Raw genomic sequence first — 54,828 nt, forward strand, 5'->3', positions numbered from 1 at the left:
AAATGAAGCATCATGCCCGCGGGCATCGGCTGGCGGCGAACCCCCGGCAGATAGAGCGCCTGCGCTCGCGGCTGGGGATGGTCTTCCAAAGTTTTAACCTCTGGTCGCATATGACGGTTCTGCAGAATGTCATTGAGGGGCCGCATTATGTGCTCAAACGGGACAAACGGACCTGCATTGAACAGGCTGAGCAGTTGCTGGAGCGAGTGGGGATGTTGAACCGAAAGGATTTCTATCCTGCGCAGCTCTCCGGCGGCCAGCAGCAGCGCGTGGCGATAGCCCGCGCGCTGGCCATGGAGCCGGACGTCATGCTCTTTGATGAACCTACCTCAGCGCTGGATCCCGAACTGGTCGGCGAGGTGCTAAAGGTGATGCGCAGCCTGGCGGAGGAGGGACGGACGATGCTGGTGGTCACCCACGAGCTGGGATTCGCCCGCCATGTTTCCAACCGGGTGGTCTTTATGCACCAGGGGACGATTGACTGCGACGGTGCGCCAGAGGCGCTGTTTGGCAGCCAGGGGTCCGCGCGCTTCAAGCAATTTATCTCCAGCCACCAACAGCCAGGACAGGTCGTATGAAAATGATCCAGTGGGGCGATGCGCCGATACGCTGGCAGGAGGTGGCTTGCGTTGCGCGGGGCGAGGCGACCTTGAGCCTCAGCGACAGCGCCTGGTCGCGTATCGCGCAAGGGCGGGCGATTGTCCAGCATATCGTTAAAGCCGGCCAGGTAGCCTATGGGATCAACACCGGGCTGGGGGCGCTGTGCAATATTACGCTGCCGGAAGCGCAGCTACACCAGCTGTCGCGCAATACGTTGCTCAGCCACGCCTGCGGGGTGGGACCGTTGCTGGAGGTCGCCCCAACCCGGGCAATTATGTGCGCCGCGGTGGCCAATTTCAGCCACGGTAAATCCGGGATCTCCGCCGGGATAGTGCAGCAGCTGTTGGCGTTTTTGCAGCATGGCGTCACCCCTCAGGTGCCCTCCCAGGGGTCAGTTGGCTATTTAACGCATATGGCGCACATTGGCCTGGCCCTGATGGGGGTTGGCGATGTGCTCTGGCAGGGGCGAACGTGGTCAGCGGCAGAGGTCCTGTCGCAGCTAGATCTGCAGCCCATCGCGCCGGGAGCGAAAGAGGGGCTGAGTCTGGTCAACGGTACGCCGTGCATGACCGGTCTGGCCTGTCTGGCGTTAGACGACGCCGAGCGCTTAATGAACTGGGCCGATGTAACCGGCGCGATGAGCTTTGAAGCGCTGCGCGGCCAGCTTGTGGCATTCGATGCCGAGATCCTGGCGCTGAAAGCCAGCCCCGGGATCCAGACCAGCGGCCAGCGGCTGCGTGAGCTGCTGGCGGACAGCCGTCTGCTGGCCGAAAGTGAAGGACTTCGCACCCAGGATGCGCTAAGCCTTCGCTCGATGCCTCAGGTGCATGGCGCCTGCCGCGATCAGTTTAGCCACGCGCAGACGCAGATAAATATCGAACTCAACGCCTGTACTGATAATCCGCTGATCCTGGGAACCGTTGAGCAGTGGCGGGTGGTCTCCCAGGCGCATCCGCACGGCGAATCGGTGGCGATGGCCTGCGATTTGCTGGCCATTGCCATGGCTGAGCTGGGCGCCATCGCTGAACGACGCCTTGACCGGCTGGTGAATCCTCTGGTGAGCGGGTTGCCGGCGTTCCTGGTTGCCCGACCGGGCGTGAATTCAGGCATGATGATTGCCCAGTACGTCGCCGCGTCGTTGTGCGCGGAAAACAAGCAGCTGGCGCAGCCGGCGGTGCTGGATAATTTTGTTACCTCGGGTCTGCAGGAGGATCATTTAAGCCTGGGCACCGGCGCAGCGCTGAAACTGCAGCGCCTGCTGGGCAACCTCTATCAGATCCTGGGCATCGAATATTTACTCGCCGCCCAGGGGCTCGATTTTCACGAGCCGCAGAAGCTGGCGGCGGGCACGCGCCGGGCGCGAGACCTGCTGCGCGAAAGCGTGCCTGGCTGGGAGGACGATCGCTGGCTGGCGCCGGACATCGCCAGCGCGGTGGCCATCCTTAAGCGAACCGCTGGCCACGCGCCGGCGTGAGGTCTGCGGGCGAGGTGAATGAGACGGCGCTATTTGCCGTCTTTGCGCCAGGCGTCGGCGGTGAGAGCCTCACCGAAGTGGCCGGCGATCAGGCGTCGGGTCAGGTCGTGCAACGGTGAGGCCAGCACATCGGCGGTGCTGCCGCGCTCAACCACTTCCCCGTTATGCATCACCAGCACCTGATCGCTGATGTGCTTCATCATTCCCAGGTGCTGGGTGACATAGATGTAAGAGATGCCCTGTTTCTCCTGCAGCTCCAGCATCAGGTTGATGAGCTGGGAACGCATCGACATATCCAGCGAGGCCAGCGCCTCATCGCAGACGATGACCTTCGGGCGCAGGATCAGCGCCCGGGCGAGGCCAAGACGCTGCTTCTGACCCGGGGCCAGCATATGGGGATAGTAGCTGACGTGGTCCGGCAGCAGGCCGACCATGCGCAGGGTGTCGATGATCTGTTTCTGCCGCGCTTCGGCGTCAAGGTCGGTATTCAGCCGCAGCGGAAAATCGAGGATCTGCGAGATGCGCTGGCGCGGGTTTAGCGACGTCGACGGATCCTGAAAGATCATACGAATCTTCTGGCTGCGGTAGGAGTAATCCCCGAAGGTCAGCGGATGGTCATCGATCAGCACCTCGCCGCTGGTGGGCTCCACCATGCCCGCCAGCATCTTCGCGAGGGTGGATTTTCCGGAGCCATTCTCGCCGATAATCGCCAGCGTCTGCCGTTCGCGCAGGGTAAAACTCAGCGGCTTAACCGCCTCCACCGTCTGGCGGTGAAACCAGCCGGTGCGATAGCGAAAGGTCTTACTGAGTTGGCGCACTTCCAGCAATGTTTCGACCATTTCACTCTTTCTCCATGTTCAGCGGGAAATGACAGGCGTACAGGTGATTGCGCGCCCCGGTAAGACGCGGGGTTTCAATACACTCGCGCTGGGCGTACGGGCAGCGCGGCCCCAGCCGACAGCCGATGGGCAGCTGCTCCAGCAGCGGTATCGCCCCCGGCAGGGTGTTGAGACGGCTTTTATGCGGCATGGCGCTGCCAAAATCCGGGATCGCGCGGATTAACGCCTGGGTGTAGGGGTGATGCGGCAGGGTGATCAGCTCTTCGCTGGGCCCGCTCTCCACCGTCTGCCCGCAGTACATGACGTTGATTTTATCCGCCCATTTGCTGAGCATCTGCAGATCGTGGCTGATCAGCAAAATGGTGGTGTTGTTGTTCTGGTTGAGCCGCGTCAGCAGGCGGATAATCTGCGCCTGCGTCGTGGGCTCCATGGCGTTAGTCGGTTCATCGGCGATCAGCAGGCGCGGTTGGTTGGCCAGGGCGATGGCAATCATCACCTTCTGGCATTCGCCTTCGGTCAGCTGATAGGGGAAGCTGCGCATGGCGTCTTTGTGATCTTTAATCCCGACGCGGTGCAATAGCTCGATGGCCCGACGTTTACGCCAGCCCAGCCGCTGCCACCAGCGGCCCTTGTAGGTCCAGCCAGGGATACTCTGGATCAGCTGCTGGCCGATGCGCTCAGAGGGGTCGAGGCACGACTGGGGCTCCTGGAATATCATCGACACGTTGTGGCCGATCAGTTTCCGGCGCTCGCGGTTCGACAGCCGCAGCAGATCGATGTCGTCGAAACGCATGCGGTCGGCCGTGACCCGCCAGTTGTCTTTTGTCACGCCGCAGATAGCTTTGGCGATCAGGCTCTTCCCGGAGCCGGATTCCCCTACCAGGCCACGGATTTCGCCTTCGGTCAGGGTCAGGCTGACGCGGTCGACGGCTTTTACCCAGCCTTCGTTGGTTTTGAATTCGATGGTTAAGTGACGAATATCGAGTAACGGCATTATTCTACCCCGGCAATGATCGCCCGGCGAATACCGTCGCCCAGCAGGTTGACCAGCAGTACGCTGAGCATAATCGCGGCCCCGGGCAGCATCACGGTCCACGGCGCAACATAGATAAGCTCCAGCGCATCGCCCAGCATCGCTCCCCATTCCGGCGAAGGCAGCTGAGCGCCGAGGTCAAGAAAGCCCAGCGCGGCGATATCCAGAATAGCCATCGACAGGGCGCGGGTGATCTCGGTCACCAGGCCGGAGGCGATATTGGGCAGGATGGCGAACAGCAGAATATTCAGCGTCGACGCGCCGTCGAGGCGGGCGGCGATGATGTACTCTTTCTCCAGCTCATCGTGGACCATGCTGTAGACGGAGCGCACCATCCGCGGCAGCAACGCCAGCCAGACGGCAAACATCGCATGGCTGAGGTGCGGCCCGGCAAAGGCGACGACGATGATCGCCAGCAGCAGCGAGGGGATGGAGAGCAGGGTATCAAGGATATGGTTCATCACCGCCGAGCGCAGGCCGTGGGTCGATCCGGCAATGACGCCCAGCACCAGGCCAAACAGCGTGGCGCCGAGGGTGACGACAAAAGCGCCGCCGACGGTCGGCGCCGCGCCGCTCAGCAGTCGGCTGAGCACATCGCGCCCCAGGTCATCGGTTCCGAGGAAGAAAGAGACTTCCCCATAACGCGACCACGATGGCGGCAGCAGCTGGTAGCCGAGGAACTGCTGGTCGATGCCGTAAGGGGCGAACCAGCCGCCGAAGACGCAAAGCAGCAGCAGCCCCGCGCAGCCGTACAGGCCGATCATCGCCGTGGTGTCGCCATAGAATTTACGCCATACGGTGCGCAGCGCGCCGGGTGGACGCTTTTCCAGATAAACGCTATCGTAGGGCATACCATTCCTTATGTTTCAGTGGGTTAGCCATGGCACCGAGAATATCGGAAATCACGTTGACAATAATCACCAGCGCGCCAATCACCATCACTCCGGCGGAGATCGCCGCGTAGTCCTGCTGACGAATGGCGTTGATAAGCCACCGGCCCAGCCCTGGCCAGCTGAACACCATCTCCGTGATCATCGCCAGGGTGAGCATGGTGGAAAACTGCAGGCCGAGGCGCGGGATCACCGGCGGCAGGGCGTTGTGCAGCACGTGGCGCAGTAAAATTTTGCGTCGCGAGACGCCGCGGGTGGCGGCCGCCTTGACGTAGTTGGTGTCATACACCTCGCTGGTGCTAATGCGCATCAGGCGGATCACTTCGGTAGTGGGGGCTACCGCCAGGGTCAGCACCGGCAGCACCATATGCCGGGCGGCGCTGACGATCATCTCATGGCGCCACGGCGAGTCCGAAAGCCAGGCGTCAATCAGCGCGAAACCGGTGACGTTTTTCACCTCATACAGCAGGTCGAAGCGGCCGGAGACCGGAAGCCAGCCGAGGGTCAGGGAGAAGAAGAGGGTCAGGAGCAGCGCCAGCCAGAAGACCGGGATCGAGAAACCGACCAGCGCGACGGCGCTGATCAGGGTATCGGGCCATTTGTTGCGCATCACGCCGGCGATCATCCCCACCGGAATGCCAATCAGCAGGGCAAAGCCGAAGGCGAGGATGCACAGCTCCATGGTCGCCGGGAACACCTCGCGCAGCTGCTCGGAAATCAGCTGGCCGTTAATGCTGGAGACGCCAAAATCCCAGTGCAGCACCCCTTCAAACCAGAACAGCCATGCATTCCACAGTGTCGCGCCCTGCAGCGGGGCATGGGGAGTGAAGTAGCTCAGGCTGAAGCCGACAAAGGTCAGAAAAAAGAGGGTGACCAGCAACAGCAGCAGACGGCGCAGGGTAAAAATAATCATGGTTTTTTCACCTCTTCGGTTTTCTCCCGCGATACGCCAGCGAACGAAGCGTTACCGAAGGGGCTAAGCACCAGGCCTTTCATATCATAGCGATAGGCCTGCAACCGCAGCGACGAGGCCAGCGGCAGGACCGGCAGTTCACGAGCGAGGATGCGCTGGGCCTCTTTGTAAGCGTCCATCCGCGAGGAGAGCTGCTGCGAGAGCAGCGCTTTTTGCAGCACGTCATCAAATTCCCGGTTACACCAGTGGGCAAAGTTGGTTTGCGAGGCGATCGCCGCGCAGCTCAGCAGCGGCCGGAAGAAGCTGTCCGGATCGTTACTGTCCGTCGCCCAGCCGGAGAGCGTCAGGTCATGGTTCATGTCCATCAGCCGCGCCTCCTGGAAGCGCCCCTCCACCGGCATGATGATCACCTTGACGCCAATCTGCGCCATATCCGCCTGGATCAGCTCTGCTGTTTTCAACGGGCTGGGGTTCCACGCCTGCGAGCTGGTGGGAACCCACAGCTTGAGGGTCAGATTTTCCAGCCCCAGGGCCTTCAGGCGGGTACGGGCCTCCTGGGGATTATATTCGGTAATCTTAGCGTCGTTATCGTAGGCCCACGAGGCGCGCGGCAGCATCGACGCCGCCGTCTCCGCGGTGCCATAGTAGATAGACTGCATCAGGCGCTGGTTGTTAATGGCCAGCGCCAGCGCGTGGCGCACCTCCGGGTTGTCCAGCGGCGGCTTGGCGGTGTTGAAGGCCAGCCAGGCAATGTTCATCCCCGGACGCAGCGTCAGGCGCAGGCGCGGGTCGTCACGCAGGATCGTCAACTGGCTGGCGGCCGGCCAGGCCAGCACGTCGCATTCGCCGGTCAGCAGTTTCGACAGGCGGCCGGTTCCACCGGAGCCGAGGTCAACCACCACCTGCGGCATCAACGGCTTGCCGCGCCAGTAGCCGGGGTGGCGCTGCAGGCGAACATACTGCCCGGAGCGGTACTCAGACAGCTGGAACGGGCCGGTGCCCACCGGCTGGCGATCGAGCTGTTCCTGACGATCGTCCTGCGTTAAGCGGGCGGCATATTCGGCGGAGGTAATCGACGCATAGTGGGTGGCCAGATGCCAGAGGAATGATGCATCCGGCCGCTTGAGGCGAAACTCCACGGTCTGATTATCGAGCTTGCGGACGCTCTCCACGCTGTCAGCAAACTGCAGGCTGTCGAAGTAGGGGAAGCTGCTGCCGTTGACGTTGTGCCAGGGGTGATCGCGGTTAAAAATGCGGCCAAAGGTGAAAATCACGTCATCGGCGTTGAAATCCCGCGTCGGGGAGAACCATGCCGTGCGTTGAAACGGGACGTGGCGGCGCAGGTGAAAGCGGTAGGTGGCGCCGTTATCGAGGACTTCCCAGCTCTCCGCCAGCTCGGGGACCAGCCGATAGGTATAAGGGTCGACGTCAAGCAGGCGATCGTAGATCTGCGCGGCCAGCGTATCGACGATCAGTCCGCTGCTCACTTTCTGCGGATTAAAGGTATTAACCTGGCCGCTGACGCAATAGACGAAACCGCTGTCGCGAATATCGGCGCGGTCGGGGAGCGCAGGGGCGGCAAAAGCCTGCCCACACAGCAGGGAAACCGCTGCCAGGAGAGATGACAATTTCAGGCGCATATTTTCTGTTTGATTATAGAGTTGAACTCTATCTTATTAAGATTCATAGACATTCACCACCGCCTTCAACAAGCCTGAAGGATAATGCGGTTACCGGGTGCGTATAGTATTCAGTCAATTGATTAAAATAGTCGCGGAACCGAGTCTGTATAATGAAACATGGTAACTTTTTATCGCCGATATCGCCAGTCAGCTCTGTTTGGCCGCGGTTGACCGGACGGTGGAAGCGACGCTAACGCCGGGGATAAATTCAGTATAGCGGGGAGAAAGCAGAGGGTCCGACGGGCGGGTAACCCTACCCGTCGGATGTCATACAGGGGGGAACGTTTTTGCTTATCGTGACAACGTCACTTTTTGATAATCCATATTCCGTAAATCCTCCAGCAGCCCGGGGCCGACCGGCTGCCACTGCAATCGCTCGCGAGTCCATGCCGAGCTGGCGCGCAGGTCAAGGGCGGTAAAGGGGGCAAACCAGCCGAACCAGGCGTCAGCCTGCTCCTCATCCAGCTGGGTCAGCGGCAGATTTAAGCCCCGGGCGATGACTGCGGCAATCTCCCGTAATGCGATCCCCTCTTCAGCCACCGCATGGTAGCGCTCGCCCGCAGCGCCCTGCAGCAGGGCGCTGACGTACAGGCGCGCGACGTCATCGACATGGGCGGCGGACCAGCGGTGGTTCCCCTCGCCGCGCAAGGCCACCGCGCCGCTGGCGACCGCGCGTTCGATATAGCTGGTGAGCAGCCCCTGGCGCACGGTGTCATGCACCTGCGGCAGGCGAACGACCCGGACGTCCACTCCCGCCTCCAGCAGCTGCTGGCCGGCAAGTTCTGAGGCGGTCCGCGGGCTGGGGTGCGCGGCGTTAAAGCACGACTCGCGGGCCGGGGCGCCGCTCCCGTCGTCGCCCATCAGCGTGCCGGAGGTGATGACCAGCGGCCGCGCGCTGCCCCGCAGCGCCTGACCCATGGTGAGGATCGCCTGGCGGTCTTTCTCGCAGTTGGCGGCAAAGCGGCTGAAGTCGTGGTCGAAAGCGGTATGGATCACCGCGTCGGCGCTCTCGACGCCCGCCAGCAGCGAATCGGGGGCGTCCAGCGTGCCGCGGCGCACCTCGACCCCTGCCGCTTCCAGGGCCTGCGCCGTGGCGTCGCTTCGCGCGAGGCCGATAACCTGATGGCCCGACGCCTGCAGCGCCGGAAGAATACGCGAGCCGATAAATCCGCTCGCGCCGGTAAGAAATATACGCATTATGAACCTCCTGGACGGGTTATCAGGCGTATCCTACCCGCGATGTCATACTATAAAAGTAGAGACATTATCGGGGTATAAATTCTAACAGGCAGACTTACAGGCAGATGATGAACACTTCTGACAATCATGCTTTAGGTGATTTTCTCCGCGCCAGGCGCCAGCGTCTCGACCCGGTAACGTTTGGCTTCCCGGCGGGACGCCGGCGCACGCCGGGCCTGCGCCGTGAAGAGGTCGCCCAGCTCGCCAGCATCAGCCCGACCTGGTATACCTGGCTTGAACAGGGGCGCGGCGGGGCGCCTTCCCGCGAGGTGCTGGAGCGGATCGCCCGCGGTCTTCGGCTGACCACCCCGGAGCGCGAACATCTGTTTATACTCGCCTTCGGCCATCCGCCGCAGACCCGTTTGACGATCACAGATGATATGACGCCGCGGCTGCAGCGGGTGCTCGACGCCTTCGCCATTCCGGCGATTATCCGTACCGCCAGCTGGGACGTGATCGCCTGGAACGCGGCGGCGGCCAGGGTGCTGACCGACTACGGCCAGCTGCCGCTGGCGGAGCGCAACGTGCTGCGCCGCCTGTTTACCCGGCCTGAGGCCCGCTGCACCCTGGAGGACTGGCAGACGGTGGGGCAGCTTATCGTTAATGCCTTTCGCGCCGACGTCACGCGGATGGGCGCCACGACGGAAACTGACCAGCTGATCGCGGAGCTCAGCCAGCAGAGTGTCGAGTTCGCCCGTTTCTGGCAAAGCCACGACGTCGCCGGCCACGGCGAGGGCTATAAGCGCATTCACCACCCGCAGATGGGCCCGCTCGATCTGGAGTTCACCTCTTTTGCCGTGGAGGGCCGCCCCGATCTGTCGCTGCTGGTTTTCAACCCGGCGACGACGGAGAGCCAGCGCAAAATTCACGGCCTGCTTCAGGCGTCGGGATCCTCATCGGGGGAGTACTGAGGGGTAAATTCGTACAGGGCCAGGGCGTTGCTCTCCAGCGAGTCGACCCGCAGCCAGTGGCCGTCGAGTCGGGCTTCCTCCACGCTGAGCGCCGGACGGGCCTGATGCATCAGCCACTGATAATCTTCGGCGTCGGGGCCGCTGCGGCTGCGAAAGGCGTCCACCAGCGGGAACAGCGCGCCGTGGTGCTGATCGAAGAGGTGCTGTTTGATGCGCCAGCGGCCCTTGAGCCCCTGCAGCCGCACATTGTACGGCTGGCTGAAGCGTTGAATAAAAGCCGCTTCGCTGGAGAGCCAGGGGTTATAGACCACCGTATTGCGCAGCAGCAGCTGGTAGTGCCCCTGGTGATGGAGCAGCAGCAGGTTTTTGTCGTGAAACAGGATCTCGCCGCGCAGCCGTCGCCAGAGCCACAGCACCCAGTAAACCGGGCGCGGCAGCCCGTGCAGATAGTGCAGCGCCAGGCTGGAGGTATCCAGCTTGCCGTTGGCGCGGGCTTCGCCCTGGAGGCCGGAGTTTAACCAGAAGCCCGCCAGCCAGACCTGGTCCGCGACCCCCAGCAGATTATCCATCAACAGCGCGCCGCGAAAAAAGCGCCCGTTGGTGTCCCGCGTATCGCCGGTCAGCGTATTCCACGAGAGCAGCCATAGCGGCAGGTTAAGCTGCCGTTGACGCAGGGCGCTGTGGATCTGTCGCAGCTTATGTGCCGGATAGTGCTCGCTGGAGGCCAGACTGCTGCTGTCCGCCTGAGCCAGATCCAGCCGTTCGTTGGCATCCGCCTGGCAGGCGAGAAAATCGGCTTCCGCCAGCAGCGGCGAGTGGAACAGCGGATCGTCCCCGGGCGCGCTGGCGGCAAAGCGGTGCCAGATCCCCAGCTGCGGCTGCGGCAGCAGACGGTGAAGAACCTCGCGCTGCTGCCGCCAGGCGGCCTGGCGGGCCGCTTCGCTGGCCTGCGGCGACCAGTGCCAGACAAAGCGCCAGCTGCTGAGCGTCGTCGGTGGAAAATGGTTGGCGGCGAGTTGCAGGAAGCGCTGCAGCAGATCGCTGCGGGTGGTGACCCCGGTATGCAGGATCACCTGCCAGCCCATCGCCGCCAGCCAGCTGAAGATCTGCTGCAGGTTGTACCAGCAGGCGTAGCCAGCCATCTGCGGATCGTCCCAGCCGGTGCCGAACAGGCGGCTGCTGAGAAAGGCATCGTTGATATCAATGGCATACACCGGCAGGGCGCGGTGCAACTGCTCCAGTTCGCGGCGCACGTCCTCCCGCAGCAGATCGTCCAGCTCGCGCACGGTCACCACCATCCGGGTATGGCGCAGCACCGCGGCGCGCGCCGGTCGCTGGTGCAGATTAATCTCCCGGGTTTGCGGCGGATTGATCAACAGCGGCTGACTCTCCCGGTCGCGTTGTTCCGGCTCATTAAGGCGGGCGTAGAGCCGGTCCACGGCCACCGGCTGCCAGCGATCGCCCTGCGGCGGGCGCGGTCGGCCAGGCTCCCGGGGGGACCGCTCGCGATACTGGCGCGGCGTCACCCCATGGTGGCGCTTAAACAGATCGCTCATCATTCGCGTGCTGGCGAACCCCTGCTCGCGGGCAATTTGCTGAACGGGTTTGCGGGTGGTTAACAGCTGATCGGCGGCGTGGCGCAGGCGCAGCGCGGTGAGGTACTGAACAAAACTGACGCCAACCTCCTTGTGAAACAGGCGTGACAGCCAGGCCTCGGAGACAAACTCTGCGGCCGCCACCTCCTGTAAAGAGAGACGGCGCTGAAAGTTGGCGTCGATCCGCGCCACTACGCTGGCTATCCTCCGGCTCCATTTTTCTGCATCGCGCCGGGGCGTGAAGGCGATGGGCTGGCTGAAGCGCGTGGCCAGCAGCAGCGCTATCTCACTCAGCCAACGGTTGGCCTCCAGCCGGTAATGGCCGGGATGATTGACCAGGCCGCTCACCAGCAGCTGGCGCATCAGGCGGCGCAGGCCGTCATCGGCATCGCGGGTGCGCGGCGATATCTGATAGTCGACGGCAAAAAAGGCGTTGTCGAGGCGGGCCAGCCAGCTGGCGGAGAGGGTCAGGATCATCACCGCGTTGCCCCCGGCGCTGCGCAGGCTCCAGCGACGGTTGCGGTTAACGATCGCCAGCCCGTCGACGGCAAGCTGCTGCGGCGCACCTTCCGCCTCCGCCAGATTTACGCTCCCCTCCAGCACCCACAGCAGCGTCAGCAGATCGCTCTCCGGCTGGCTTAGCTGACGCACATCGCGCACAGTGACGCTAAAGTCGCCTGAATGCTGCTCCACATGGTTCTCCTCTGTAGACAAAAAGCAACCGGTTGTTTTTTGTCATAACCGATATGTATGAAAAACACTCATTCATTTCTCGTCAATATAAAACAAAAAAGCGCGCCTGAAAGCTGTTTCACCCGCATAAACTCGAAAGTGTCGTGCAAACACAACACAGGAATAACAAAAATGACACATCCGTTGCTTGAAGCCTTGCAGGTCAACGAGGCGCAATTTATTGCCTTACGTCGCCGGTTCCACCAGCAGCCGGAGATCGGCTTTGAAGAGCATCAGACCAGCAGCGAGGTCGCCCGACTGCTTGGCGAATGGGGGTACGAGGTTCATCGCGGCCTGGCGGGCACCGGGGTGGTGGGTACGCTGCGCGTCGGCCACGGGGAAAAACGCCTCGGCCTGCGGGCGGATATGGATGCCCTGCCGATGCAGGAGCGGAGCGGGAAGCCGTGGGCAAGCCAGGTTGACGGGCGCTTTCACGGCTGCGGCCATGACGGGCACACCACCACGCTGCTCTACGCGGCTGAATATCTGGCGCGCACCCGCCAGTTTAACGGGACGCTGCAGCTGATTTTCCAGCCCGCGGAAGAGTTGCTGTACGGCGGGCGGGTGATGGTCGAGGACGGTCTGTTTGACCAGTTTCCCTGCGACGCCATCTTCGGCCTGCACAATATGCCGGGTCAGCCGCTGGGTAAAATCGGTCTGCGCGACGGGGCGATGATGGCCTCCTCCGATACGCTGAATATTGAAGTGAAGGGCGTTGGCGGCCACGGCGCGGTACCGGAGCATACGGTGGATGCCACGCTGGTGGCCTGCCATATTACCCTCGCGCTGCAGTCCATCGTCTCGCGCAATATCACCCCGTTTGAGCCAGCGGTCGTGACCGTCGGCAGCATCCAGGCCGGACATGCGCCCAATATCATTAACGATCATGTGTTGATGAAGCTCACGGTGCGCACCCTCAATGAGCAGGTACGCGAGACCGTGCTGCAGCGGATCCATGATATTGCCGTGGCTCAGGCGGAGAGCTTTAACGCCACGGCTACGCTGACCCACGTTAACGGCAGCCCGGTATTACGTAACGATCCGGCGGCTAACGCCATGGTGCGGGAGGTGGCCACAGCGCTGTTTGGCGCAGAGCAGGTGGGCGAGGTGAAGCCGTTTATGGGCAGTGAAGATTTCGCCTTCATGCTGGAGCAGCACCCCCACGGCAGTTATTTCACTATCGGCGCTGGCGACGAGCCGGATCGCTGCATGGTGCATAACCCGGGCTATGACTTCAACGACGCGCTGTTGCTTAGCGGCGCGGCGCTGTGGTGCGGCCTGACGGAACACTATCTGCGTTAATCACCGGAAACGGGAGGGCCATGCAATGAGCACTGTCACCGTAAGCGACACCCCCTATGTCGGCAGCGATCGTCTGCTGGTGGGGATTGTGCTGAGCGTTTTAACCTTCTGGCTGTTTGCCCAGTCGGTGATTAACGTCGTGCCGGCGATGAAAAGCAGTCTTGATATTTCCCTTGAGACCTTAACCTTGGCCGTCAGCCTCAGCGCGCTGTTCAGCGGCTGTTTCGTGGTGGCCAGCGGCGGCCTGGCGGACAAGTTTGGCCGCATGCGAATGACCACCCTCGGGCTGGGGCTGAGCATCGTCGGCAGCGCCATGCTGGTACTGGCCCAGGGGCCGGGGCTGTTCCTCGCCGGCCGGGTGCTGCAGGGGCTGTCGGCGGCGTGCATTATGCCGGCGACGCTGGCGCTGATTAAGACCTGGTACCAGGGGCGCGCGCGTCAGCGGGCGGTCAGCTTCTGGGTCATCGGCTCGTGGGGCGGCAGCGGCCTGTGCTCCTTCGTCGGCGGAGCTATCGCCACCGGCCTGGGCTGGCGCTGGATCTTTGTCTTTTCCATCGCCGTTGCCCTGGCGGCGCTGGCGTTACTGCGCGGCACGCCTGAGAGCCGCAGCGCCAGCGCCAGCCAGCAGAAGCTGGACGTTGGCGGCCTGCTGAGCCTTATCGCCGGGCTGGTGCTGGTGAATCTGTTTATCAGCAAAGGCCACGGCTGGGGCTGGAGCAGTCCGCTGTCGTTGAGCATGCTGGCGGGGGCGCTGATCGCTGGCGCGGTGTTTATTCGCAGCGGGCTGCGCAAAGGCGAGGCGGCGCTGATCGATTTTGCGCTGTTTCGCAACCGGGCGTACGGCGCGGCGGTGCTGTCTAACTTTCTGCTCAACGGGGCGATTGGCACCATGATGATCGCCAGCATCTGGCTGCAGCAGGGGCACCACCTGACGCCGCTGGAGAGTGGAATGATGACCCTCGGCTATCTGGTCACCGTCCTGGCGATGATCCGGGTCGGCGAGAAGCTGCTGCAGCGCTACGGCGCCCGGCTGCCGATGATGGCCGGCCCGGTGCTGACCGCCATCGCCATCGGCCTGATATCCTGCACCTTTCTCGATAAGGCGCTCTATATCGGCGTGGTGTTCGGCAGCAATGTGCTGTTCGGCCTCGGGCTGGGCTGCTACGCCACGCCGTCAACGGATACGGCGGTGGCCAACGCGCCGGAGAACAAAATTGGCGTCGCCTCGGGGATCTACAAGATGGGCAGCTCGCTGGGCGGGGCGATGGGGATTGCCGTGACGGCGTCACTTTTTGCGCTGTTTTTGCCGCTCGGTATGGCCCATGCCGCCCAGTATGCCCTGTGGTTCAACGCCGCCTTATGCCTGGGGGCGATGGCGGTGAGCTCGCTGCTGCTGCCGCGCGCCTCTCATAGCTGATGCTTTTTCAGCAGCGCGCGGAGCTGATGATAGGTTAACCCCAACAGCTCCGCCGCCTGCTTCTGATGATACTTCGCCTGCAGCAGACTCCGCTGCAGCAGGCGTTTTTCCTGCTGTAGCTGAAAATCGCGAAGATCCAGCGGCAGAGCGGGCAGTTCGTCCCCGGACGCGGCCTCCGGCACGGAGACGGCGGTCTGACGGAAAGGGTTGAGGATAATGGCGTCCAGCTCATGCTCGCTGTCGCCGTGGCGATAGACCGAGCGCTCGACGACGTTCTTCAGTTCACGAATATTCCCCGGCCAGCGGTAGCCGAGCAGCGTGGCGGTGGCTCGTTCGCTGAAGCCGGGAAACAGCGGCAGACCGAGCTCGCGGCACATCTGAATGGCAAACTGGTTGGCGAGCAGCATGATGTCGCTCTGCCGTTCGCGCAGCGGCGGGAGCTGCACCACGTCGAACGCCAGACGGTCGAGCAGGTCGGCGCGGAAATGGCCTTCCTCCACCATCCGCGGCAGGTCGGCGTTGGTGGCGCACACCAGCCGGACGTTGACCTGCAGCGGCTGGCTGCCGCCCACGCGCTCCAGTTCGCCATATTCAATCACTCTTAACAGCTTCTCCTGCACCAGCATCGGGGCCGTCGCCAGCTCATCGAGAAACAGCGTCCCGCCGTCGGCGCGCTCGAAGCGTCCGGGATGGCGCTTGCTGGCGCCGGTGAAGGCCCCGGCTTCGTGGCCAAACAGCTCCGAATCGAGCAGATTGTCATTCAGCGCCGCGCAGTTCAGCGAGATAAACGGCCCCTGCCAGCGGGCGGAGAGGTAATGCAGACGGTTGGCGATAAGCTCCTTCCCGGTACCGCGCTCGCCGATGACCAGCACCGGTTTGTCCAGCGGAGCCAGCCGGGAAACCTGTTCCAGCACCTCGAGAAAGCTGTTGGCCTCGCCCAGCAAATTATCCTTGTACTGCGCCATGATGAATTTCGCCATTAAGTAGTGTGATTAACCAGGTGACTGTAGCAATGCCCTGCCTGTTTCGCAACCACTCTGTTTAAAATCAATAAGATAAAAAATTGGCACGCCATTTGTATTAGCTAAGCCACAGGTGAATGCCTGCAACCAGAACTATGAGGACTGAAATTATGGGTATTTTTTCTCGTTTTGCCGACATCGTGAACGCCAACATCAACTCCCTGCTGGAGAAAGCCGAGGACCCGCAAAAGCTGGTGCGTCTGATGATCCAGGAGATGGAAGACACGCTGGTTGAGGTACGTTCCACGTCGGCCCGCGCGCTGGCGGAAAAGAAACAGCTGACCCGTCGTATTGAGCAGGCGGTCGCCCAGCAGGCGGAATGGCAGGAAAAGGCCGAGCTGGCCCTGCGCAAAGAGAAAGAGGATCTGGCCCGGGCGGCGCTGATCGAAAAACAGAAGCTGACCGACCTTATTGCTCAGCTGGACCACGAAGTGCAGCTGGTGGATGAAACGCTGGCGCGCATGAAGAAAGAGATTGGCGAGCTGGAGAACAAACTCAGCGAAACCCGCGCCCGTCAGCAGGCGCTGGCGCTGCGTCATCAGGCGGCGAGTTCGTCCCGCGATGTGCGTCGCCAGCTGGACAGCGGTAAACTGGATGAGGCGATGGCGCGCTTTGAATCCTTTGAACGTCGCATCGATCAGATGGAAGCGGAAGCGGAGAGTCACCGCTTTGGCAAGCAGCAGACGCTGGATCAGCAGTTTGCCGAACTGAAAGCGGACGATGAAATCAGCGAGCAGCTGGCGGCATTGAAAGCCAAAATGAATCAGTCCAACCAGTAAGTACGATTGCGCGGCGCGGCGTTGCGCCGCGGCTCACCCCCTGTAAGGAGTACACATGAGCATGCTTTTTCTCGCCATTCCGTTGACGCTGTTTGTGCTGTTTGTTCTGCCGGTCTGGCTGTGGCTGCACTACAACAATCGCGGCGCCAACGGGACGCTGACGCAAAATGAGCAGCAACGGCTGCTGCAGTTGACCGATGACGCGAAGCGGATGCGCGAGCGCATTCAGGCGCTGGAAGCGATCCTGGATGCCGAACATCCGAACTGGAGAGACAAATAATGGCTGGACTGGATCTGAATAAAAAACTGTGGCGTATCCCGCAGCGCGGGATGGTCAAGGGCGTCTGCGCGGGTATTGCTCAGCATCTTGATGTCCCGGTGAAGCTGGTGCGCCTGATTACCGTGCTGGCGATGATTTTTGGCCTCTTTTTCTTCGTCCTGGTGGCCTACATCATTCTGACCTTCGCCCTGGACCCGATGCCGGACAGTGAGCTTTACGGCCACAAAGCGCCGAGCAATGGCGATCTGCTGGCCGCCGTGGATGCCGAACTGGCCTCCGGCGAACAGCGTCTGCGTGAGATGGAACGGTACGTCACCTCCGACACCTTCACGCTGCGCAGCCGCTTTCGTCAGCTGTAAATCCTGTTGTTAACGAGTGAGGCAACGCATGAATAGCAAATGGCAACGCGCCGGGCAGCAGGTTAAGCCCGGCCTGAAAATCGTCGGTAAGCTGGCGCTGCTGACCGCGCTGCGTTATGGCCCGGCGGGCGTTGCCGGCTGGGCGGTCAAATCGGTCGCGCGACGGCCGCTGAAAATGCTGCTGGCGGTGGCGCTGGAGCCGCTGCTCAGCCGGCTGGCCAACCGCGTCACGCGCGGGATGAAATAACGCCGCCGTGGGGAAGGCGCAAAAGGATTAACGTTCTCCTGCTTATCCCCGGCAGATAGCTTATGATGACGAGACACACCTTCAGGGCATAACGGACTGGCGATGAAGCGACTGAAAACTGAATTGAATGCGCTGGTCAACCGCGGGGTTGACCGGCATTTACGGCTGGCGGTGACCGGCCTGAGCCGCAGCGGCAAAACGGCGTTTATCACCGCGCTGGTCAACCAACTGCTGAATATTCACACCGGCGCCCGCCTGCCGCTGCTGAGCGCTGCGCGCGAAGAGCGACTGCTCGGCGTCAAGCGCGTACCGCAGCGGGACTTCGGCATTCCTCGATTCACCTACGATGAAGGGCTGGCCCAGCTGTACGGCCAGCCCCCCATGTGGCCAACCCCGACGCGCGGCGTTAGCGAGATCCGTCTCGCGCTGCGCTACCGTTCCAACGACTCCCTGCTGCGCCATTTTAAAGACACCTCCACGCTGTATCTGGAGATCGTCGACTATCCGGGCGAGTGGCTGCTCGATCTGCCGATGCTGGCGCAGGATTATCTGAGCTGGTCGCGGCAGATGACCGGACTCCTGCAGGGACAGCGTGCGGAGTGGTCGACCCGCTGGCGGCAGTTGTGCGCCGGGCTGGATCCGCTGGCCCCTGCCGACGAGGCCCGGCTGGCCGAGATCGCCGCCGCCTGGACGGATTATCTGCACGCCTGTAAGCGTGAAGGGCTGCACTTTATCCAGCCCGGACGCTTTGTCCTGCCCGGCGAAATGGCCGGCGCGCCGGCGCTACAGTTTTTCCCATGGCCTGACGTCGATGCCGTCGGCGAAGCCAAGCTGGCGCAGGCCGATAAACACAGCAACGCCGGCATGCTGCGCGAACGCTACAAGTACTACTGCGAAAAGGTGGTGAAGGGGTTCTACAAAGAGCACTTCCTGCGCTTCGACCGGCAGATTGTGCTGGTGGACTGCCTGCAGCCGCTGAACAGCGGGCCGCAGGCGTTTAACGATATGCGCCTGGCGCTGACCCAGCTGATGCAAAGCTTCCATTACGGGCAGCGCACCCTGTTCCGCCGGCTGTTTTCGCCGGTCATCGACAAGCTGCTGTTCGCCGCCACCAAAGCCGACCACGTCACGGTGGATCAGCACAGCAATATGGTGTCGCTCCTGCAGCAGCTGATCCAGGACGCGTGGCAGAATGCCGCCTTCGAGGGGATCAGTATGGATTGCCTGGGGCTGGCGTCCATTCAGGCGACCCAGAGCGGGCTGATTGAGCTGAACGGCGAGAAAATCCCCGCCCTGCGCGGCAATCGGCTGAGCGACGGCCAGCCGTTGACCATCTATCCCGGCGAGGTGCCGGCGCGCCTGCCGGGGCAGGCCTTCTGGCAGCAGCAGGGATTTCAGTTTGAAAACTTTCGTCCGCAGGTCATGGATGTCGATCGGCCCTTGCCGCACATTCGCCTCGACGCGGCGCTGGAATTTTTGATTGGAGATAAACTGCGATGAGCGAACCGTTAAAACCGCGGATTGATTTTGATGGCCCGCTGCAGGCGGAAAAAACGCCGCCGCTGAAAAGCGCCCGCGCCTTCGACCGACGGGAAGCCGACAACTTCGCGCCGGCGCTTCTGGTGACCGGCGAAGAGGAAGAGGGGGCGGCAGAGGCGGTGGTGGAGTCTGTGCTGCGGCCGAAACGCAGTCTCTGGCGGCGGATGGTCAGCGCTGGCCTGGCGATCTTCGGCGTCAGCGTCGTGGCGCAAGGGGTGCAGTGGACCGCCAACGCCTGGCAGACGCAGGACTGGATTGCGCTGGGCGGCTGCGCTGCCGGGGCGCTGATCGTCGGCGCCGGCGTCGGATCGGTGGCCACCGAGTGGCGCCGCCTGTGGCGGCTGCGCCAGCGCGCCCACGAACGCGATGAAGCCCGCGATATGCTGCACAGTCACGCGGTCGGCAAAGCGAAATCCTTCTGTGAGAAGCTGGCGCAGCAGGCGGGTCTGGATCAGTCGCATCCGGCGCTGCAGCGCTGGTATGCCGCCATCCACGAAACGCAAAGCGACCGGGAAGTGGTCAGCCTCTATGCCCAGCTGGTGCAGCCGGTGCTCGATGCCCAGGCGCGGCGGGAAATCAGCCGTTCGGCGGCGGAGTCGACGCTGATGATCGCCGTCAGTCCGCTGGCGCTGGTGGATATGGCGTTTATCGCCTGGCGCAATCTGCGGCTGATCAACCGAATTGCCACCCTGTACGGCATTGAGCTGGGGTATTACAGCCGCCTGCGTCTGTTTCGCCTGGTGCTGCTGAATATCGCTTTCGCCGGCGCCAGCGAACTGGTGCGCGAGGTGGGCATGGACTGGATGTCGCAGGATCTGGCGGCCCGGCTGTCGGCGCGCGCCGCGCAGGGCATCGGCGCCGGTCTGCTTACTGCCCGCCTTGGTATCAAGGCGATGGAGCTGTGCCGCCCGCTGCCGTGGATCGCCGATGATAAACCGCGGCTCGGCGATTTTCGTCGCGAGTTGATTGGGCAGCTGAAAGAGACCCTGCAGAAAAGCAAAACCAGTCTGGAGAAGTAACCTTCGCTCAGAGACATTGCCGGGCGGCGGTTTGGCCTTGCCCGGCCTGCGAGGTCGAGTCCAGGCTTGCGCACCTGCCGCGCCGCGGGCAATGTCCGGTCATACGCATTCCGCCGCCAGCCACTCGCTGAAGGCGCGAAAGCGCGGGCGCGAGCGGTTCTCCTGCGGACAAATCAGATCATAGCCAAAGGGAGATTCCGCCTCGTCTTCGGACAAGGCTACCAGTCTCCCGGTGGCGAGCAGCGGCTGGATCAGCGTTTTACGCCCCATCACGACCCCGAGTCCATTCAGCGCCATCTCAATGGCCAGCGAGTGGTTGTTCACCGCGTAATACCGGCCGTCAAAGGGTAGCGCCTGTCCGCTTTGCTGGCACCACAGGCGCCATTCGGCAAACTGATCCTGCACGTCGGTGGATTCGCAGGCATGGATCCAGACGATCGCCGCCGCGTCACCGCCGCTCAGCGGGCGATACTGCCGGCGATACTCCGGAGAGCAGACCGGCAGCAAACTTTCCGCCATCAACCGTTGTTGATAAAGATCGGGATAGCGCGTGGCGCCGTAATAAATCGCGAGGTCTACCCGCTCCTCGTTAAAATCCATCACCCCGGCGCGGACGCGAAACTGTAGATTTAGTCCCGGCCACTGGGCCTGGAAGCGGGGCAGGCGCGGCATCAGCCAAAGATGGGCCAGGGTCGGCGCAATACCAATCTGCAGCGTGCCGCGCAGATCCTGTTCGCGAATATCCTCAATTTCATCGTTAATCGCCCGCAGCGAATGGCTCAACGTCGTCAGCAGGCGTTTGCCTTCCTCCGTCAGCGCCAGTTTACGCGTCATGCGAATAAACAGGCGAAACCCGATATGCATCTCCAGCTTGCGGATCCGATGGCTGACCGCCCCCTGGGTCAGGTTCATTTCATGCGCGGCGAGGGTAAAACTCAAATGGCGGGCGGTCACCTCAAAGGTCTGCAGCAGCGCAAGGATGCTTTGTTGTTCAAGCACAGGTTGTCTCCCTTATGCATTAATTTGCTTCATGCATAGGCCTATTTAATTCGTTTGTTACGCCAGTTTGGCCGGTTTTAAATAGTTATATCGTAACTAAACCGAGGTATACCATGTCAGGACTCAAAATTGTGGTGATTGGCGGCGGCTCCAGCTACACCCCGGAACTGATTGAAGGTTTGCTTAACCGCTATCACGAGATGCCGGTCGCTTCGCTATGGCTGGTGGACATTGAAGAGGGCAGAGAGAAAGTCGAGATCATCGCCGGACTGGCGCGGCGAATGATCGCCAAAGCCGGGCTGATCATCGAGGTGGTGGCTACCCTGGATCGGGAGAGCGCCCTGCGCGATGCCGATTTCGTCTGCTCGCAGTTTCGCGCCGGCTGCCTTGACGCCCGCATCAGCGATGAACGTATTTCTCTCAAGTATGGCCTGATCGGCCAGGAGACCAACGGCCTAGGGGGCTTCGCCAATGCCTGCCGTACCATTCCCATCGCCCTGGCGATTGCTGCCGATATGGAACGACTCTGCCCTGACGCCTGGCTGCTGAACTTTACCAACCCGTCGGGGATGGTGACCGAAGCGATCCTGCGCCACAGTCGCATCAAAGCCGTCGGCCTGTGTAATGTGCCGGTGATTATGCAAAAAGGGGTGACCACCCTGCTGCAATGCGCTGACGAAAAGGAGGTAGTGATGCAGGTCGCCGGCCTGAACCACTTTATCTTCGTGCGCCAGATCCTGCACAAAGGAAAAGAGTGGCTGCCGGAGGTCATCGCCGAGATCAATGCCGGTCGGGATCCGCTGGTGCCGCGCAACATTCCGCCGTTCCGTTGGCCGTCGCATCTCCTGCAGGGCTTAGGCATGATCCCCTGCGCCTATCTGCGTTATTACTACATGAAGGACGATCTGCTGCGTCAGGAGCTGGCGGAGGCGGGCGGCGAAGGGACCCGTGGCGAAGTGGTTAAGCAGCTGGAAAAAACCTTGTTTGAACAGTACAGCGACCCGCACCTCGCGGTTAAACCGAAGGCGCTGGAGGGCCGTGGCGGTCAGTACTATTCCGAGGCAGCCTGCGAGCTGATGAATGCCATCTACAACGACAAGCGCATTATCATGCACGTCAACACGCGCAACAACGGCGCCATCAATGGCCTGCCGGATGACTGTGCGGTGGAGGTCAGCTCGCTGATCACCGCTTCCGGTCCGCTGCCCCTCAACGTGGCGCCGTTCCCTGACGATACCCTGCGTTTGCTGCAGCTGATGAAATCTTTCGAACAGCTGACCATCGAGGCCGCCATCACCGGCAACCGCCATACGGCGTGGCGCGCGCTGGTGCTGAATCCGCTGATTGTCAGCGGCGAGAAGCTCGAACAAGCGTTGGATGACGTGATCGCCCATAACCGCCAGTGGCTGCCGGCCTTCCATGCTTAACTCCCAATTAACCGGCCGGATGGCCGGTTAATTGACCACTGACCGCCTGACTTTACGGCGCAACGCCCATTTTTCCGCCATGCTGTCAATAATTGTTGACAGTTAGCTTCCCGAAAGTCCATTCCTGGCCTATTATTCTCCGGTCATTGGCACTTTTAGGGTGAACACTCCCATGCGTCTTGAAGTCTTTTGTGAAGACCGCCTCGGTCTGACTCGTGAATTGCTCGATTTGCTGGTGCTGCGCGGCATTGATCTGCGTGGTATCGATATTGACCCTATTGGCCGTATCTACCTCAATTTTGCCGAACTGGAGTTCGCCACCTTCAGCAGCCTGATGGCGGAGATCCGCCGTATCGCCGGCGTGACAGACGTGCGCACCGTGCCGTGGATGCCATCCGAGCGTGAACATCTGGCGCTGAGCGCGCTGCTGGTGGCGATGCCGGAGCCGGTGCTGTCGCTGGATACCAAAGGCAGGGTCGAACTGGCCAACCCCGCCAGCTGCCTGCTGTTTGGCCAAAGCCAGGCGAAGCTGCGCAACCATCCGGTGGCGCAACTGATCGACGATTTTAACGTCCAGCGCTGGCTGGAAAGCAGCCCGCAGGAGACGCTGGCGGAGCATGTGGTGGTGAATGGGCAGAACTACCTGCTGGAAGTGACCCCGGTTTATCTGGAAGGGGAGCATAACGAGCGAGTGCTGACCGGCGCCGTGGCGATGCTGCGCTCAACCGTGCGCATGGGACGCCAGCTGCAGACCATGACCAGCCAGGACACCAGCGCCTTCAGCCAGATCCTCGCGGTGGGGCCGAAAATGCGCCACGTGGTGGATCAAGCGCGTAAGCTGGCGATGCTCAGCGCGCCGCTGCTGATTGTCGGCGACACCGGCACGGGTAAAGATCTGCTGGCGCACGCCTGCCATCTGGCCAGTCCGCGGGCGGGCAAACCCTATCTGGCGCTCAACTGCGGCTCCATTCCCGAGGACGCCGTTGAGAGCGAGCTGTTCGGTGACGCGCTGCAGGGCAAAAAAGGCTTCTTCGAGCAAGCTAACGGCGGCTCGGTGCTGCTGGATGAAATTGGCGAGATGTCGCCGCGAATGCAGACCAAACTGCTGCGCTTCCTCAACGACGGTACCTTCCGCCGCGTCGGCGAGGATCATGAAGTGCACGTCGATGTGCGGGTGATCTGCGCGACGCAGAAAAACCTGGTCGAGCTGGTGCAGAAAGGGCTGTTCCGGGAAGATCTTTACTATCGCCTCAATGTCCTGACGCTGTATCTGCCGCCGCTGCGCGATTGCCCGCAGGACATTATGCCGCTGACGGAGCTGTTCGTTGCGCGCTTTGCCGATGAGCAGGGGATCCCCCGACCGAAGCTCTCCGCCGATCTCAGTACGGTGCTTACCCGCTACAGCTGGCCCGGCAACGTCCGCCAGCTGAAGAATGCGGTCTATCGCGCGCTAACCCAGCTGGAAGGATTCGAGCTGCGTCCGCAGGACATTTTGCTGCCGGACCACGACGTCGCCTCGCTGCCGGTGGGCGAGGAGGCCATGGAAGGATCGCTGGACGACATTACCCGCCGCTTTGAGCGCTCGGTATTGACCCAGCTCTATCGCAGCTACCCCAGCACCCGTAAGCTGGCGAAGCGGCTGGGGGTGTCGCATACCGCCATCGCCAATAAGCTGCGCGAATATGGTTTGAGTCAGAAAAAGGGCGACGAATAATCGCTGAACGCCGGCGACGCTCGTCGCCGGTATCCCAGCCTGCAAAGCGGGCTAAACCTGTATATACTGGTTTTTTAATCCTTTTTCCGGGGTGGTGCATATTGGCGTCGCGTCGCGCGATCGGGCAATGGCTGACATTGCTGCTGCTCTCAATTCTCTTTTCATCGCTGCTGTTACGCATTCATCTGCCGGCAGCGCTGCTGCTGGGGCCGCTGATTGCCGGTCTCATTTTGAGCCTGCGCGGGGTGAAGCTGAGGATCCCCCGCGCCTGTTATCTGGCGGCGCAGGCTATCGTCGGCTGTATGATCGCCCGCGCCATTAACCCCTCCGTTTTTGGCGTGCTGTTCAACAACTGGGCGCTGGTGCTGGCGATCCTGTTAACGACCCTGGCGATCAGCGGCCTCACCGGCTGGCTGCTGGTCCGCTACAGCGCGCTGCCGGGCGCCACCGGCGCCTGGGGAAGCTCTCCCGGCGGGGCGTCGGCAATGGTGGTGATGGCTCAGGAGTACGGGGCTGATGTACGCCTGGTGGCGCTGATGCAGTATCTGCGAGTGCTGTTTGTCGTCGGCGCGGCGGCGCTGGTGGTGCGCTATGCCCTGGGCAACGAGGCGCAAACAATGAGCCAGGCTATCGTCTGGTTTCCACCGTTGACCCTTAATTTCCCTTTAACGCTGCTGCTGACAGCGGCGGGCTGCTGGCTGGGCGTGCGGCTGCGCATTCCTTCCGGCGCCATGCTGCTGCCGATGCTGCTCGGCGCGCTGGCCCAGGGGGGCGGCTGGGTGATGCTGGAGCTGCCGGAGTGGCTGCTGGCGATGGCCTACGCGGTGCTGGGCTGGACGGTGGGACTGCAGTTTAACAAGGCGGTGTTTCTGTTGGCTCTGAAGACGCTGCCGCAGATTATCGCCTCCATTCTTGGGCTGATCCTGATGTGCGCCCTGATGGCCCTCGGCCTGACCCACATTCTGCAGATGGATTTCATGACCGCCTATCTGGCCACCAGCCCTGGCGGACTCGACACGGTGGCGATTATCGCCGCCGGCACCCGGGCGGATATGTCGTTTATTATGGCGCTGCAGACGCTGCGGCTGTTTACCATCCTGCTGACCGGCCCGGCGATGGCGCGGGCTATTTCCCGCTATGCGCCGCGGCAATAAAAAGCCCCCGCAGAGCGAGGGCTGAGTACATAGCATGTCCGCAGGCGCGATGCGCCCGGACAGACTGTTATCAGGCTTTCAGGGCGGCCAGCGCGGCGTCGTAGTCCGGCTCTTCGGTGATTTCGTTCACCAGCTGGCTGTAGACAACCTGATCGTTTTCATCGATAACGACCACCGCGCGAGCGGCCAGGCCCGCCAGCGGACCGGCGGCGATGGCGACGCCGTAGTCAGCGAGGAACGAGGCGCCGCGCAGCGTGGAAAGGGTCACCACGTTGCTCAGGCCTTCCGCGCCGCAGAAGCGGGACTGGGCGAACGGCAGGTCAGCGGAAATGCACAGCACCACGGTGTTGTCCAGTTCAGCGGCCAGCTGGTTGAATTTACGCACTGATGCGGCGCACACGCCGGTATCAATGCTCGGGAAAATATTCAGTACTTTACGTTTGCCGGCGTACTGGCTCAGCGCGACGTCAGAGAGATCTTTGGCGACCAGCGTAAACGGCTGCGCTTTAGCGCCTGCCTGCGGAATGGTGCCCTGAACAGAAACGGGGTTGCCCTGGAAATGCACGGTTTGTGACATGGTTATCTTCCTGTTTACATATAGTTAACGTCGCGAGTAGTGTATGACATCCGCCAGCTACACGGCAAACCCTATTTAACATTTACCAGAGAGGACAAGGGAATGCGCAACGTGCGAGTGTATGAGGAAGCCTGGCCGCTCCACACCCCCTTTGTGATCGCCCGCGGTAGCCGCAGCGAGGCAAAAGTGGTGGTGGTGGAACTGGAAGAGGACGGTGTGAAAGGGGTGGGGGAATGCACCCCGTATCCCCGCTATGGCGAGAGCATCGCTTCGGTCATGGCCCAGGTGATGGCAATCGGCGAACAGCTGGAGGCGGGACTTACCCGCGAACAGCTGCAGCGGCTGCTGCCGGCAGGCGCCGCGCGCAATGCCATTGACTGCGCCCTGTGGGATCTGCAGGCGCGGCGCGAAGGCAAAACCTTGCCCCAGCTGCTGGGGGTGACGTTGCCAAACCGGGTGATCACCGCCCAGACGGTGGTCATTGGCACGGCGGATCAGATGGCGGCCAGCGCCGCGGCGCTGTGGCAGAAGGGCGCTCAGCTGTTGAAGGTGAAGCTTGACGACCGGCTGATCAGCGAGCGGTTAATCGCTATCCGTCAGGCGGCGCCGGAGGCTACGCTGATTGTCGACGCCAATGAATCCTGGCACAGCGAGGGGCTGGCGGCGCGCTGCCAGCTGCTGGCGGACCTCGGCGTGGCGATGCTTGAGCAGCCGCTCCCTGCCGACGCCGATGCGGCGCTGGAAAACTTCGTCCATCCGCTGCCAATTTGCGCCGACGAGAGCTGCCATACCCGGGAGAGCCTGCCCAGGCTGCGCGGACGCTATGAGATGGTCAATATCAAACTGGACAAAACGGGCGGCCTGACCGAAGCGCTGGCCCTCGCCGAGGAGGCAGAACGACAGGGCTTTGGACGGATGCTGGGCTGTATGCTCTGCACCTCGCGCGGGATCGCCGCCGCGCTACCCCTGGCGCCGCTGGCGCGCTTCGCCGACCTCGACGGCCCGACATGGCTGGCGGTGGACGTCGAGCCGGCGCTGCGGTTCAGCACCGGCGTGCTTCATCTTTAATCCTGCCAGCGCAGCAGGTCGGTCATCGCCGGCAGGTAACGCTCGGTTGCCTCGTCGGCGGAGACCGGCGGGAACTCAGCGGTGATGCAGGGGAGTCCGATATCAGCGCACCAGCTGCCAAAGGAACCTGGGGTGTCGTAGCCCACGCTGCCGACCAGCGGCAGTGAGAAGGCGTCGGCCAGCCAGTGTCCCAGCGGGCTGTGTCCCGGGTCTTCGATGCAGGCCAGCGGATCGTGAAAGGAGACCACCCACGCCGGATGGATCTGATGGATCAACTGACACAGGGCCTGGGTCTCTCGCTCCGAGCCCGGCTGTTCGCCGGTCAATAACACCACGTCTCGTTCCGTCGCCGCGCTGTTCCAGCGGTACACCGTTTCCCCTTGTCTCCAGTTAGCGGCCGGAAAGTTACGGTTGAGGTCAACGCCACGGGCGTTGGCGCGCAGCCCGAGCTGACAGCCGTCAGGATTGACCGTCAGCACCACGTGGTGGCGGCGCAGCTCCGGCTTCAGGGTGCGCAGGGCGCAAGAGAGGGTCACAATCGACGAATTCTCATCGCCGTGGGTGCCGGCAATAATCAGGCCGCTGCGGCTGTCGGCCATCGGCGCAGGAAACCACAGCAGCGGCGCGCCCAGTTCCGAGCTGCCGTACTGCCGGGTCCCCGGCGGAAAGTCGCCGCGCTGCGGGCGAGGACGTGAAATAGACATAGGGCTTCCTGTGTGTCGTTATTATGTAGTGTTAGCGAAAAGCGTGTTGGAATCAAACCCATTCCCTGAGGTGCGAAATCCGACGGCACATCAATTTTCTATCATATGTTGTTTGCAATTTCAGGTGATGAAACAAATAATTATCGCTCTGTTGGCGGTGTTTTTTCTCATTTTAAAGGGGATCTTATGAAGTATCCTGTCGCTTTGACATGCGGCGCGCTGTGGTTAGCCAGCGTATCTTCTCTGGCCTGGGCGGCGGACGTACCGCCGGGCACGGTACTGGCGAAAAACCAGCTGTTAGTGCGCCATATCAAAGATGAACCCGCCTCGTTAGATCCCGCAAAAGCGGTGGGCCTGCCGGAAATCCAGGTGATCCGCGATCTGTTTGAAGGTTTAGTCAATCAGGATGCGAAAGGCAACCTGATCCCGGGCGTGGCGACCCGCTGGCAGAGCAACGATAACCGCGTCTGGACCTTTACCCTGCGCGATAACGCCCGCTGGTCCGACGGCACGCCGGTCACCGCTGAGGACTTCGTCTATAGCTGGCGGCGTCTGGTGGACCCGAAAACCACCTCGCCGTTCGCCTGGTTTGCCGCGCTGGCGGGGATCGCCAACGCGCAGAACATCATTGACGGCAAAGCCGCGCCGGAGACCCTGGGGGTCACCGCCGTCGACGCCCACACCCTGCGGGTGCAGCTGGATAAGCCGCTGCCGTGGTTCAGCAACCTGACCGCCAGCTTTGCCTTCTACCCGGTACAAAAGGCGAACGTCGACAGCGGGGCAAACTGGACGCGGCCCGGCAGCCTGGTGGGCAATGGCGCCTATGTTTTGAAAGATCGCGTCGTGAATGAAAAGCTGGTAGTGGTGCCCAACACCCACTACTGGGATAACGCCAAAACGGTGATCCAGCAGGTCACCTTTGTGCCGATCAACCAGGAGTCCGCCGCCACCAAACGCTATCTGGCCGGCGATATCGATATCACCGAATCTTTCCCGAAAAATATGTATCAGAAGCTGCTGAAAGATATTCCGGGGCAGGTGTATACCCCGCCGCAGCTGGGCACCTACTATTACGCCTTTAATACCCAAAAAGGGCCGACGGCGGACGAGCGGGTGCGACTGGCGCTGAGTATGACCATCGATCGCCGGGTGATGGCGGAGAAAGTGCTGGGGACCGGGGAAAAACCGGCCTGGCGCTTTACCCCGGACGTAACGGCGGGCTTCACGCCGCAGCCGTCGCAGTTTGAGAGCATGAGTCAGGCCGAGCTTAACGCGCAGGCGAAAGCCCTGCTGGCTGCCGCTGGCTATGGCCCGAATCGCCCGCTGAAGCTGACGCTGCTGTATAACACCTCTGAGAACCACCAGAAGATTGCCATCGCGGTGGCGTCGATGTGGAAGAAGAACCTCGGCGTGGAAGTGAAGCTGCAGAATCAGGAGTGGAAAACCTATATCGACAGCCGCAACACCGGCAATTTCGATGTGATCCGCGCCTCGTGGGTAGGGGATTACAACGAGCCGTCCACCTTCCTGTCGCTGCTGACCTCCACCCACAGCGGAAATATCTCCCGCTTTAACGATCCGGCATACGACAAAATCCTCGCCCAGGCGGCGGTGGAAAATTCAGCCAAAGCGCGTAACGACGATTACAACGCGGCGGAGAAGATCATTATGGTCAAAGCGCCGATTGCGCCGATCTACCAGTACACCAACGGTCGGCTGATTAAACCGTGGCTGAAAGGCTACCCGATCACCAACCCGGAAGATGTGGCCTATAGCCGTACCATGTATATCGTTAAACACTGATGCGTACTGGCCTCCTGCTCAGGGCAGGTAGCCATTGCTGAACCCGGAGCTGGCGCGGATTACGGCGCCAGTTTCTCCTGCTCACCTTCTCCCGCCACAGTAGAAAGCATCACTTTTCTGGTAGTATGGCCGACTGAAACCAGGTCTAACCCTCTAAAAGCGAAGCATCAGAAGATCTCATCCGCTGGGTTTTTGTCATGATGCTCAACGTATTCGGCAATCATACCATCCGGATGCTGAACCAGCATGTTCCAGCCGGTTGGCACGATCTTCACCGGGTTGATAATCGTTGCTCCGGTGGAAGGCAGATGTTTCTCCCAGGCGGAAATGTCGTTGACCAGGAAAGTGGTCTCGGTAGCGCGAAAAGGCGCCAGGCTCTTAACGGTTCCGCCGATTAACAGCACAGAACCCACCTGCGCCAGTTTGAGATCGTATTCAGGATAGTCGAAACGCAACCTCGCCTTCTGCGCGATGAGGTTTTCATAGAACGAAACGGTTTCTTCATAACAGCTCAGCAGCACGCATCGCCGGATCAGAATATTGAGGACTTTCATTACGCCTCCTTTGCCATTGACGTAGAGATAGCCTGGCAGTCCTGAGGTGGAATGCAATGCTTAAGCGTTTAAGAGGTATTTCAAGAACAGGCGTGGGTAGGCGAAGAAAAAGGGTTTGCGCAGCAGGGAAATATGCGTTGTTTAACTTGTTACGAAGCGGTGCTGTATTATAACTTTATAATCAAATAGGCGAGTCGCAAAATTGATACTGATATAAGATCATTTCCGCCTTGCATGACAATTTGCATAGTTCGGAATTAAGCGAAAGCTCTGAGCTCAGCCCCCTCCGCCAACCGATACCTGCAGCCCGCAGGCATCCTCTGCTACATTCGCAATGTATCAATAACCGCTCTCAGCGCGGGCGATACATTGCGGTGCGGGTAATAGAGAAATGAACCTTCCAGACGCTGGCTATAACGCTGGAGCACCCGTATAAGCGTGCCCTGCGCTAGATCGTCGGTAATCAGTTCTTCCGGGACATAGGCCAGCCCCAGACCGAGCCTGGCCGCTTTGGCTTCCATATAGCTATCGGCGAAAGCCCACTGTCCCTGCGGCGGATGAGTGATTTTTTTGCCATCCACGTGAAGTTCCCAGGCGTAAAGGCTGCCGTCGCCAAACTGATAAGCGATGCAGGGGTGGACGACTAAATCGGCGGGCGTTTGTGGAAAGCCGTAGCGTCGAAAATGTTCCGGTGTACCCACCACCGCCATCTCCATATCGTGCGAAATGCGTACCGCAATCATGCCGCTTCCGACTTCCGGGCCCAGACGTACGCCCGCATCGAATCGCTCCGCAATAATATCGACAAAACGGCTTTCGCTGATCAGTTCCAGTCTGATATCGGGATAGCGTTGTTTAAATACTGCCAGCTTCGGCAGCAGGACTTTATCAATGGCATGCTGGCTGGCATTGATGCGTACCGTACCGGATGGCGTTTGACGATAGTGGGCCAGCGTGGCGAGTCCCATATCTAAGGCGTCGAAACCAGATTCGACGTTGTGATAGAGCTGCTCACCCGCCTGAGTGAGCGACAAACGGCGGGTGGTGCGCATCAGAAGCTGAACGCCCAGGCGCTCTTCAAGTTCACGAACCGCACGGCTGATCCCGGACTGCGCCAGGCCGAGTCGTTGCGCTGCGGCGGTAAAACTGCCTTCCCGCACCACCTGCATAAACAGATAAAGGTCATTATAGTTTTCTCGTTTCGCCATTCTCCCGCCTCGTAATCCGCATGCCATTTAGAACAATATGGTATTAATCTTAGCATTTTTCACCCACTAATCAGCACTATTACTGCTGGCTACACTAAGCCCACGACAACAAAGCGCAGCAGCGTTGTCTACTGGAGATTTGCATTGATCACGTTTATTTAGGGGACTTTGATGACGGTTTTCACCAAAAAACTGACAGCCGCGATACCTGCCATGCTGCTTTGCGCCTCACTAAGTGGAGTCACAACGATGAGTTATGCTGATACGACTAACCCGAATACGCCTGTCTCTTTGATTGAAAAATGGGACAAAACATTTCCTGAGAGCGTGAAAGTGGATCATCGTAAGGTGACCTTCCACAACCGCTACGGGATTACCTTAGCAGGAGACCTCTACTTGCCGAAGGATCGCGGCGACCGCAAACTGGCCGCCATTGCCGTTAGCGGTCCTTTCGGCGCGGTAAAAGAGCAATCCAGCGGCCTGTATGCCCAGACGTTGGCCGAGCAGGGGTTTGTCACCCTGGCGTTTGACCCATCCTATACGGGTGAAAGCGGTGGCTACCCACGTAATGTGGCCTCGCCGGACATCAATACCGAGGATTTCAGTGCCGCGGTGGACTTTCTGGGCCTGCAAAAAGAGGTGGATCGCCACCGTATCGGTTTGCTCGGCATTTGCGGATGGGGCGGTATGGCCTTAAACGACGCGGCGATGGATACGCGCGTCAAAGCGGTGGCGACCAGCGTCATGTATGACATGAGCCGCGCGATGGGGCATGGAGTCGGCGATGGCAAAGACCGCTACACGACCGCCGACCGCCGAGCGGTACTGCAGTACCTGAACGCGCAGCGCTGGAAGGATGCGGCAAACGGCACTTTCGCCCCCGGCGGGCATGACATTTATGTTGATGATAAAGGCAACGTCAGCGCTGCCGATCGTATTTTGCCGGAAACCTTGCCCGCCAATCCCAACCCGGTCCTGAAAGAGTTCTTCGATTATTACCGTATGCCGCGTGGTTTCCATCCGCGTTCGGTTAATTCAACCGGGGCATGGAATGCGACGATGCCGCTGTCGTTTATGAATATGCCGCTGCTGAATTATGCCGGCGAAGTGACTATTCCGACGCTTATCGTGACTGGCGAAAAAGCCCATTCTCGCTATTTTGCTGAAGATGCCTATAAGGCTATTGGCAGCAACAAGAAAGAACTGGTGATTGTCCCTGGCGCAAACCATGTCGATCTTTATGACAACGCCGCAGGCAAAATTCCCTTTAGTCAGTTTGAGCAGTTCTTTAAAACCAACCTGAAATAGATCTCCGGTGCCGGAGACATCCCCAATGCCGCCACGCGCCTGCGGGCGGCTTTGTATGGTCGGAGCTAAATAATGTCTGCATTAAGTAACACCCGGGCACACTGGAGCGGCGTCCTGGCGATGACGCTCTGCGTATTTGTACTCATTGCCTCAGAATTTATGCCGGTCAGCCTGTTAACGCCCATCGCTGGCGATTTAGGCGTCACCGAAGGATTAGCCGGTCAGGGCATTGCCATTTCAGGCGCGCTGGCGGTGCTGACCAGCCTGACCATTTCTCGCCTTGCGGGAGCATGGGATCGTAAATACCTTCTGTTAGCGCTCACGGCGCTGATGGCGGTCTCGGGAATGATGATTGCCCTGGCGTCCAGCTATCCAGTTTATATGCTGGGCAGGGCGCTCATTGGGATCGTCATCGGCGGCTTCTGGTCTATGTCGGCCGCAACGGCCATTCGCCTGGTGCCGCAACGTCAGGTCCCCCGCGCATTGGCCATCTTTAACGGCGGTAACGCGCTGGCCACCGTTGTGGCAGCGCCGCTGGGCAGCTACCTGGGGGCCACCGTCGGCTGGCGCGGCGCCTTTTTATGTCTCGTCCCGCTGGCGATGGTGGCCTTCGTCTGGCAATGCGTTAGCCTGCCGTCGATGAAAAGCCAGCGCGCACCACAGCCGCAGGGAACCGTGCTGGGTTTGTTCCGCCGCTCGACGGTATTCCTTGGATTGCTGGCCTGCGGGCTGTTTTTTATGGGGCAGTTTACCTTATTTACCTATGTGCGACCGTTTCTGGAGACCGTGACCCGAGTCAGTTCCTCTGGTCTGTCCCTGATATTGCTGGCGATGGGTACCGCAGGTTTTGTCGGCACGCTGCTTATTTCAAGCGCGCTGAACGCCCGGTTTTATCCGACGCTGGTGGCTATCCCTTTGGTCATGGCCGCGATTGCCGGAACGCTTCTGCTGGCCGGACACCACACGGGATCAGTCGCCGTACTGTTAAGCCTGTGGGGCCTGCTGGCGACGGCCGCGCCCACCGGCTGGTGGACATGGATTGCGCGGACGCTGCCCGAGGATGCGGAGGCGGGCGGTGGTCTGATGGTCGCCGTGATCCAGCTATCGATTGCCCTCGGGTCAACGGCAGGCGGCCTGGTGTTTGATAGTCTGGGATGGCGTAGCAATTTTGCACTGAGCGGTCTGTTACTGCTGGCGGCGGCAGGGGCGACTTTTCTGCTCTCTGTCAAAATCAGATCATCTCAGCGCACGCCGATTAATGAGCTGGATGTATAAGTCAAATCACAAATGACAGGGTAATCGCGGCGACGTTTATGGCCTACCATGATGGTTTAACAAAATGAGGGCTGACCATGGAATATTGCGTATTAAGTAACAACCGTAAAATGCCGATGCTGGGTTTTGGCGTTTTTAAGGTGACCGATAAAGCAGAGTGTAAGCGGTCGGTGCTGAACGCCATTCGCACCGGCTACCGCCTCATCGATACCGCCGCCGTCTACGATAATGAAGATGCGGTGGGGGAGGCCGTTCGCGAAGCCATCGCCGAAGGTCTGTGTACCCGCGAGGCGCTATTTATTACCTCCAAACTGTGGGTTCAGGACATGGCCAACGCCGGGATGGCGAAAGCCGGGATTGCCGCGTCCTTAAAAAAATCCGGGCTGGAATACTTCGATCTTTATCTGTTGCATCAGGCGATGGGCGATTATTTCAGCGCCTGGCGCGCGCTGGAGGAGGCTTATGAAGCCGGTACCCTCAAAGCGATCGGCGTGTCCAATTTCTACGCCCATGTGTTAGCTAACTTCTGCGAAACCGTCAGAATCAGGCCGATGGTGAATCAGGTCGAACTGCATCCTTATTTCGCCCAGCCCGCGGCGCTGGAAACCATGAAGCACTATCACGTTCAGCCGGAAGCCTGGGCGCCGTTAGGCGGTGGCAGACATAATCCGTATGAAGAGGCCATGCTGCAGGAGATTGCCGATGCCCACCAAAAAACCGTTGCTCAGGTGGTCCTGCGCTGGAACGTGCAGCGTGGCGTCACGGTCATTCCTAAATCCACCCGCCAGGAGCGTATTGAAGAGAACTTTGCCATCTGGGATTTCTCGCTCACCGCGCGCGAAATGGCGCAAATCAGCGATCTGGATTTAGGTTACGTTGGCGAAGCAGTGAAACACTTTAACCCTGAATTCGTTCGCGGCTGTCTGGGGGTGAAAATCCACGACTGATCGTGGCTCAGCGTGAAGTCTGCTTCATTTAGCTGCCTGCGCCGCGGCGACGGGTTCGGTATGCTGGTTAGCGCCCACGCGTGTGCCGCGACGGTTGTCGATGCGGTAGTCGACCGTCACGGGCTGCGGGCCGGCGGGGGTGACGGTCAGCTCCCTGATCATCTGGCCGGCGTCCGGCGGTAGGGTCAGCGTGGTTTCCCCCTGAGCGAGCATCTGGCCATTTTGCCTGATCCGCCAGGTCAGGCGACAATCCTCGCAGGCCGTCCAGGTATCGTTAATCGCCCACAGGCGCACCGTCGCCGGGCTACCCTGACGCCAGCTGGCGGTCACCGGCTCGATGGATGGCAGGATCGGCTGATAGGCGCGCTGCAGGGCATAGTAACCCGCCTTCGGCTGGCGCAGATAATCCACCACCCCCCAGTTGATGGAGGGCCATGTCTCGACAAACATAAAGTGGAACAGGGCGGTCACCGGCTGATAACGCTGGCGGCGATAGCTCTCCGCTGCCAGCGCCACCAGCCTGGCCTGATAAGCCTGGGTGTTTTCAATCATCTCCTGAATAGTGTTGCCTCGTGGAATACCGGCAAATTTAAAGGTCTGGAAAGGCTGAAAATTATGGTACTTCCATCGCACCCAGCCGGGGTCGTCGGCGGCGGTGGTTTTCGGCCACAGCAGACGGGCCGGGATAATGGTCTTCAGGGTGGAGAGGCGGGGCAGCGCCTGAGCGCCAAACTCGGTAATAATCCCGGTTTTCGCCGGGGCGAGCAGGTCGCGCAGGGTGCCGAAATACCAGCCCGCCCAGTAGTGCTCTTCAACAGCGGAAAAGCGATGCACGATGCGGGAGGTATCTTCCGCCAGCGCATCGCCCACCCGCTGCGTCAGGGTCTGGTTTAAGGTTTTACGCCAGTCGGGGAAGCGTTTCTCCATCCACGGCGAGTTCCACGGCGGCTCGTTGTGACCGCCCCAGACAATAATCGCCGGCGAATTGCCGAACTGGTCCATCATCGCCCGGGTCTGGCGCACCGCGTTATCGGCAAAGGCGACGCTGTCATCATAACCCCACTGCAGCGGAACATCCTGCCAGATCATCAGCCCCATCTCATCGGCCACCTCATACAGCGCGCGGCCCGCCACGTGACCATGAACGCGGATGGCGTTGGCGTTCATGGCCGTGACTAGCCTGAAATCCCGGCGATATTTTTTCCGCGTCATGGTGCTCAGCCACGGCGAGCCAATATAGTTGCTGCCCTTGATGAACAGCCGTTTGTTATTGATGCGCCAGCCCTGATTGTCCGCCAGCGCTTCCACCTTACGTAATCCGGTGCGGGTGACGGCGGTATCCATGATCCCCCGGTTATCCGCGAGGGTGGCGCGCACCCGGTAGAGGTTAGGTTTGCCAGCACCCACGGGCCACCAGAGCTTTGCCGAGGGCATGGGCAGCGAGACGCGCAGGACGCCTGCGGTGTTCTCAAGGGTGACCGCGAAGGCCTGTTGAAAACGCGGGCCGGAAAAATTGTCCGGGGTGGCCGTCAGGCGCAGCGTGACGGGGCCGGGGGTCACGGCGCGATAGCGGATTTCGGCACGCAGAATGGGCTGCTCCAGCCCCTGTCGCCAGTCCGGGCGCAGGATCACCTCGTCGAGGGTGACGCCGCGGCTAAGATGGAGCTTCACCGGCGCCCAGATCCCTCCGGAGTTGGCATCCTGCCCCTGAACCGACCAGGCGCCGCCCGGGCGGGTATCGTGCTGGTTCAGGATCCCTTTCATCAGCGTCTTGTGCAGCGGCCAGATCGTTTGCGGGTCTTCATAGGGGCTGTCGACCCGCACGGCGAGCTGATTATGGCGGCGAACGACCCCGCTGATGTCCACCGGGAAGCGCTGAAAATACCCTTCGTGCCGGGCCAGCGTCTTGCCGTTGAGCGCCACCTCGGCAAAGTAATCGACGCCGTCAAACACCAGGGTGGCCATGGCGTCCGGCGTCAGGCCATGCAGGGTAAACTGATGGCGATACCACAGGGCGCCCTGATGATCGTATCCGGCGCTGTACCAGTTTGCCGGTACCCGCAGCGTGCGCCAGCCGCCGTCCGAAGCCTGCGCGCCGTCGAAGGCGCTGTCGTTGGCGTCATGCACCCGCCATTGTCCGGCCAGTGACCAGGTCACCGGCGCTGAGCCGGCGTGCGCCAGCGGCAGGCAAACCACCAGCAGCAGAAGACGTCTAGCGATCACGGGGAGCCTCCTGCATTCTGCGGCGCAGCCACAGGTGGCAGCCCGCGATCGCCTCGGCCAGCGTGTCTTGCAGGTCGCCCGGCACGCTCTGGTCGGGCGAGGCTGCCTGGCTCTCCAGTTGCTGGAGCACCCCGGAAAGGCGCTGAAAGCCAAGGGTGGCCGCCTCGCCGCGCAGTTTGTGGGCGGCGCGACGCCACGTCTCCCGGTCATTAGCGTTAATGGCGTGGGTAAGGGCGGCGGCGGCAGCGTCAAGCCCTGCAGCGAAGAGCCCCAGCAGCTCCTCGACCAGCTCAGGATCGTCGGCGCACTGTTTCAGCAGGCGGGCCTCGTCCGGCAGGCCTTCCTCTTCCTCCGGACCGCTATCTTCCGCCGCGCCGACGCGGGCGATGGCCTCCCGTAGCGCCTCCTGGCTCACCGGTTTGGCGATATAGCCGTCAAAGCCCATCGCCAGACAGCGCTCTTTGTCGCCCTGCATCGCGTGGGCGGTCATAGCCATCGCGGGCTGGTGCTCCCGGCCGAGCGCCTGCGTCTCTTCGCGCAGCAGGCGGATGGCGGTTTCACCGTCCATCTCCGGCATTTGCAGATCGATCAGCAGGAGATCCCAGCAGTCGGCGCGCCAGCGCGCCAGCGCCTCCCGGCCGTTGTTCACCACCTCGCAGCGGTGACCAAGCTGTTCCAGCAGCCGTCTGGCGACTTTTTGATTAACCAGATTGTCCTCGGCCAGCAGGATATGCAGCCCGGCCTGCTCCCTGACCGGTTCCGCAACGGGGGCTGGCGCTGTCGCCACCACCGGCGTGGGAACCAGAATGCCGGCGATAACCTGATGCAGTTCGCGCTGCGCCACCGGTTTATGCAGATAATGGGCAATGCCGATGCGCTTGAGCATATTGGCGTCAAAATGGCGGCTCATGGAGCTGAGCATAATAATCTGGCTTTGCCGGGCCTCGGGCAGGGCGGAAAGCTCCAGCGCCAGGGATACGCCGTCCATATCCGGCATCTGCGCGTCCAGCAGGATCAGCGGCCAGGGCGGCCCTTCGGCGGCCCGGCGTAGCGCCTCGCCGGCGTTGTCCACGCAGCTTGGCATCAGCCCCATCTGGCGAAGCATGGCGTCGAGCAGGCGCAGGTTGGTGCTGTTGTCGTCAACCACCAGCACCCGCTGGTGGTTAAAGTGGCCCAGCGGGGCGCTGTCGGCGGCGGCGTGCAGCGCTGTCAGTGGCAGGGTGAAGGCAAATTCGCTGCCCGCCCCGGGCTGGCTCTCCACCGTCAGCTCGCCGCCCATCAGGTTGACCAGGCGGGCCGAAATGGTTAACCCCAGACCGGTGCCGCCGTAGCGGCGGGTGGTGGAGCTATCGGCCTGGCTGAAAGCCTCGAAGATCGCCTTTTGCTTCTCCGGGGCGATACCGATGCCGGTATCGCGAATGCGAAAGCGCCAGCGGTTTTCGTCGTCGGCCGGCGCTATCGCCAGCAGGACCTCCCCCTGATGCGTGAACTTCAGCGCATTACCCAACAGGTTGGTCAGGATTTGCCGCAGCCGGGGTCCATCGACGATCAGCACCTCGGGCACCGCAGGGGAGATATCCACCAGCAGCTCAATGCCCTTTTCGCTGGCGGCAGGCATATGCGGGCGGATCAGCGACTGAACAAAGGGGCGGATCTCCAGCGGCTCTTCGTCCACCTGCATCTTGCCCGACTCAATGCGTGAGAAATCAAGAATGTCGTTAATAATGTGCAGCAGCGACTGGGCTGAGCTCATCACCAGCGAAAGGTACTCCCGCTGCTCCGCGGTCAGCGGCGTGTCGAGGCAGAGTTGCGTCATGCCGAGAATGCCGTTCATCGGGGTGCGGATTTCGTGGCTCATATTGGCGAGGAAGGCGCTTTTCGCTTCATTCGCCTCGCGGGCTTCCTTCGCCGCCTCAATGGCCAGCAGCTCTGCGGCTTTGCGCCGGGTAATATCCTGCAAGGTGCCGATCACCCGCTCTGCCTGCTGCTGCATATTGAGGGTGACGATCTGCCCCGAGAGCAGCATCCAACGCCAGCCCTGCGTGGGGTGCTGGACGCGAAGTTCACATTCAAAAACCGGCATATGCTCGTTTTGCGAGGCGATCATCGCCTGTTGCAGGGTGGCGCGATCGTCCTCGTGGACCAGATTGAGCATAAAACGCAGTGGAAAGCGCCACTGCGCCCGTGACTGGCCGACCATCGCCAGCAGAGTGTCATTGACCTGCAGGCTGTCGCCGGAGACCTGCCAGTCCCAGATGCCGATCTGGATCGACTCCGCGGTGAATAAAAAGTCGTCGTGAAGCTGGTGACGCGAGCGTCGGGCCTCGTCAAGCTCGGTGATGTCGGTATGCAGGCTGACAATCCCGCCATCCGCCAGCCGCTGATGCTGAACGTAAATCCGGCGGTTGCCCGACTGACGGACCTCGCAGTGGTTCGTCTGGCGGCAGTTGCGGATTATCGCCTCGCGCAGCGTCTGTTGCCGGCCTGGGTCGATGTTATATCCGGCATCGATAAACTTCTCCGCCAGGCTCTCAAGAGAGGCGCCAACGGCGAGCCAGGGCGCGATCGTTGGATAAAACAGCGCCACCTTATCATTCCAGGCCTGCAGTCGTTCGCGCTCATCGTAGATCATCACCGCCGAGGGCAGGAGGTTGAGGTCGGTACGGTTAGCGGCATGCATGATTACTGGCCAGCGGTTTGATAGTGCAGCTCAGCCTGGCGGCGCAGATACTCAAGCCCAGGGGCGATGGCCATTGCCCATGCGGTGAGGATCTCCTCATCGCACAGCGGATCGCTGGCGCGGACGGTTTTGAGCATCGCTTCCCGCCAGAGGGCAAAAAAACGCGGCGGCAGACGCAGGCCTTCCTCGCTCTGCGCCCGCGCCAGCCGTTCCAGGAAATCGGGTACAAAGAGGTCGCCGTTGACCGCCAGCATGGCGAAAAAGCTTTTAAAGATCATCTGCTGGCCCTCTTCGCCGGAGCGTTGTGAGAAGTGCTGCTCGGTTTCCGCAGACATATGGATAAAAGTAGTGTAGAAGGCCTCGAAGAAGCGCTGTTTGTCGTGCTCCGGTACGACGCGATTCAGGCTGGCTTCAAAGAGATCGCGATAAAACTTCATGGTGCGCTCCTCATGACCCGTTCGCCCGGCAGGCAGCGGCGGGGCGGGTTAAATTCGTCCGTCGCGCGGCGGGCAAAGTAGCTGTTGTCATCCGCGAGGCCGTTTTTGAACAACGGCCCGGCGTTGTGTTTGTAAAACAGCGCCTCCAGCACCATGGCGTTGGTGGAGAGGGTGAGGGTGGCGTTGACGTCGCCGGTGGCCTCGACCCGACCTTCAAACCAGCCGCGCTGCGGGTCGTTAAGATGGGTAGTGACCGCCATCAGCGCATCGGTATACTCGGTTTCCCACAGCGTCCACAGGACAAAGACCGCTTTGGTGGTCACCTGCGCCAGCCGGGGGTAGTATTTCCCGTCGTCCCCGAGCGTATTCCAGGCGTAGCCATTTCCCCAGACGGTGTCTTCCACGTGCCAGGGCGCCTGGGTAAGCGAAAAATCGGCCCGGGCGGTGAGCACCTTATCCTGCGTCCAGCGCGTTTTCTGGCTGAGCCATATCCCTTCCGCCCGGGCGCGCATGGCTTTTTGTACCTCTTCCGACACGCCAGGCGGCTGCCAGCCGAACTCCAGTCCCGGCAGCATGGCGGGCAGAGTGGAGAGCACCACGGGTTGCCAGGTGGTTCGCGGGTCGCGGTCGTCAACGGCGAGGCGGCGCTGATAAATAATCACATGGCGCGCCGGGGGAGAGAGAGCCTTGCCGGCCGGAAATCCCCACAGGCGGAACGCGCTGGCGGCGTATTCACTGTCTCCCAGCCGGAGCTCCTCGCGGATCGTCCGCTGCCCGTTCTGCAGTGAGGCGGACCACAGCTCACCGTCTTTATCGATCACCGGACAGAAGTTCCAGCGCAGGATAATTTTATCAATGTACTCGCCATACTGCGGCGCGCGTTCGGCGGTAAGCCGCAGGGCGAGCATCAGTCGCGCCATATCTTTCGCTGACCAGCCGCTGCCCGCCGGTTTGCCGCTGAAGTCGACAGGGGTCGCCGTCTGAGTGGAGTATAGCCTGCCCGGCGAACCGCCGTCGGTCAGCGTCAGTCGATTGAGGGTGCCGAGCAGGGGCGTCAGGCGGGCGTCGAATTCCGCTTCCTTTACCAGCCCCAGCTCTCTGGCGGCGAGCAGGGCGATAAGGGTGTCGCCCATCTGCCATAGCGTCGCGCGGGGCTGTTTGTCGCTGCCGTTGACGAGGCCGGTTTGCGGCTGGGTATTGTTCTCAACGTACCGCCAGGCGATCTGCGCCCACGTCCGCTCCTGCGGCGTCAGGCTGCTGATACGGGCGGTGGTGTGCCAGCCGCCTTTAGTCAGCCAGCGCCACCCCGCGCCTTCGCGACCAAACAGCGCCAGGGCGATAAGCAGCAGGACGACGGCGACGGCCAGCCAGCGGGCTATGGTTTTAAGCATTGCGCGGTCACCGGCGGAAGTTTAACGGGCTCGTCAGCCTTGCAGGCGGCGCACTGGCAGGCCTGGCAGGCGGGTTGGGTGCGCTGCGTGGTCCCGGTCTGCTCGCACCATGTTTTGACGGCCGGGGTGTTGCTCAGGAACGGGCGATTGCGCGGGCCGTTATTCGGTTCAAAGAGATCCACCAGCTTCTTGTCCCACAGCGACGGGGCGAAATTGCGGTTTTTCGGATTGTCGCTGGAAAACTGCAGCAGTTTGCCCTCTTTTTTAAACAGCAGCGCTTCCAGCATGATGCCGTTATTGTTGGCGGTAAATTCATTGATTGGCCCGTCGCCGTTCTCATACAGCCCCTCGTAATAGCCTTTACCCGCTTCGTTCGCATTTTCAATGGCGTCCAGCAGACGATCGGTATAGGGCGAGTTCCACAGCACCCACATCCCCATCGCCGCTTTGAGCGACACGGCGGCGCTGTTCGGTACGAACTGGCCTTTGTCGGTTATGGTGTTCCAGTTAAAACCATCGCTGAACACCGTGTCATAGACAAAGTACGGGGATTTATCGAGCTGATGCTCGGAGCGGGCGGTGAGGATCCCGGTGATGGCGTAGCGATTCTCCTGGGCCTGATAGACCCGGTCGGCAAAGTTTTTCATCCATGGATGGGAGTACTCGCGCGGGCTGTTGTTCCGGTCAGCAGGATTATCAAAGCCAAACTCCATGCCATACAGCACGTAAGATTCACTGACCACATAGTTATGCTGGCTGGTTTGCCGCGGGTCGCGCGAATCATAGGGGACCAGCACGCAGTAAATCTCCGCCAGCTCGTAGGGCTGCGGCCGGCTGGCCTGACAGGTGTTAAATCCCCACAGCTGAAAGCCCGCCGCGCCGTACTCCTCGTAGCCCAGGCGGCCTTCCTGAACGTATTTTGGCTGGCCGTTTTCCAGATACACCCCGTACAGCGTGCCGCAGGGATCGACCACATGGCTGAAATCCCACCCCAGCACCACGTTATCGATGCTGTTGCTGTATTCCGGATAGCGCTCCTTGATCACCTTCAGCCAGATCAGCATTCTGCCGATATCCAGCGCCGAATAGCCGATTTCGCCCGGCTTGTTCTGGTAGTTCACCTTCTGTCCGCTCACGGTGTTATAGGCTTTGTTGGGCAATTCGTTATGGAATAAATCGAGCTTATTCAGCGTGGCGAGAAACTTCAGCATCCGACGGTCGAACTCCGCCTTATCAATAATCCCCAGCTCACGGGCCGCGGTCATCGCGGCCAGATAGGAGGCGCTGTCCCACATGGTGGTGGAGGGGTATTTGTTCACCGCATTGACCAGCCCGGTGGTGGGCTGAAAGTTGGCGACGAAATATTGCCAGGCGTTTCTGGCGATAGTCATCTCCCTCGGCGTCAGCTCCCCGCTGCGCGGGGCGTATTCCGCAGCCGGCAGACCGGTCGCGGCCTGCGCGCCGGAGAGCGAGAGCCACAGCGCCATGAGTCCGGCCAGCAGGGGAAAACGGGATAAATAGGTCAGCTTCATGGCGTTGCTCCTGCTGAGGACGAGGGGAGAGGGGCATGGCTCAGGCAGGCCAGACACAGCATCTGCCCCCGGGAAATGTAGGCCAGGCTTTCCAGCACGATCGCGTTGGTATCGCCGTCAATAACGTCGTTGACGCTGCGGTTGAGGTTTAACCCGCGCTGCCAGCCCCTGCCCGGGACCTGCAGCGTCTGGACCTGCTGGCGCAGCGCTTCGCTCCAGCTATTACGGAACAGGGCGTACCAGGCAAAGGCGGTGCGGGTGGAGGTGATCGCCGATTGCTCCGGGGCGGCGCTGCGCGGGACGAAGGCGCTCTGCGGCTGCCGGTCCGCCAGCGCGCTGGCATAATCCGGCGCGGGCTCGGCGTAGTCGGTGCTGATCGGCGGCTTGCTGACCCTCAGGCTATGACGGCGCTGCTGGATTTGCATGATGCGCCAGGCGATCTCCGCACTCTGCGCGTCAAAGCCCAGCTCAAGCCCGGTGAGCAGGTACGGCAGGCTGATCAGCGAAGGCTGCCGACCCCAGGGCGTGCGCAGCCCCTCGTCGGGCACCATGATGCCGTCGATATCGATCATCTGCTGCCCCTGCGGCGGGTTGGTCACCGCCAGCCCCGCGGCGCTGTCGATCAGCCGCAGCGTATGGCTGGCGTACAGCCGGTAGCCAAAGCTGTCTCGCGGTTCATCCGCCGCCAGCGCCCAGTGGTGCAGCGGCGCCGCGGTCTGGCTGGCGGGGCTGTTGCTGATGAGCGCGCCGACCCGCCACTGATTAAACAGATCCCGCACCGCGGCGGCGTGCTGAGGATAGCGCCAGAGCAGCGTTTGCAGGGCCGTGAGCAGGCGTCCCATACCGATGGCGGAGGAGTCCGGGTTGCCGAGGATCTGCAGCGTGTCGGCATGGTACTGAGCGGCGGGCAATCCCTGGGCGTTGAGGGGCAGTTGACCGAGCGTAAACAGGGCGGCGGCAATGCGCTCATCACCTTCGGCGGCGGTCACAATATGCAGCTGCTCTGCGGCGACCACGGCGAAAAGATAGCTGCCGACGCTCCACAGGCTAAGCCAGGGTTCGCCATCGTGCGCGTTGGCCAGACCGTTTGGCTGAGTATTATTCACATAATACTGCCAGGCCACTCGCGCCCAGATCGCCTCGTCAAAGGTCAGCTCGCGCGGGGCAGGGAGCGGCGGAAAATCCTGGCTCAACGTCATCCCACCGCTGCTCTCGACGCGCGCGGGCATTTGTTTTTCCACCCACACGACAATCGCAAAACCCAGCAGGAAGCCAATGAGGATGGTGAGGTAGCTGCGGGCGGGGAGCAGGGCATCGCGGATCCTCATCGACTTGCCTCCTGCTCTTCGGGGGGCGTCCATATGGCGGCGAAGATCAGCGGCAGCATGGCGGCAATATTCACTGCGCCCCAGAAAATGTTGATGACGTACCCGGAGGGGTCGTCAACCTGCCCGCGCGCCACCTGAATGCCGCCCCATATCAGCCCCGTCAGGGTGAGTATAACGATGGCAATTTGCGGCTTGACGAGATAGAGAAAACGGCCCGTCTGTCTCTCTTTTGGCGTGACGTGAAATTTGATCTGCTCCCCGCGCAAAACGGTGTTTAGCGCCCGCAGATTCATCGAGAAAAAGGAGAGGTAAGAGGCCCGGCCGTCCCAGGCCGAAATGCCCCAGGTGCCGAACATAAAGGCCAGTTCGGAGACGATAAAAAAGGGTAAAAAGTGCAGATAGAAAGGGGTAGACCACGCCGACACCGGGGGAATGCCGGTGAAGAGATAGATAATGGGCGAAATCAGGAACACGGTATTCCATACGCAGGCCAGATAGGACCAGAAGGTGGTCGCATACATCAGCGTTTGCGGCAGCGAGAGTTTAAAGCGGCGGCGGCTGAAGATGTTGTCATGGAACAGGATATCCAGCGAACCGGCAGCGTACTTAAAGCGCTGGATCATCCACGTCAGCATATCCTGCGGCGAGAGCATTTTCGACTCGATCCGCGGGTGCATTACCGAGCGCCAGCGGCGGGCAGCGTCGCCGTGCAGCAGGATGGAGGTATAAATATCTTCCGAGACGTGGAACTTATAGGGCGTCAGTTCAGTATCGTAGGCCACGTGGGGGCGCATGGCCTCCTGCAGCGCTTCCCGCGTTGCCGGGTCGCGAATATCCCGCGTATGACGCGCGATCTCTGCGTCAACGCTCCAGACGTAGCTGCGCAGCGCGGCCTGCATCACCGCTTCCCGACGGTGAACGGAGGCGGCGCCACAGCAGAATGCGGCATTAGCCCAGTTGCGGCGCCGTAAAATCACGTCGTAAAACATGCGCGGATCGTTGAAAAACGGATCGCGACCGATAGTCACCGGACCGACGATTTTCTGCGCCAGCCAGCCTACGCCGTAGCCTGCGCCGCCCGCTTTACGCCGCAGCCAGCGCGCCAGATCCTCCCCCTCCGGGAGATCGAAAAACCATTGCGGGGTCTGCACCCAGGCGACGTCCGGATCGCGAAAATAGCCGAGCGTATTGCTCAGCAGGGTCGGGAAAACGCGGGTATCGGCATCACAGATGATCAGAAAGTCGCCATCGGTATGTTCCAGCCCATTGCGCAGGTTACCGGCCTTATAGCCGATATTGCTCTGACGGGTGATATAGTTCGCCCCCTCCTGCTCGCAGACCGCCTTCATCTCCGGGCGACGCCCGTCGTCAAGAACATGCACCTTATAGTCGAGCGGACCGGGATAGGTCATCCGCATGGCGTCACGGATCGACAGCCTGACCAGCTCCACATCTTCGGAGTAGGTGGCGATAAACAGATCGACTTTAATCGGCCTCGACTCCACCGCTTCATCCGCTCGCAGACAGTCGTTAATCTCCGTCGGGGGGACGCCTGGCGGAGGATCTTTTTCCTGCCATAAATTAATAGTGAACAGGACTGTGCCAATCCACGCCAGGGTTTCCGCCAGCGCCAGCGGAACGGCATACCATAGGGCGTCGGTATTTAAAGACGCGGCCCAGCGCCAGTAAATATAATTGGCGCCGAGAACCAGGGCGGCTACGGCTAATACCTGCCAGATCATCCTCACCCAGCGCGGGGTGCTGAGCGGCTCAGGCGGTCGACGATGTTCAAAACGGGAAAAATAAAAATCCATAGCAAGGATATCCTGATTCCGCGCTGAGTTTGAATGACTGGTCTGTTATTGATTGGCAGCGTTCTGCAGAACGCACAGGGGCTTATAAATAACAGTAAAGTGAGTGTAGATGGTGGCGTAAAAATTTCAATAGCGCGAACTGGTAGTCACCGGGATGACTTAACATAGTGTGATGTACGCAGGCGGAATTTATAAAATGAGCGTTGCAAGATAGCGCATTCTACACTATCTAAATAATTTGTAATAATTGTTGCAGGGTAGACGACAGGATCCCTCATGAGCCAGGTTGTTTCAGCGATTTCGCAAAAAGAAACTGATAAATCAACGGCCTGGCGTTACTCTCAGGCCGGGGATCGCGACCTGCGTATCGACTTTATGCGCGGTATTGCCCTCGTGATGATGGTGGTGGCGCATACCGAAGTGATGTCGATATTTAATATTTTCAGCTGGGAACGATTTGGTTTGACCACCGGTGCCGAGGGCTTTGTGATCCTGTCCGGCTTCATGTTAGGGATGCTAAATCGTGTCAGATTACAAAAGGCAGTATTACTGACGGTGAGCTGGGGGCTTTATCTTCGCGCCTGGAAAATATATCAGGTTAATATTATTATTATTGTCTCTTTTCTTTTGCTGAGATATTTACCTCATATTAATGTCTATGAAGTCACTCATTTTACCGACCGCTTTTCCGGGACCAGCTGGTCGCTTTATCCGCTAACCCCACAAATAAAAGAGACGTGGTTTAACATTATCCTTTATCTGCAGATTGGCCCGCATCAGACGCAGATCCTCGGTCTCTATATTTTTTTGTTATTGCTCAGCCCGCTGTTTCTCGGCATGCTGCAAAAGGGTCACGTCTACCCATTACTAGGCGTCTCGCTGCTGATCTACGGCTGCTGGCAACGCTGGCCGGTACGGGTGACGCCCTGCGAATTTGAATTCGCCTTTCCCCTGATGGCCTGGCAATTTATCTTTGTGCTGGGAATGTGCTGCGGCTGGTACAAAGCGGAACTGATCTCTTTCGCCCGCACGCCGCCCGGCAAAGTCGCCGTCGCGGCGCTGGTGTGCATCGCGCTTATCCTTGCGTTTGTCGCCCAGAATCATACCAATCCTTTTATGCCGCCCGCGCTGCTGATGCACGTGATCCCACCGGCGGAATTTAACGCCTTTTACCATACCTGGGCGGCGAAAAACGGCCTCGGGCCGGTACGGATCCTTAATGATATCAGTCTGATGGTCACTATTTATCTGCTGTTGACCTGGTGCTGGCGCCCCCTGAACTGGCTGGCAGGCTGGTTCCTGATCCCGCTCGGGCAGCGTTCGCTCTACACCTTTATTTTGCATGTTTACATCGTGCTCGCCGTAAGCCAACTGGTCACCTTCGATCTGTGGCGCCAGGCGTGGATAGTGAACACCTTGATCCATGCCGCCGCGCTGGGCGTACTGTGGCTGATGGCCAAATACCGCGTCGCCGCACGCTGGATACCTAACTAAGGAAGGGCAAATGCGGGAGAAATATATGCTGGCCTGCGCGCTATGGTGCGCCATCGCAGGTGCCGAAGGAGCAGAGAAGAACGACGCACAACCGCTGCGTGATAAAAATGGTGAACCGGTGCAGGCCGGGGTGTTTACCAGCCGCTGGGGACGACTTTTTTCCGGGAATGACAAGGTGTTTTCCGGAGCGCTGAGCTTTAGTTCGGGTTTAAAAGAGCAGTGGATGACCGTCCCCAACAGCTCAGACAGCGCAGAACAGAAGAAAAAATATAATCAGACGCTGAACCTCAGCCTGCAATACTCGCCTTACAGCTTCTGGTTCGCCAACGTGACATCCCGTTTACCGGTGACCGATACCAGCCGCTATACCGCCGATTTTCGCTATAGTTTTGGCTACGACGACTGGCATGCCAACACCGTCAGCCTGGTTTACAGTAACTATGGCGATAACCACTTCTGGACCTCGGGCAGCAAGCGTCACACCTATTTTGAGCAGGGGGCGATTACCCTGGCGTATAAATTTTCGCTGCCGAAACCCATGGAGCATGCGCTATTGATTAACAAAGGCGATGCCATTATCTGCCAGGTAGGCTACAGCTGGGTGCCGCGCTATTACGATCTGGAGAGCGATGACATCCGTAAAAACAAAAACGTGCTGCTCGGCGGTTGCGGATATACCTTTAAGCAGCATTTTTTTGTGCGCGCTACCGCGTTCTGGTATCCGGACAGTAGCCAGCAGCAGCCGTGGAATGGCGACTACAGTTACAGTTTCGGTTACGCGGGCTATACGCCAGGATCGTTCTCTGTGCAGTATGCCAACTATGCCGGTACCCGCTATCCGGGGCACGGCAGCGGCAGCGGCAAGTTTCGTGAAGGCACGATCAGCCTTATCTGGTTCTTGCCGATTTAGGAGGCGCGATGTCGGCACAGCACGTCCTGATTGTTGAAGATTCGCTGGTTTATCGTCGGCTGCTAAGCCGGATGTTGACGCAGTGGGGCTATATCGTCAGTGAGGCGGAAAACGGCGTCGCCGCGCTGGCGATCCTCGAAAACCAGCCCGTCAGCCTGGTGATAAGCGACTGGGAGATGCCAGAGATGAATGGCCTGACGCTGTGCCGGGAAGTTCGCCGTCGCCAGTTTGGTCACTACGTTTATCTGATATTGCTTACCGCTCGCGAAGACCCTGGCGATTTAACGCAGGGGTTTGAGGCCGGGGCCGATGATTTTCTCAGCAAACCGGTAGAGCAGAGCGAACTGCGGGCGCGGCTGCACGCCGGGTCGCGGATCCTCTCCCTTGAGGCTGACCTCGCCGCGCGCAATGCGCGGCTGAGCGAAGCGCTGCGACAGATTGAACAGGATCTGGAGCTGGCGGCGCGCATTCAGCAGTCGGTTCTCCCGGCTCATCAGCTGCGTCATCAGGGATTTTTCTCCGACTGGATTTTCCTGCCCTCGGCCTGGGTGTCGGGGGATATTTTTAACGTCTTCCCGTTGGGCGATCGGCTCGGATTTTACTGCGTGGATGTCTCCGGACACGGCGTGGGGGCGGCGATGATGTCGCTCGCCGTCGCCCGCCAGTTTCTGCATGGCAGGGCCGTTGAGCGCTTTCTTTTTACGGCAGACAACCAGCCGGCGTCGCCTGCCGAGGTGGTGGCGATCCTTAATGATCGTTTTTGCAGTGACGAAACAGAGATTGTCAGCTATTTCACCCTGATCTATGGCGTCATCGACCTGAAGACCGGCGCGGGCAAACTCTGTCAGGCCGGGCATCCCACGCCTTTTATCGTGAGCCCGGACGCAGCCGTCCGTCCGGTCGGCAGCGGCGGGGCGCCGGTGGGGTTGATAGACCATCTCTCCTGGGCAGATGTCAGTTTCTCACTGGCGCCGGGAGAGCGGCTGTGCCTGTTCAGCGACGGCATCACCGAATGTGAAAACCGGAGCGGTGAACAGTTTGGCGAGGCGCGTTTACAAGCGTGGCTGCAGGACAGCGTGACGCAGCCGCTGCCCGCGCTTCTGCCGCGGTTTGCCCGGCACCTGATCCGCTGGCGCAGTGGCGACGCGCACGAGACTCAGGCGATGGCCGATGATGTTTCACTCTTGATTATTGAACGAACAGGGGACAGTGATGAAAATTGAAACCGAACGGCAGGCCTCGGTGACGATCCTGACGCCGGCGGTGCGTCGGCTGGATGCTTCCGTCGCGGTAGCCTTTAAAGCGGCAATCGCCCAAGAGATAGGCGAAGATCGCACCGATCTGATTGTTGATTTCAGTAAAATCGATTTTATCGACAGCAGCGGTTTAGGAACGCTGGTTTCCCTGATGAAAATGATGAATGGTAAAGGAGAAATGACACTGTGCGCGCTGAACCCCGGCATCCGCAATATGTTTACCCTGACCAGGATGGATCGTATTTTTCGTATTTGCGAGGATCGCACTTCAGCCCTTGCGCAGTTCAATCCGTGATGCGCCCGTGAATAACGTCATGCTGTTTCCTGCCCAACTCAGCTCGCTTTCACCGCTGGCGGCGTGGCTGACTCAACAAATGACGCCGCTGTCCGTCGGGGAGGAGTGGCGCTTCGCGCTCGATCTTGCCGCCTGTGAGACGGCCACCAATATCATTCGCTATGCGCTGCATGAGGATCGGCAACGCGTTTTTCGTGTCGAATTTATCGCAGCGGAGGACCGGGTGACGCTGCGCTTTATTGATGCAGGAGAGGTCTTTCCGGCCGAGCGCCTGGCGCTGGCGCGTAGCGATGAGCGCTTCGATGTCGATCCGTTAGCGGAAAGCGGCAGAGGTTTGCGGCTCATTCTGCGCGCGGTGGACTATTTTAATGTGGAAACCCGCGCCGGGGAGAATGTGACGACCCTGATAAAAGCGTTGCCGGATGCCGGCCTTCGCCATTCCACCGACGGTGCGTCAGGTGAAGGACCAGAGGTTGCCCCCAGGTGAATCACCGGGGGGATTTTCCCGCCCGCGTTCACCAGCTTCATCGTCTTATGGCTGTGCCTGAGCGGTGGACAGCGCGCCCAGGTGATAAGGGCGAATAGTATCTAAGGTCATCATGGCCGATTTGCAGAAAATGCATTTCGCACCAAAGGGATTTTTTTCCGTCACGTCAAACTGGGACGTTCTGTACTGGGAGCCATGGCAGCATGGGCATCTAAAATGGATATGTTCAATCATAATGTAAACCTTGTATGGGTAATGTTCTGTTGAAAAGACAATGGTCGTTTTCAGGGAAATTAACGCGGCTGATTTTTGTTAGTGGTAAGCCGGGTATTGGGTCAGACGGAGGGCTTTTTTAACGAGCCAACAGGGGTCTGACAGGGCCTGTTTACAGAAAAAGCAAAATACTAACGGGACTGCTCAAAGGAAGGTGGTATCAGGGATAACGCCTGGAGATGAGAACACGTGCTTCGATAATAATTTTTCGTCTGGTAAATCGACTTAATGATTAACGCACGAGCCGCAAATAATAGCAAACGTTATTTTAGCCTTCCGGATGCCTGCTGCGCCAGGGGCGCCTTCATCAGCGCCGTCACCCAGTCGATAAATACCTGTACCCGGGCAGAGAGCTGCCGGCTGCTGGGATAGAGCAGGGAGAGCGGCAGCGGCGCAGGGCGAAAATCAGCCAGCACCTCCGTTAACCCACCGGATGCCAGATCGGCCTCAAGGCGGGACAAGGGTGCCTGATACAGGCCAAAGCCCAGCCTGGCCGCTTCGGCGCCGACGTCGGCATCGGAAGTCAGCAGCCGACAGGGCAAACTGACCTCGGTCTGGCGGCCATCCAGGGTAAAACTGAGCGGCAAGGTACGGTGCGTGCGCGATGAAACAAAACCGATCGTCACGTGTCCCGCCAGCTCGTCAATCGTATGCGGGGTACCGTACCGGGCGAGGTAGGCCGGGCTGGCGCAGGTGATCTCCTGCAGCATGGCGAGCGGCCGGCAAATCATCTCGCTATCGGGAAGATGGCCGCCGCGAATGACGCAATCTACCCCTTCGCGGACCAGATCGACGTCGCGCTCGCTTTCGCCAATCTGCAAGGTAATGGCCGGATAGCGGGCGAGAAACTGCGGTAGCGCGGGCAGCAGCAGGGTTCGCGCCAGATTGCCCGCCACGTCCACCCGGAGGGTGCCGGAGATGCTCCCTCCGGCGCTGCGGTTGGCCTCCTCCAGGGCCGCCAGGATGGAGACGCAGCGCTGATAATACAGCGAGCCCTCCGCCGTCGGCTGCACGTGCCGGGTGGTGCGCTGCAGCAGGCGCGCCCCAAGGCTGGCCTCCAGCGCCTTAATGGCTGCGGTCGCCACCGGCCGGGAAAAACCCAGATCCGTGGCGGCAGCGCTGAACGAACCCCGTTCGACGATACGCACGAACAGGGTCAGGGTATCCAGTTTATCCATGACATTGTTCCAGCTGGCAAAACAATCCTGTCGCACCATGCGGTCTTATCGTCGGCATTCAGAGGCCTATAATCGCTCATGTTTTCAGCAGAGATAAAAGGGGAAAACATGAACAATAGCGCAAAAATCGCCCTGGTGACAGGCGGCAGCCGTGGCCTGGGCCGCGCGACCGTTGAAGCGCTGGCTCCGCGCGGCGTGAATGTGGTATTGACCTACAACGCGCATTTCGCCGAGGCGACCGATGTGGTCGCGTGGGTTGAAGCCCAGGGCTCGCGGGCGATCGCGCTGCCCTTCAGCGCCGGCGAAACCGACACCTTTGACGGGTTTGTCAGCACCTTTCAGGCGGCCCTGGCGGAGCTGGGGGCCGATCGGTTTCATTACCTGGTCAATAATGCCGGCAATGCCAGCGGCATGGGGTTTCTGAACGCTACCGAAGCGGAGCTCGATGCGCTTTATCGCATCCATGTGAAGGGTGTTTTTTTCCTTAGCCAAAAATTATTGCCGCTGCTGGCCGATGGCGGGCGAATTGTGAATATCTCGTCCGGACTGACCCGTATCGTGATGGCGAATCGGGCGCCCTATGCAGTCATGAAGTCTGCGGTGGAAACCCTGACCCGTTATATGGCGTTTGAGCTGGGCGGCCGCGGGATCACGGTGAACTGCGTGGCGCCGGGCGCCATCGCCACGGATTTCAGCGGCGGGGTGGTGCGGGATAACCCGCAGGTCGCTCAGGCGGTGGCGAACATGACGGCGCTTGGCCGACCGGGGGTGCCAGAGGATATCGGGCCGATGATCGCCTCGCTGTTATCCGATGATCATCGCTGGGTTAATGCCCAGCGCATTGAAGTTTCCGGGGGAATGCGCATCTGAGGCGAGGAGACAATCCGGCCAGCGTTTCGCTGAGCTGAATCAGGTTTGGCGGCAGCGGAAACGGCCGTTCGAAAACCGCCGGGCCGGTAACAAAGAGAGCGCCAGCGCGGCGATAGTCCGTTCACTTAGTCAGAGAAAATGCGTTACTCCGCCAGCAGGGCGGCGAATTTCGCCAGCCACTGCGGGTGCGCCGGCCAGGCGGGGGCGGTGACCAGATTGCCGTCAACATGCGCCTGATCGATACCGATATCGGCATAATGCCCGCCGCTCAGGCGCACCTCCGGGGCGCAGGCCGGATAGGCGCTGCAGGTCCGCCCCTGCAGAATCCCGGCGGCGGCCAGCAGCTGTGGCCCGTGGCAGACGGCGGCGATAGGTTTACGCGCGGCGTCGAACGCCTGGACCAGTTTAATGACCTGTTCGTTCAGACGCAGATACTCTGGCGCGCGTCCGCCGGGGATCAGTAGCGCGTCGTAATCCTCGGCCTTCACCGCGGCAAAATCGGCGTTCAGGGTGAAGCGGTGCCCCGGCTTTTCGCTGTAGGTCTGGGCTCCGTCAAAATCATGGATCGCCGTCATCACATAGTCGCCGGCGGCTTTATCCGGGCAGACGGCATCGACCTGGTGGCCAATCATCTGCAGTGCCTGAAAAGGGACCATCGTTTCGTAATCTTCGGCGTAATCGCCGACCAGCATCAGGATCTTCTTGCTCATTATTTTTACTCGTTGTGGGAGAAAGGTGTCATAGATATAGCCTGGCGATCCGCAGAATGCGACCTCCTCAGGAGGCCGATGACGGTGGCGTGCGCATCTTGTAACCGGGTTCATATTTTTTTGGTAACGACAACTTTTTTCGCCATCGCGCTGTGGTCAGTCGCCCAGAAAAATAGGCTCTTCAGCCACTGACGACTGTCTGCGGAGGAACATATCGCTGGGTCCGCGGTCATTCCTCGTCACGTTCGCTGACCGGTTAGCGCAAACCAGTTGCTGGGAAAAAGGTTGCTCTTGAATGTTTTGCCGCGCGGGTGACGATAAATTGCGTTGCGAGGGGATGATTTAATTCCAGGTGCTGTTATCGCTATGTTTATTCTTATATTTTTCTTTGGTGCGTAATTTATTTTGATTATTGTTTTAGGTTTTGTATTTATTTATTAAATATTTATCCTGGCGCTAAGAAAAAATAAAATCATTCACCTTGTGAGTATATTCAATAAATCTTCTTGTTAAGTTGATCGATAATCTATTTCTGTTTTATTATCCTCAGGCTTTTACCGTCAACTCTTCAATAATTATTCCCTGAGGAAAGGAACTGCTATGGCTGATACGTTCCAGAATGAAGTGCCTAAGGCTCGAATTAATCTCAAATTATCTCTCCACACCGGCGGCGTGCAAAAAAAGGTTGAGCTGCCATTAAAGCTACTTACCATTGGTGATTTTAGTCACGGTAAAGGAAACCGGCCATTATCGGAAAGAGAAAAAATTAACGTCAATAAAAATAACTTTAACAGCGTACTTTCGGAATTTAGCCCGGAGGTGAATCTCTCGGTGCCGAATACGCTGGCTGGCAATGGCGAAGAGGAGAACGTCAGGCTGCGTTTTACCGATATCAACGATTTTGAACCGGAGCAGATTGCCCGGCAAATTCCACAACTCCGCACCATGCTGGCGATGCGTAATTTATTACGCGATCTCAAATCCAATCTGCTTGATAACGCCACTTTCAGAAAAGAGCTCGAGGCAATTCTGAAAGATCCGGCGCTGTCACAGGAATTACGCGACGAAATGAGTGCGCTTGCTCCGAAATAATGGCGGGGCAAGTCTGTTAATGGAATAACCGGGAAAATGCTAATGTCTGTTACCACAGAAAACAGCCCTGTTCAGGGGCAAACCGCGCTGCAGGAAAACACGGCGAGCGAGGGCGTTTACGCGTCGCTGTTTGAAAAAATCAATCTCGCCCCGGCCTCTCGCCTCGGGGACATCAACGACTTTCTGGACGATACCGCGCTCTCCGAGGCGCCGGCGGCGGAGCGTCTGACCGCGGCGATGCAGGTGTT

The 54,828-nt window shown here is 60.2% G+C and carries 49 protein-coding genes and 2 pseudogenes (1 of these 51 running past the window's edge); 28 read left to right on the forward strand and 23 right to left on the reverse strand.

Going from position 1 to position 54,828, the window contains the following annotated elements:
* Positions 1-578: the 3' portion of an ATP-binding cassette domain-containing protein gene (locus ABLU95_RS17675; RefSeq protein ID WP_017900863.1), read on the forward strand. Its footprint begins 217 nt before the window's first position; the window shows 578 of its 795 coding nt (coding positions 218-795); the start codon falls outside the window, past its left edge; the stop codon is at positions 576-578.
* On the forward strand, positions 575-2,074 hold the full coding sequence (hutH, locus tag ABLU95_RS17680) for a histidine ammonia-lyase (protein WP_121936154.1): 1,500 nt from the start codon (positions 575-577) through the stop codon (positions 2,072-2,074). The genes ABLU95_RS17675 and hutH overlap by 4 nt, the downstream gene beginning before the upstream one ends.
* Positions 2,075-2,103: 29 nt before the next feature.
* Here hutH and sapF read toward each other — a convergent pair whose 3' ends face one another.
* The 6 genes from sapF to ABLU95_RS17710 all read right to left on the reverse strand — a co-directional run bounded on the left by sapF (position 2,104) and on the right by ABLU95_RS17710 (position 8,631).
* Entirely contained in the window at positions 2,104-2,913 is an 810-nt protein-coding gene (sapF, locus tag ABLU95_RS17685) for a putrescine export ABC transporter ATP-binding protein SapF (RefSeq protein ID WP_004203898.1), read from the reverse strand.
* Position 2,914: 1 nt separating this feature from the next.
* The gene (sapD, locus tag ABLU95_RS17690; RefSeq protein ID WP_023289349.1) at positions 2,915-3,907 is read right to left on the reverse strand and encodes a putrescine export ABC transporter ATP-binding protein SapD; all 993 of its coding nucleotides are present in this window, start codon (positions 3,905-3,907) and stop codon (positions 2,915-2,917) included.
* Positions 3,907-4,797 (reverse strand): putrescine export ABC transporter permease SapC, encoded by an 891-nt coding sequence (gene sapC, locus ABLU95_RS17695; protein ID WP_004151901.1) that lies wholly within the window; start codon positions 4,795-4,797, stop codon positions 3,907-3,909. The genes sapD and sapC overlap by 1 nt, the downstream gene beginning before the upstream one ends.
* Positions 4,784-5,749 (reverse strand): putrescine export ABC transporter permease SapB, encoded by a 966-nt coding sequence (gene sapB, locus ABLU95_RS17700; RefSeq protein ID WP_017900865.1) that lies wholly within the window; start codon positions 5,747-5,749, stop codon positions 4,784-4,786. The genes sapC and sapB overlap by 14 nt, the downstream gene beginning before the upstream one ends.
* Entirely contained in the window at positions 5,746-7,389 is a 1,644-nt protein-coding gene (sapA, locus tag ABLU95_RS17705; RefSeq protein WP_023289350.1) for an ABC transporter substrate-binding protein SapA, read from the reverse strand. Before sapA ends, sapB begins: the two co-directional genes overlap by 4 nt.
* A 333-nt stretch (positions 7,390-7,722) precedes the next feature.
* Positions 7,723-8,631 carry an SDR family oxidoreductase gene (locus tag ABLU95_RS17710; RefSeq protein WP_162923962.1) on the reverse strand — a complete coding sequence of 303 codons (909 nt, stop codon included), beginning with the start codon at positions 8,629-8,631 and terminating at the stop codon, positions 7,723-7,725.
* Positions 8,632-8,738: 107 nt separating this feature from the next.
* Here ABLU95_RS17710 and ABLU95_RS17715 point away from each other — a divergent pair, with 107 nt between their 5' ends.
* Entirely contained in the window at positions 8,739-9,581 is an 843-nt protein-coding gene (locus ABLU95_RS17715; RefSeq protein ID WP_060591009.1) for a helix-turn-helix transcriptional regulator, read from the forward strand.
* Here the strand turns inward: ABLU95_RS17715 and ABLU95_RS17720 are convergent.
* Entirely contained in the window at positions 9,548-11,869 is a 2,322-nt protein-coding gene (locus ABLU95_RS17720; RefSeq protein ID WP_348880090.1) for a helix-turn-helix domain-containing protein, read from the reverse strand. The genes ABLU95_RS17715 and ABLU95_RS17720 overlap by 34 nt on opposite strands.
* Before the next feature lie 171 nt (positions 11,870-12,040).
* Here ABLU95_RS17720 and ABLU95_RS17725 point away from each other — a divergent pair, with 171 nt between their 5' ends.
* Together ABLU95_RS17725 and ABLU95_RS17730 are read left to right on the forward strand one after the other, a co-directional pair.
* Complete coding sequence (locus tag ABLU95_RS17725; RefSeq protein ID WP_348880091.1) at positions 12,041-13,210, forward strand: M20 aminoacylase family protein; 1,170 nt, start codon at positions 12,041-12,043, stop codon at positions 13,208-13,210.
* A 25-nt stretch (positions 13,211-13,235) separates the two neighbouring features.
* Positions 13,236-14,627 carry an MFS transporter gene (locus ABLU95_RS17730; protein WP_348880093.1) on the forward strand — a complete coding sequence of 464 codons (1,392 nt, stop codon included), beginning with the start codon at positions 13,236-13,238 and terminating at the stop codon, positions 14,625-14,627.
* On the opposite strand, the gene pspF is transcribed toward ABLU95_RS17730, so the two are convergent.
* A complete protein-coding gene (gene pspF / locus ABLU95_RS17735) occupies positions 14,618-15,607 on the reverse strand; it encodes a phage shock protein operon transcriptional activator (RefSeq protein WP_192870666.1) in 990 nt (329 codons plus the stop codon). The genes ABLU95_RS17730 and pspF overlap by 10 nt on opposite strands.
* 152 nt (positions 15,608-15,759) lie before the next feature.
* On the opposite strand from pspF, the gene pspA reads away from it, so the two are divergent.
* The 6 genes from pspA (at position 15,760) to ABLU95_RS17765 (ending at position 19,872) form a co-directional block, all read left to right on the forward strand.
* Positions 15,760-16,428 (forward strand): phage shock protein PspA, encoded by a 669-nt coding sequence (gene pspA, locus ABLU95_RS17740; protein ID WP_004203910.1) that lies wholly within the window; start codon positions 15,760-15,762, stop codon positions 16,426-16,428.
* Between the two features lie 55 nt (positions 16,429-16,483).
* Positions 16,484-16,708, forward strand: a complete 225-nt coding sequence (pspB, locus tag ABLU95_RS17745) for an envelope stress response membrane protein PspB (RefSeq protein ID WP_023289357.1) — start codon at positions 16,484-16,486, stop codon at positions 16,706-16,708.
* Positions 16,708-17,067 (forward strand): envelope stress response membrane protein PspC, encoded by a 360-nt coding sequence (pspC, locus tag ABLU95_RS17750; protein WP_004203911.1) that lies wholly within the window; start codon positions 16,708-16,710, stop codon positions 17,065-17,067. The genes pspB and pspC overlap by 1 nt, the downstream gene beginning before the upstream one ends.
* Positions 17,068-17,095: 28 nt before the next feature.
* A complete protein-coding gene (gene pspD / locus ABLU95_RS17755) occupies positions 17,096-17,314 on the forward strand; it encodes a phage shock protein PspD (protein ID WP_002901915.1) in 219 nt (72 codons plus the stop codon).
* A 102-nt stretch (positions 17,315-17,416) separates the two neighbouring features.
* Positions 17,417-18,814 (forward strand): YcjX family protein, encoded by a 1,398-nt coding sequence (locus ABLU95_RS17760; protein ID WP_032452561.1) that lies wholly within the window; start codon positions 17,417-17,419, stop codon positions 18,812-18,814.
* Positions 18,811-19,872 (forward strand): TIGR01620 family protein, encoded by a 1,062-nt coding sequence (locus ABLU95_RS17765; protein WP_241516227.1) that lies wholly within the window; start codon positions 18,811-18,813, stop codon positions 19,870-19,872. Before ABLU95_RS17760 ends, ABLU95_RS17765 begins: the two co-directional genes overlap by 4 nt.
* 99 nt (positions 19,873-19,971) lie before the next feature.
* On the opposite strand, the gene ABLU95_RS17770 is transcribed toward ABLU95_RS17765, so the two are convergent.
* Positions 19,972-20,841, reverse strand: a complete 870-nt coding sequence (locus ABLU95_RS17770; RefSeq protein WP_276575311.1) for a LysR substrate-binding domain-containing protein — start codon at positions 20,839-20,841, stop codon at positions 19,972-19,974.
* Between the two features lie 143 nt (positions 20,842-20,984).
* Here ABLU95_RS17770 and ABLU95_RS17775 point away from each other — a divergent pair, with 143 nt between their 5' ends.
* From ABLU95_RS17775 to ABLU95_RS17785, 3 genes are all read left to right on the forward strand, one after another.
* On the forward strand, positions 20,985-22,298 hold the full coding sequence (locus tag ABLU95_RS17775) for a 6-phospho-beta-glucosidase (protein ID WP_049013555.1): 1,314 nt from the start codon (positions 20,985-20,987) through the stop codon (positions 22,296-22,298).
* A 172-nt stretch (positions 22,299-22,470) separates the two neighbouring features.
* A complete protein-coding gene (tyrR, locus tag ABLU95_RS17780; protein WP_065883020.1) occupies positions 22,471-24,012 on the forward strand; it encodes a transcriptional regulator TyrR in 1,542 nt (513 codons plus the stop codon).
* A gap of 101 nt (positions 24,013-24,113) precedes the next feature.
* Positions 24,114-25,166, forward strand: a complete 1,053-nt coding sequence (locus ABLU95_RS17785; RefSeq protein WP_065883021.1) for an AbrB family transcriptional regulator — start codon at positions 24,114-24,116, stop codon at positions 25,164-25,166.
* 70 nt (positions 25,167-25,236) lie between these two features.
* On the opposite strand, the gene tpx is transcribed toward ABLU95_RS17785, so the two are convergent.
* Complete coding sequence (gene tpx / locus ABLU95_RS17790; protein WP_008805229.1) at positions 25,237-25,743, reverse strand: thiol peroxidase; 507 nt, start codon at positions 25,741-25,743, stop codon at positions 25,237-25,239.
* A gap of 102 nt (positions 25,744-25,845) precedes the next feature.
* Here tpx and ycjG point away from each other — a divergent pair, with 102 nt between their 5' ends.
* Positions 25,846-26,811, forward strand: a complete 966-nt coding sequence (gene ycjG, locus ABLU95_RS17795; protein WP_048297345.1) for an L-Ala-D/L-Glu epimerase — start codon at positions 25,846-25,848, stop codon at positions 26,809-26,811.
* Here ycjG and mpaA read toward each other — a convergent pair.
* Positions 26,808-27,515, reverse strand: a complete 708-nt coding sequence (gene mpaA, locus ABLU95_RS17800; protein ID WP_065883022.1) for a murein tripeptide amidase MpaA — start codon at positions 27,513-27,515, stop codon at positions 26,808-26,810. The two genes, ycjG and mpaA, sit on opposite strands and share 4 nt — an antisense overlap.
* Before the next feature lie 93 nt (positions 27,516-27,608).
* On the opposite strand from mpaA, the pseudogene ABLU95_RS17805 reads away from it, so the two are divergent.
* A pseudogene (locus tag ABLU95_RS17805) lies at positions 27,609-27,680 on the forward strand (hypothetical protein); the annotation flags it as partial.
* 21 nt (positions 27,681-27,701) lie between these two features.
* Positions 27,702-29,318, forward strand: coding sequence for a peptide ABC transporter substrate-binding protein (locus tag ABLU95_RS17810; RefSeq protein ID WP_048335009.1), 1,617 nt, complete (start codon positions 27,702-27,704; stop codon positions 29,316-29,318).
* A 167-nt stretch (positions 29,319-29,485) separates the two neighbouring features.
* Here ABLU95_RS17810 and ABLU95_RS17815 read toward each other — a convergent pair whose 3' ends face one another.
* Together ABLU95_RS17815 and ABLU95_RS17820 are read right to left on the reverse strand one after the other, a co-directional pair.
* Positions 29,486-29,872 (reverse strand): VOC family protein, encoded by a 387-nt coding sequence (locus tag ABLU95_RS17815; RefSeq protein WP_241516228.1) that lies wholly within the window; start codon positions 29,870-29,872, stop codon positions 29,486-29,488.
* A gap of 323 nt (positions 29,873-30,195) precedes the next feature.
* Complete coding sequence (locus ABLU95_RS17820; protein ID WP_241516229.1) at positions 30,196-31,080, reverse strand: LysR family transcriptional regulator; 885 nt, start codon at positions 31,078-31,080, stop codon at positions 30,196-30,198.
* A gap of 171 nt (positions 31,081-31,251) precedes the next feature.
* Between ABLU95_RS17820 and ABLU95_RS17825 the strand changes: the two genes are divergently transcribed.
* The 3 genes from ABLU95_RS17825 (at position 31,252) to ABLU95_RS17835 (ending at position 34,610) form a co-directional block, all read left to right on the forward strand.
* On the forward strand, positions 31,252-32,388 hold the full coding sequence (locus tag ABLU95_RS17825) for an alpha/beta hydrolase (protein WP_065883024.1): 1,137 nt from the start codon (positions 31,252-31,254) through the stop codon (positions 32,386-32,388).
* Between the two features lie 72 nt (positions 32,389-32,460).
* Positions 32,461-33,663 (forward strand): MFS transporter, encoded by a 1,203-nt coding sequence (locus ABLU95_RS17830; RefSeq protein WP_348880098.1) that lies wholly within the window; start codon positions 32,461-32,463, stop codon positions 33,661-33,663.
* Positions 33,664-33,740: 77 nt separating this feature from the next.
* On the forward strand, positions 33,741-34,610 hold the full coding sequence (locus ABLU95_RS17835; RefSeq protein ID WP_023289371.1) for an aldo/keto reductase: 870 nt from the start codon (positions 33,741-33,743) through the stop codon (positions 34,608-34,610).
* A 24-nt stretch (positions 34,611-34,634) separates the two neighbouring features.
* Here the strand turns inward: ABLU95_RS17835 and ABLU95_RS17840 are convergent, their stop codons facing one another.
* From ABLU95_RS17840 to ABLU95_RS17870, 7 genes are read right to left on the reverse strand one after another with little or no spacing between them, the layout of a single operon-like run.
* Positions 34,635-36,833 (reverse strand): glycoside hydrolase family 2 TIM barrel-domain containing protein, encoded by a 2,199-nt coding sequence (locus tag ABLU95_RS17840; RefSeq protein WP_348880099.1) that lies wholly within the window; start codon positions 36,831-36,833, stop codon positions 34,635-34,637.
* Positions 36,823-39,513 (reverse strand): response regulator, encoded by a 2,691-nt coding sequence (locus tag ABLU95_RS17845; RefSeq protein ID WP_348880100.1) that lies wholly within the window; start codon positions 39,511-39,513, stop codon positions 36,823-36,825. The genes ABLU95_RS17840 and ABLU95_RS17845 overlap by 11 nt, the downstream gene beginning before the upstream one ends.
* Positions 39,514-39,515: 2 nt before the next feature.
* Positions 39,516-39,950 (reverse strand): hypothetical protein, encoded by a 435-nt coding sequence (locus tag ABLU95_RS17850; RefSeq protein ID WP_023289374.1) that lies wholly within the window; start codon positions 39,948-39,950, stop codon positions 39,516-39,518.
* A complete protein-coding gene (locus tag ABLU95_RS17855; RefSeq protein ID WP_348880102.1) occupies positions 39,947-41,341 on the reverse strand; it encodes a DUF3131 domain-containing protein in 1,395 nt (464 codons plus the stop codon). Before ABLU95_RS17855 ends, ABLU95_RS17850 begins: the two co-directional genes overlap by 4 nt.
* Positions 41,326-42,873: a DUF3131 domain-containing protein gene (locus ABLU95_RS17860; RefSeq protein ID WP_348880104.1), complete on the reverse strand. Its 1,548-nt coding sequence runs from the start codon at positions 42,871-42,873 to the stop codon at positions 41,326-41,328. Before ABLU95_RS17860 ends, ABLU95_RS17855 begins: the two co-directional genes overlap by 16 nt.
* Complete coding sequence (locus ABLU95_RS17865; protein WP_348880106.1) at positions 42,870-44,201, reverse strand: DUF3131 domain-containing protein; 1,332 nt, start codon at positions 44,199-44,201, stop codon at positions 42,870-42,872. Before ABLU95_RS17865 ends, ABLU95_RS17860 begins: the two co-directional genes overlap by 4 nt.
* Positions 44,198-46,015, reverse strand: coding sequence for a glycosyltransferase (locus ABLU95_RS17870; protein ID WP_348880108.1), 1,818 nt, complete (start codon positions 46,013-46,015; stop codon positions 44,198-44,200). Before ABLU95_RS17870 ends, ABLU95_RS17865 begins: the two co-directional genes overlap by 4 nt.
* Before the next feature lie 276 nt (positions 46,016-46,291).
* Here ABLU95_RS17870 and opgC point away from each other — a divergent pair, with 276 nt between their 5' ends.
* From opgC to ABLU95_RS17895, 5 genes are read left to right on the forward strand one after another with little or no spacing between them, the layout of a single operon-like run.
* Positions 46,292-47,509 (forward strand): OpgC domain-containing protein, encoded by a 1,218-nt coding sequence (opgC, locus tag ABLU95_RS17875; RefSeq protein ID WP_348880110.1) that lies wholly within the window; start codon positions 46,292-46,294, stop codon positions 47,507-47,509.
* 10 nt (positions 47,510-47,519) lie between these two features.
* Positions 47,520-48,419 carry a hypothetical protein gene (locus ABLU95_RS17880; RefSeq protein WP_086075785.1) on the forward strand — a complete coding sequence of 300 codons (900 nt, stop codon included), beginning with the start codon at positions 47,520-47,522 and terminating at the stop codon, positions 48,417-48,419.
* 8 nt (positions 48,420-48,427) lie between these two features.
* A complete protein-coding gene (locus ABLU95_RS17885; RefSeq protein WP_086075786.1) occupies positions 48,428-49,642 on the forward strand; it encodes a SpoIIE family protein phosphatase in 1,215 nt (404 codons plus the stop codon).
* Positions 49,632-49,970: an STAS domain-containing protein gene (locus ABLU95_RS17890; protein WP_023289382.1), complete on the forward strand. Its 339-nt coding sequence runs from the start codon at positions 49,632-49,634 to the stop codon at positions 49,968-49,970. The genes ABLU95_RS17885 and ABLU95_RS17890 overlap by 11 nt, the downstream gene beginning before the upstream one ends.
* Positions 49,971-49,989: 19 nt before the next feature.
* Positions 49,990-50,457 (forward strand): ATP-binding protein, encoded by a 468-nt coding sequence (locus tag ABLU95_RS17895; RefSeq protein ID WP_086075787.1) that lies wholly within the window; start codon positions 49,990-49,992, stop codon positions 50,455-50,457.
* Between the two features lie 45 nt (positions 50,458-50,502).
* On the opposite strand, the gene ABLU95_RS17900 is transcribed toward ABLU95_RS17895, so the two are convergent.
* Positions 50,503-50,691 (reverse strand): hypothetical protein, encoded by a 189-nt coding sequence (locus ABLU95_RS17900; RefSeq protein WP_023289384.1) that lies wholly within the window; start codon positions 50,689-50,691, stop codon positions 50,503-50,505.
* A 302-nt stretch (positions 50,692-50,993) separates the two neighbouring features.
* Entirely contained in the window at positions 50,994-51,908 is a 915-nt protein-coding gene (locus ABLU95_RS17905; RefSeq protein WP_087849821.1) for a LysR family transcriptional regulator, read from the reverse strand.
* A 108-nt stretch (positions 51,909-52,016) separates the two neighbouring features.
* Here ABLU95_RS17905 and ABLU95_RS17910 point away from each other — a divergent pair, with 108 nt between their 5' ends.
* Positions 52,017-52,778, forward strand: a complete 762-nt coding sequence (locus ABLU95_RS17910) for an SDR family oxidoreductase (protein ID WP_065883034.1) — start codon at positions 52,017-52,019, stop codon at positions 52,776-52,778.
* Positions 52,779-52,921: 143 nt separating this feature from the next.
* Here ABLU95_RS17910 and ABLU95_RS17915 read toward each other — a convergent pair whose 3' ends face one another.
* Positions 52,922-53,488, reverse strand: a complete 567-nt coding sequence (locus ABLU95_RS17915; RefSeq protein WP_023289387.1) for a DJ-1/PfpI family protein — start codon at positions 53,486-53,488, stop codon at positions 52,922-52,924.
* Between the two features lie 600 nt (positions 53,489-54,088).
* On the opposite strand from ABLU95_RS17915, the gene tssB reads away from it, so the two are divergent.
* Both tssB and ABLU95_RS17925 read left to right on the forward strand, forming a co-directional pair.
* Positions 54,089-54,580, forward strand: coding sequence for a type VI secretion system contractile sheath small subunit (gene tssB, locus ABLU95_RS17920; RefSeq protein WP_348880114.1), 492 nt, complete (start codon positions 54,089-54,091; stop codon positions 54,578-54,580).
* 42 nt (positions 54,581-54,622) lie between these two features.
* A pseudogene (locus ABLU95_RS17925) lies at positions 54,623-54,828 on the forward strand (type VI secretion system contractile sheath large subunit); the annotation flags it as partial.

The sequence above is a fragment of the Klebsiella sp. GG_Kp146 genome, assembly GCF_040061975.1.
In the GTDB taxonomy this organism is placed as follows: Bacteria; Pseudomonadota; Gammaproteobacteria; order Enterobacterales; family Enterobacteriaceae; genus Klebsiella; species Klebsiella quasipneumoniae.

Bases quoted from the DNA above. Each gene is read 5' to 3' on its own strand.
- hutH (WP_121936154.1), top strand. From the start codon at position 575: ATGAAAATGATCCAGTGGGGCGATGCGCCGATACGCTGGCAGGAGGTG.
- sapF (WP_004203898.1), bottom strand. From the start codon at position 2,913: ATGGTCGAAACATTGCTGGAAGTGCGCCAACTCAGTAAGACCTTTCGC.
- sapD (WP_023289349.1), bottom strand. From the start codon at position 3,907: ATGCCGTTACTCGATATTCGTCACTTAACCATCGAATTCAAAACCAAC.
- sapC (WP_004151901.1), bottom strand. From the start codon at position 4,797: ATGCCCTACGATAGCGTTTATCTGGAAAAGCGTCCACCCGGCGCGCTG.
- sapB (WP_017900865.1), bottom strand. From the start codon at position 5,749: ATGATTATTTTTACCCTGCGCCGTCTGCTGCTGTTGCTGGTCACCCTC.
- sapA (WP_023289350.1), bottom strand. From the start codon at position 7,389: ATGCGCCTGAAATTGTCATCTCTCCTGGCAGCGGTTTCCCTGCTGTGT.
- ABLU95_RS17715 (WP_060591009.1), top strand. From the start codon at position 8,739: ATGAACACTTCTGACAATCATGCTTTAGGTGATTTTCTCCGCGCCAGG.
- ABLU95_RS17725 (WP_348880091.1), top strand. From the start codon at position 12,041: ATGACACATCCGTTGCTTGAAGCCTTGCAGGTCAACGAGGCGCAATTT.
- ABLU95_RS17730 (WP_348880093.1), top strand. From the start codon at position 13,236: ATGAGCACTGTCACCGTAAGCGACACCCCCTATGTCGGCAGCGATCGT.
- pspF (WP_192870666.1), bottom strand. From the start codon at position 15,607: ATGGCGAAATTCATCATGGCGCAGTACAAGGATAATTTGCTGGGCGAG.
- pspA (WP_004203910.1), top strand. From the start codon at position 15,760: ATGGGTATTTTTTCTCGTTTTGCCGACATCGTGAACGCCAACATCAAC.
- pspB (WP_023289357.1), top strand. From the start codon at position 16,484: ATGAGCATGCTTTTTCTCGCCATTCCGTTGACGCTGTTTGTGCTGTTT.
- pspC (WP_004203911.1), top strand. From the start codon at position 16,708: ATGGCTGGACTGGATCTGAATAAAAAACTGTGGCGTATCCCGCAGCGC.
- pspD (WP_002901915.1), top strand. From the start codon at position 17,096: ATGAATAGCAAATGGCAACGCGCCGGGCAGCAGGTTAAGCCCGGCCTG.
- ABLU95_RS17760 (WP_032452561.1), top strand. From the start codon at position 17,417: ATGAAGCGACTGAAAACTGAATTGAATGCGCTGGTCAACCGCGGGGTT.
- ABLU95_RS17765 (WP_241516227.1), top strand. From the start codon at position 18,811: ATGAGCGAACCGTTAAAACCGCGGATTGATTTTGATGGCCCGCTGCAG.
- ABLU95_RS17775 (WP_049013555.1), top strand. From the start codon at position 20,985: ATGTCAGGACTCAAAATTGTGGTGATTGGCGGCGGCTCCAGCTACACC.
- tyrR (WP_065883020.1), top strand. From the start codon at position 22,471: ATGCGTCTTGAAGTCTTTTGTGAAGACCGCCTCGGTCTGACTCGTGAA.
- tpx (WP_008805229.1), bottom strand. From the start codon at position 25,743: ATGTCACAAACCGTGCATTTCCAGGGCAACCCCGTTTCTGTTCAGGGC.
- ycjG (WP_048297345.1), top strand. From the start codon at position 25,846: ATGCGCAACGTGCGAGTGTATGAGGAAGCCTGGCCGCTCCACACCCCC.
- mpaA (WP_065883022.1), bottom strand. From the start codon at position 27,515: ATGTCTATTTCACGTCCTCGCCCGCAGCGCGGCGACTTTCCGCCGGGG.
- ABLU95_RS17810 (WP_048335009.1), top strand. From the start codon at position 27,702: ATGAAGTATCCTGTCGCTTTGACATGCGGCGCGCTGTGGTTAGCCAGC.
- ABLU95_RS17815 (WP_241516228.1), bottom strand. From the start codon at position 29,872: ATGAAAGTCCTCAATATTCTGATCCGGCGATGCGTGCTGCTGAGCTGT.
- ABLU95_RS17820 (WP_241516229.1), bottom strand. From the start codon at position 31,080: ATGGCGAAACGAGAAAACTATAATGACCTTTATCTGTTTATGCAGGTG.
- ABLU95_RS17825 (WP_065883024.1), top strand. From the start codon at position 31,252: ATGACGGTTTTCACCAAAAAACTGACAGCCGCGATACCTGCCATGCTG.
- ABLU95_RS17830 (WP_348880098.1), top strand. From the start codon at position 32,461: ATGTCTGCATTAAGTAACACCCGGGCACACTGGAGCGGCGTCCTGGCG.
- ABLU95_RS17835 (WP_023289371.1), top strand. From the start codon at position 33,741: ATGGAATATTGCGTATTAAGTAACAACCGTAAAATGCCGATGCTGGGT.
- ABLU95_RS17845 (WP_348880100.1), bottom strand. From the start codon at position 39,513: ATGCATGCCGCTAACCGTACCGACCTCAACCTCCTGCCCTCGGCGGTG.
- ABLU95_RS17850 (WP_023289374.1), bottom strand. From the start codon at position 39,950: ATGAAGTTTTATCGCGATCTCTTTGAAGCCAGCCTGAATCGCGTCGTA.
- ABLU95_RS17855 (WP_348880102.1), bottom strand. From the start codon at position 41,341: ATGCTTAAAACCATAGCCCGCTGGCTGGCCGTCGCCGTCGTCCTGCTG.
- ABLU95_RS17860 (WP_348880104.1), bottom strand. From the start codon at position 42,873: ATGAAGCTGACCTATTTATCCCGTTTTCCCCTGCTGGCCGGACTCATG.
- ABLU95_RS17865 (WP_348880106.1), bottom strand. From the start codon at position 44,201: ATGAGGATCCGCGATGCCCTGCTCCCCGCCCGCAGCTACCTCACCATC.
- ABLU95_RS17870 (WP_348880108.1), bottom strand. From the start codon at position 46,015: ATGGATTTTTATTTTTCCCGTTTTGAACATCGTCGACCGCCTGAGCCG.
- opgC (WP_348880110.1), top strand. From the start codon at position 46,292: ATGAGCCAGGTTGTTTCAGCGATTTCGCAAAAAGAAACTGATAAATCA.
- ABLU95_RS17880 (WP_086075785.1), top strand. From the start codon at position 47,520: ATGCGGGAGAAATATATGCTGGCCTGCGCGCTATGGTGCGCCATCGCA.
- ABLU95_RS17885 (WP_086075786.1), top strand. From the start codon at position 48,428: ATGTCGGCACAGCACGTCCTGATTGTTGAAGATTCGCTGGTTTATCGT.
- ABLU95_RS17890 (WP_023289382.1), top strand. From the start codon at position 49,632: ATGAAAATTGAAACCGAACGGCAGGCCTCGGTGACGATCCTGACGCCG.
- ABLU95_RS17895 (WP_086075787.1), top strand. From the start codon at position 49,990: ATGCTGTTTCCTGCCCAACTCAGCTCGCTTTCACCGCTGGCGGCGTGG.
- ABLU95_RS17900 (WP_023289384.1), bottom strand. From the start codon at position 50,691: ATGATTGAACATATCCATTTTAGATGCCCATGCTGCCATGGCTCCCAG.
- ABLU95_RS17905 (WP_087849821.1), bottom strand. From the start codon at position 51,908: ATGGATAAACTGGATACCCTGACCCTGTTCGTGCGTATCGTCGAACGG.
- ABLU95_RS17910 (WP_065883034.1), top strand. From the start codon at position 52,017: ATGAACAATAGCGCAAAAATCGCCCTGGTGACAGGCGGCAGCCGTGGC.
- ABLU95_RS17915 (WP_023289387.1), bottom strand. From the start codon at position 53,488: ATGAGCAAGAAGATCCTGATGCTGGTCGGCGATTACGCCGAAGATTAC.
- tssB (WP_348880114.1), top strand. From the start codon at position 54,089: ATGGCTGATACGTTCCAGAATGAAGTGCCTAAGGCTCGAATTAATCTC.